The sequence below is a fragment of the Ciceribacter azotifigens genome, assembly GCF_048159625.1.
GTDB lineage: Bacteria > Pseudomonadota > Alphaproteobacteria > Rhizobiales > Rhizobiaceae > Allorhizobium > Allorhizobium azotifigens.
In genome coordinates, this window is record NZ_JBLQTA010000001.1 from 1 (window position 1) to 54,165 (window position 54,165).

A 54,165-nucleotide genomic window follows, 5' to 3' on the forward strand; every position below is an offset into this window, starting at 1 on the left:
CACACGATACACAGGATGCCGGGTCGAGCCCGGCATGACGGAGGACGGGGAGATGACTCGCGACGAGGCCCTCCCACCTCCCCCTTGAGGGGGGAGGTCGCGCGGAACGCGCGGGTGGGGGTGACGACATCACGGATCACCCCACCCCGGACCTGCGGTCCTCCGGGTTGAGCCGCGTGTCTCAACTCGTTCTTCGAACCCCGCCTCAAGGGGAGGGTGAACTCCGCGCGTCGCTCTCCTCGCGCTCCGCCATGCACGGGGCGCCGGCCACGGATCGATCTCCCCCCTTGTGGGGGAGATGCCCGGCAGGGCAGAGGGGGTGATGGGGCAAACGCTTCTGCTGGAGAATACTCCCCTCAGTGCTCACCCTCGCAGAGGCCGTGGTCGGAAAGCGCGCGGATAACGTGGCAGTCCTCGATGCTGTGCCCGTCGCAGCAGGCCGCAATTCGGGAGAGTTCCGTTTCGAGCTTGCGCAGCCGCGCGATCTTCTCGCGCACCTCGGCGAGCTGCTCGCGGGCGATCTCATCGGCGCGCTCGCACGGCCGTTCCGGATGGCCGCTCAACGCCAGAAGCTCGCGGATCGCCTCGATGGGAAAGCCGAGCTCGCGCGCGTGGCGAATGAAGGCGAGCCGTTCGAGATCGCTCGTCTCGTAGCGTCGCTGGTTGCCGCCCGTCCTGTCGGCGGCGGAAATCAGCCCCATCTGTTCGTAGTAGCGGATCGTCGGGACCTTCACCCCGGTCCGCTTCGCCATGTCGCCGATCGACAGCATTTTTTTCGCCCCAGCCTCTTGAACCTCTAGTCGCTAGAGAGACTAGGTGGGGTCAAGCCTTGCAGGATCAAGAGGGAAGGAAGAGCGATGAGTGCCAGCTGCGGCCACAGCCACGGAACCTTCGAGGGTGTCTCCGCCGAATACAAGCGCCGTCTCTGGGCGGTGATCGCCATCAACGGCGGCATGTTCGCGGTGGAAATGACCGCCGGCCAGCTGGCGCGCTCGCAGGCGCTGCAGGCCGACGCGCTCGATTTCTTCGCCGATGCGGTCACCTACGGCATCTCTCTCGCCGTCATCGGCGCGCCGCTGGCCGTGCGCAGCCTCGCCGCCGCCGGCAAGGGGGCGAGCCTCTTCCTGATGGGGCTCTTCGTCTTCGCCAGCACGATCTGGCGGGTCTTCTTCGACGGCATGCCGGAAGCACCGGTGATGGGCGCCATCGGCTTCATGGCGCTGGTGGCAAACGTCACGAGCGTGCTGCTGCTGATGCGCTACAAGGACGGCGACGCCAATGTCCGCTCCGTCTGGCTTTGCTCGCGCAACGATGCAATCGGCAATGTCATCGTCATGATCGCCGCCCTCGGCGTCTGGGGCAGTGCGACTGCCTGGCCGGACCTCGCGGTCGCCGCCGTCATGGCGGGCCTCTTCCTCAATTCCTCGGTGCAGATCCTGCAGCAGTCCTGGCAGGAATGGCGCCGCGGCGGCACGGCGGCGCTGGCCGGGGTGGTCGACCAGGACTGCTGTGGCGGCGCCTGCAGCACGGATCACGATCACGCCGCGTCAGGGCATGAAGGCCATGCCCACGGCCATCGTCACGATCACTGACGGAGAAAAGGAAAGAATTCGACCGAGGCTCAGCCTTCCGCTTCTTCGCCGGGTTCAAACTCGCGGTAGAGCGCCTCGACCTGCTCGAGCTGGGAGCGTTCGGCCTCGCCGCCATCGGCGACCGGCTCGGCAAACCCCGCCGTCGCAACCGGCCGGCGGCCGCCGTCCATGCTCCAGAGCGCGGTGGCCAGCGAGGCGGAGACGAAGGTACTGCTGAAGGCTGGCTCGCCGGCGCGGCGCGGTTTCGGGGCAGCCGTCGTTTCGGCCGCCGTCTCTTCCGTTTCCGTGGCGGTAGGCACATACCGGCTCTGATAGGAATAGCCTCCGAGGCCGCTTTCGATCCGCATCTCACGCTCGCTTCTACACTCGTTAACCTTTTGTTAACTTTTGAAGCTTGCGCGAAGCTTGCGTCGGGCCCTACGGCGCCATTGCCAGCCGGGGGCAAATCAGCTAGCGGCGCCGCCCGCGAAGCGGTCTATGGAGCGCGCAGTGAGGCGCTGGTTGTTGCGATACCAGGCGTCCTCGGTGAAAAACACTGGCTCGCCCGCATCCCAGCCGCTGCAGCTGAAGTCCGACTGACGCGCGAAGAAGGCGACGAAATCCGCCTCCTCCCGCCACGCGGCGATAATATCGCCGGTGGCACCACCGCCGTCGAAGATGTCGCAGAGGACGATCTGGTCGCCCCTTCGAATCAGCCCCTGGCCGCAGAAGTCGCGATGAAACTCGACGATCAACCCCTCACCGTCGTTGATCGACATCAACCGGCGCCAGAGCGCGCTCGCACGGGCCTCGCCGAACGGAGAGCGCGAGAGCCGGTCGCGCAACTCGGCCGCGCGCCGCGCCATCTCTTCCTCGGTGGCGTCGATCAGCGGATAGGGCGGCCGCCACGGCCCCTTCGGCCGGCGAATCGACCAGACCGCGGCGACGAGCACCACGATGACGGCGGCAAGCGCCAGAAGCGGAATGATCGTCGACATGCCCGGCCCTCCCCTCGGCGCCCCTCGTCCCACATCATGGCAGATCGGCGGACGGGTGGGGAAGACTCACGCCCCCTCGATCCCGCCTGCGAGTTCGGCAAGCCGGGCGACGGTATTGATGTTGCGGGAGGTGCCGGCTTTCAGCGCCGGAAGCTTGATCTTCGAGCGACCGGAGCCGATCGGGTAGTGCACGTAGATTTCTCGGCCGCGCACCACCGCCTCCTCGCCGTCGGGGGCGAGGAAGCCGTGCAGGGCGTCGTCGCCGGGCGGTTCGCCGAAGAAGCTGACGAGCACGCGCTCCGGCGCCATCGCCGCGAAGGGATTGCCGTCGAGGACGGCGTTGAGCTCCACCGGCGTGCGGAGGAAAACACCGGGCGGCTTTCCGAGACGGTCGCCGAGCGCCGCGTCGAGCCGCGTGGCGATCTCCGCCGGATCGCCGCCGTCGCGGAAGATCAGATTGCCGGACTGGATGTAGGTCGAGACCTCGCCGAAGCCGAGGCCTTCGGCGAGCGCCTTCAGCTCCGCCATCGGCAGCTTCCCGGTGCCGCCGACATTGACGGCGCGGATCAGGGCGACATAGGCGGACATGGCGTCTCCTCACTTCGACCGCGAGGCGGCGCTCTGCCGCCGCTACAGATTTAGCGCGAAGTGGCGGCGGAGCAAAGGCTCAGGAGAGAGGAGCGCCTCCCCTCACATCCTCCCCGCAACCTTCACCGCAAACGCATACTCGAAGGCGATTTCCTCAAGCCGCTGGAAGCGGCCCGACTTGCCGCCGTGGCCGGCGGCCATGTTGGTCTTGAGGAGATAGGGGCCGGCGGCGGGGGCTTTCTCGCGCAGCTTCGCCACCCACTTGGTCGGCTCCCAATAGGTCACGCGGGGATCGGTAAGCCCGGAGAGCGCCAAGATCGGAGGATAGGGCCTTTGCCCGACATTGTCATAGGGGCTGTAGGCGGCGATCCAGCGATATTCCTCTTCCGATTCGATCGGGTTGCCCCATTCCGGCCATTCCGGCGGGGTGAGCGGCAGGGTGTCGTCGAGCATGGTGTTCAACACATCGACGAAGGGCACGGCGGCAATGATGCCGGCGAATTTTTCCGGCGCCATGTTGGCGATTGCCCCCATCAGCATGCCGCCGGCAGATCCGCCCTCGGCGATGATCCGGTCGTAGGACGTGAAGCGCTCCTTCACCAGATGGTCGGCGGCAGCGATGAAGTCCTTGAAGGTATTGACCTTCTTTTCCATCTTGCCGTCTTCGTACCACTGGAAGCCCTTGTCCTTGCCGCCGCGGATATGGGCGATGGCATAGACGAAGCCGCGATCGGCGAGAGACAGGCAATTGGTGTTGAAGCCGGCGGCGATCGAGATGCCGTAGGCGCCGTAGCCGTAAAGCAGGCAGGGGGCGGAGCCGTTAAGGGGCGTATCCTTGCGGTAGAGCAGCGTCACCGGCACCTCGATGCCGTCATGGGACGGCGCGAAGACGCGGCGAGTGACGTAATCGTCAGGATTGTGGCCCGACGGCACTTCCTGGGTCTTCAGAAGCGTGCGCTCGCGGGTCGCCATGTTGTAGTCGAAGAGCTGGGAGGGCGTCGTCATCGACGAATAGGAGAAGCGGATGACGTCGGTGTCGTATTCGGCCGCCCCCTGCAGGCCGAGCGCATAGGCTTCCTCGGCAAAGGCGATCGAATGCTCCTCGCCGGTTACCCGGTCGCGGATCATGATTTCCGGCAGGCCGTTGCGACGTTGCAGCCAGACCAGGTGGCGGGCAAAGGCCATGTGGTTGAGGATCAGGCGACCCGGCACGTGGGCAACGACTTCCTTCCAGTTCTCCTTGCCCGGCGCGGTAACCGGCGCCTCCATGATCTTGAAATCCTTGGCGCCGCCGTCGTTGGTCAGGATGTAGAAGACGTCGCCGCCCTCGGCGAGCGAATACTCGATCCCCTCCTCGCGCTCGGCGACCAGCAGCGGCTCGGCGGTCAGGTCCTTCGTCGAGAGGATGCGGTATTCGCTCGTCTCGTGGTCGTGGATGTCGATATAGATGAAGTCGTCGAGCAGCGAGCCGCCGACGCCCATGAAGAAGCCGTGGTCCTTCTCCTCATAGACCAGCCGGTCGGAAGACTGCGGCTGGCCGACGATGTGGTGGAAAACCTTGGAGGGACGGTGGTTGTCGTCCTGCAGCGTGTAGAAGAAGCTCTTGCCGTCCGGCGCCCAGGCGCCGCCGCCGCCGGTATTCTCGATCACGTCGGCGAGATCCTCGCCGGTCGAAAGATCGCGCACCCGCAGGGTGAAATATTCCGAACCCTTGTCGTCATAGCCCCAGAGGCCGAAGGCGTGGTCGGTCGTGGGGTCGAGGCCGGCGAGGCGGAAATAGTCCTTGCCCTTGGCCTCCTTGTCGCCGTCGAGCAGCAGTTTGCGGATCGTCTCGTCCTTGTGGTCGCCATCGCGGGGAATGCGGAAATAGCGCGGCTGCTCGCCGCCGGTGACGAAGGCGGTGCCGTAGGCAAAGGGGCCGTCCTTCATCGGGACGGAACTATCGTCCTCCTTGATACGCCCCTTCATCTCGGCGAAGAGCTTTTCCTGCAGCGCCTTCGTGTCGTCCATGGCGGCATCCATATAGGCGTTCTCCGCCTCGAGATGCCGACGCAGGTCCTGGTCGAGCAGCGAAGGATCCTTGAACATCGCCTGCCAGTTTTCGGCCCGCATCCAGGCATAGTCGTCGGTGCGGGTAATGCCGTGGCGAGTGTCGGAGACGGACTTCTTCTCGGCGGCGGGCGGCGTGGGCAGGTTCGGGAATACGGACAAGGGGAAGCCTCTCTGGCGGTGGGATATCATTGCGAGAGATAGAGACCGGGCGACGGCCTATCAAGGCGGAAATTTCCCATGCACCCTGCCGCCAGGAGGATTGCGCGGCTGAAGCCGTCCTGCCACGCAAGCGGCAAGGTGACGTGCGACCGTTGCCCCCTCAGATCAACCTGACCGCATAGACGGCACTGCCGGCGAGTGGCAGCAGGCGGTAGGCCATCTCCGCCTTCAGTTCCTCGTGGCGGGCGATCTCGTCGGGCGTCTTGCCGGGCTTGGCGCCGAGCGTGATGAACTCCTCCTTGACGTGCCCCGGCTTGATGACGGCTTCCGCCGTCTTGCCGCGATAGCTGAAGCGGAAGACGTAAGGGCCGGGCGGATCGTTGATCACATGAGTACCGCCGATCGACTTGTCGAGGACGAGCCGCCCACCGGTCACGGCACGCGTCACCATTTCGAGCGCATCGCGACCGCCATGGCCGGGAAAGGCGGTAACGATCTCGACCTCGCGCCGTTCCAGCGGCATGGCCGACAGAAGCGGGAAGGCGGCCTGCATGGCTTTGAGCGCATGTGCCACGCCGCCCGGAAAGCCGCCGCCGTGATAGGCGTTGATGCAGTCGAAGGTGAAGCTGATCGGGTGGCCGTCGTCGAGGACGGTGATTTCGTTAGACATTGGCATAGGCCTTCAGATTGGGGACGAAGCGGTCGAGGAAGCGCGTCGTCGCCGGCATGAAATGCGAACCGTGGTGGAACATCGGATCGAGCGAGGAGAGGATCATCGTGCCGGGCGTCGACACCTTGTCCTCGTAGAGGATCGGCCGGCCTTCGCCGTCGCGGGCAAGAACGGTCGCGCCCTCTGGCGGAACGAACCAGCCGTGCAGGTGCCAGGTCGCTTCCTTGTCGCCGATGCCCTGCATCAGCGGATGGGAGGCGGCCGCTTCGGTCACCCGGACGCCGAGATCGGCGGACGGATCGAGCCACCACCACCAGTTTGTCGGTGTCTCGGTGAAGTCGACCGCCGGGAGCCAGAGGTCGGAACGGCTCTCGCCGAGCGCGACCACGGTGCCGCCGGCCTGAAGATGGCGGGCGACGGCATGCTTTTGCGCGATCATACGCTGCGCCGGCGTGCGGCAGGGCACCCACAGAATGTCCTCCGGCCGCAGCACGTCACCCAGCTGTTCCGGCGTGCAGATCACGTCGAAGGCTTCGGTATAGCGCGCGCCTTCGAGGCTGCGGATATTGTAGTAGGTGCCGGAAGAAGGGGCGACGATCCGCCAGCCGGAGCGGCTGGAGGCGCGAAGCCCGCGATAGTCTTCGGCTTCCGCGAGCGGTAGCACGTCGGCCGGCTTGGCCGGGTTTGACGGCCACGGGTCGAAGCAGAGACCGCCGTTGGCCCAGGCGAGGATGCGGGCCGAAAGCTCCGGCGCCAGTCCCCATTCGAGCCCCATGCCGGCGAGGTCGTTTCCGGAATGCGAGAAAATCCGCCCGCCCCTCGGCCGCGCCCAGACCCAGTCGACCGGCACCTTTGCCGGGCCGAGACCGTTGACGGCCACGGCCCCCTCCGGCAGCGGATTGCAGCCGCGGCCGTAGAAGCCGGCCACACCCTTGTTGGTCTCCAGCTTTTTGAGGTCGATGCCGTCATAGATCGGGTGGGGATTGATCGCGGCAAGGTCGAAATCGGGCCGCTTCGGCGCATCGATCGGCCTGTACTGTGCGATGCCGTCGACGAGCGGGCGCACGACGTGGCCGTTGAAGAACCAGCGCCCGCCGCGGTCGAGGAAGGCCTCGAGCGCCGGCTTCAGCGCTAGCATGGCGTCCTGGTCGAGCTGCTGGCCGGTGATCAGGCCGCTATGGGCCGAAAGAATCTCCGGTGTCAGATCGGCCTGCTCGACGATGACGGCCTCGCCGCGCGCTACGGCCTCGATGATGCCCGGCGACGGTTGGCCATAGGCGGATTTCAGATAGATCGTACTCATGCTGCCTCAATTCCGGCGAAGGCGGGCAGGATTGCCCGTCTTGTCTCGCCCGTGGATCCCTGGACATCGACCCAGCGCATCGGCACGCCATAGAGCTCGGAGAGCTTGTCCGGCTCGATCATGTCCGAGACCGGGCCGTTGATCTCGCCGCCGCCCGGCATCATCAAGAGGACGTCGTCGGCCGCCGCCAGCGCGTGATTGGGGTCGTGGGTGGTGAAGATGATGGCGAAGTCGCGCCGGAGCCTCAGCGTGTCGAGAAGTTCCAGCGTCTTCGCCTGGTTGCCGAGGTCGAGCGCCGAGGTCGGCTCGTCGAACACCAGAACCGGCGAGCCGGTGGCAAGCGCCCGGGCAATCAGCACCATCTGCCGCTGTCCGCCGGACATGCGGTCGTAGCGCAGGTTTGCGAGCGAACAGGCGCCGACCTGCACAAGGGCTGCCTCCGCCGCCTCGCGATCGGCGGCCGACGGCTGGCCGAATAGGCCGAGTTGCACGGCCCGCCCCATGACGACGACGTCGAGGCCGGAAAGCTTGGCCTGCGAGGCGCCATGCTGAGGCACGTAGCCGGCGACCTTGGGCGCATGGCGCGTGCCCGATGCCAGCGGCTGGAAGCCAAGCAGGGCACGCAGAAGGGTGGTCTTTCCCCGGCCGTTCGGGCCGAGAATCGCCATGGAGCGGCCGACCGGCACGGAAAAGCTGATATCCTTGAACAGTGTGCGCTGACCGAAGGCGACGGATGCCTGGTTGAGGCCGATCATGGGCGGTTCGCCTCCTTGAAATGCTTGCGCAACAGCACTGCAAAGACCGGCGCGCCGATCAGCGCGGTGAGCACACCGAGCGGGATTTCAGCCGAGGTCAGCGTGCGTGACAGCGTGTCGATGAAGGTGAGATAGGCAGCCCCGATGATCGCCGATGCCGGGATCAGCGCGCGGTGGTCCTCGCCGACGAGAATGCGCGCGGCATGCGGCACCACGAGGCCGATCCAACCGACGATGCCGGCAACCGCGACCGAGGTGCCGGTCATCAGCGAAATGGCGATGAAGATGTACCAGCGCTCGCGGTCGGGATTGACGCCGAGCGAACGCGCTTCCGAATCCTCGAGCGCCAGCAGGTTTAGCCGGTAGCGCAGCGCAAAGACGATGATAAGGCCGATCACCATGCCCGGAATGGCAAGCCCGAGCCTCGCCCAGGTGGCGGTGGCAAACGAGCCCATCAGCCAGTAGACGATGGCGGGAAGCGAGGTGTTCGGATCGGCGATGAACTGCACGATCGAGACCAGCGCCCCGAACAGCGCGCCGATCACCATGCCCGACAGGATGACGGTGATGACTTCCGTGCGGCCGTTGATACGGGCGAGCGCCCCGACCAGGATAAGCGCCGACAGGCCGAAGACGAAGGCAAGGCCAAGCAGCACCACGCCGGAATAGCCGAACAGCAGCGCCATCGCCCCGCCGAAGGCCGCGCCCTGGCTGATGCCGAGCACCTGCGGCGAGACCAGCGGATTGCGGAACACGCCCTGCAGCGCCGCCCCGCCGACGGCGAGTGCCGCCCCGGAAAGCGCCGCAAGCAGCACCCGCGGCAGGCGCACCAGCAGCACGATGCGCTCATCCATCTGGGTGGGGCCGAGGCCGGGGTTCAGGGCCCCGGCCATCAGGATGTCGATGATCCGCGGCACGCTGACGGAAAACCGCCCGGCGCCGATGGCAAACAGCATAGAGGCCACCAGCGCGACGAGCAGGGCGCCGAACACGCCCATCCTCAGCACCGGGATACCCCGCCGCACCGGTTCCGTCACGACCGCACTCATCACTTGACCTTGAACTGGGCGTAGTTCGTCGCGTCGCCCTGCATCTCGGTCCACAGGACGCCGTCGATGTCGGCGTCGCCGAGATCATAGTTGTAGAGCGTCTTGTAGGCCGTCTTCATCTCGGCGCGCAGGTCGTAATTGAAGACGTCCGGGTGCAGCAGATTGGCGAGCCACATCCAGGTGAGCGGGCTTTCCTGGCTCGGCGGGTCCCAGCGATAGCCGCCGAGCGGCATCTTGTAGACCTTCTTTTCCTGCGCGGCCTTGGTCAGCGACAGGATCGGGTCGTTGTAGATCCGGTCGATGCCGAGCTTGGCCTCGAAGCTGTTGAGCAGGATCACGTCCGGGTTCCATTCGGCGATCTGCTCCGGGCTGATCGTCGTGCCGTTGCCCTCGACGCTATCCGAGGCATTCACGCCGCCGACCAGCTCGATCTGCCAGGCATTGTAGTTGCCCTTGTTGCCGGAGGCCGTCAGGTTCTCCAGCGCCCGACCGAGATAGAGCACCTTCGGCCGCTTGTCGGCCGGAATGGCCTTGGCCTTCTCCGCCATTTCCTTGGCGACGCTATCACGCCAGCCATTGATCGCGGCGGCTCGCTCCGGCTTGCCCATCGCGGTCGCGACCATCTCATGGTAATAGCGGGTCTTCTCTTCCGTGCCGTAGGAAATCAGCGCGACGTTCAGCCCGGCATTGCTGATCGGGTCGACGAGATCGGCGCCGTAGTCGGCCCACTGGATGACCAGTTCCGGATTGGTGGCCGCGAGTTCCTCGACATTCGGGATGAAGTTCGGCGCGGTGATGTCGGAGGGAATGTCCTTCGCTTCCGGGAAGATCCTGCCCAGCACGCCCTCGACGATCGCCGACTTGGCGGTCGGGTTCATGCCGACCAGCTTCGAGGTCCCGCCGTCCATGGCAATGATCGTCGAGGCCATCGGGATCGGGATCGAGGCAATGCGCTCGGCCGCCTTCGGCAGCGTGACGGTGCGGCCGCCCTGGTCGGTAAAGGTGATCGGATCGGCGAGTGCCGGCGAGACGGCCGCGCCGAAGGTCAGAAGAGTGGCGGCGAAACGGAGGGAAGATCGATGGACGGACATCCGGTATGCCTTTCAAAAAAGTGGAGTGAGAGAGTCTTGATTTCGCCCGGCGGCGCCGGAAATCGCAAACATGAGAATTAATGTCAAGTATGATTCATATGGAAAAATACCCGTAGTTTTAAAGGGTTATAAACTTGACAAAAAACCTCATGAAAAATCAGTGGATTGGCGGCGCATGGCCCGTCGCGCGCGCAAAAAGAAAGCCGGGCTTTTGGCCCGGCTTCTCATGCTCGCGGTAAGGGAGAGGTCTTATTCGTCGTCGAACTTGACGGCCTTCAGCTTGTCGATGCCGAGGACCTGCAGGGCGAGCTTCTCGTAGAAGGGCTCGGCCGTGCCGCTCTTGATCTTGTGCAGGAAGTATTTCTCGAAGCCGATCTTGGCGGCGTGCACCCACTTGCCCTGCGACGACCAGTTGACGTTGCGCGGCGGGATCTGCGGCTGCGCCACGAAGGCGATGCCTCCGTCGCCGAAGTCGGCGAGGCAGACGGCGTTCCAGGTGCCTTCGGCGTTCGGCGTCTCGCCGCGGGCGAGCCGGGCGATGTTGGTCGCCGTCGCCGTCACCATGCTTTCGATCATGAAGCCGGTCTTCGGCACGCCGACCGGAACCGGGGTCTTGCCCATCGGCGGGATGGCGACGCAGACGCCGACCGAGAAGACGTTCTGGAACTTCTGGTTCTGCTGATGGCGATCGACGAGGATGAAGCCGCGCGGATTGGTCAGCCCCTCGATGTCGCGCACCGCTTCGACGCCGCGGAAGGCGGGCAGCATCATCGTATAGGTCGAGGGCACCTCGTGGGTGGTCTTGACCGAGCCGTCCTCGTTGAGTTCGTCGGCGATCACCTTGCCGTCCTCGAACTTCTGCACCTTGGCGTTGGTGATCCACTTGATGTGCTTGGACCGCAGCGCGGCTTCGAGCAGGCCCTTGGTGTCGCCGACGCCGTCGAGACCGAGATGGCCGATATAGGGCTCGGAGGTGACGAAGGTCATCGGCACCTTGTCGCGGACCTTGGCGTCACGCAGCGCCTTTTCCAGGATGAAGGCGAACTCGTAGGCTGGACCGAAGCAGGAAGCCCCCTGCACGGCACCGATCACCACCGGTCCCGGCTTGGCGACCAGCTTGTCGAATGCGTCCTTCGCTGCAAGGGCGTGATCGATGTGGCAGACCGACTGGGTATGAGCCCCGGGGCCGAAGCCCTCGATCTCGTCGAAGGCGAGTTCCGGCCCCGTCGCGATCACCAGGTAGTCGTAGTCGACGGAGGTGCCGTCGTTGAGCTCGACGCGGTTTTCCGCCGCGTGCAGGCGCTTCGCCCCTTGCGGGTAGAGCGCGATGTCCCGGCGCTTGCAGGCCGGCACCAGATCGACCTCGATCGCTTCGCGCTCGCGCCAGCCGACCGCCACCCACGGGTTCGACGGTACGAAGGAATAGACCGACCCCTTGTTGATGACGCTCACGCGATCCTCGCGCGACAGCACGTCCCTCAACTCGTAGGCCATGATGGTGCCACCGAGGCCGGCACCGAGAACAACGACATGAGCCATAAAGAACCTCCCGCTTCGTCAGGCATATATCTATTTGTCACCATATATACGAAGCTTCGTAGATGTTGTTTGATTTCGGTCAAATGTCAACAAAAAAACGGGAAAGCTCAGCCGGGCAGCTTCGGATGCACGGTCTGTTCTGGCAACAGCTCGTCGACGATCGCCATGCCGATGAGCGAAAGCGGCAGCGCCAGCACCGCGCCGACGGCACCCCACATCCAGGTCCAGAAGACGATCGCGACGAAGACGACGAAGGGGTTGATCTCCAGCCGGCGGCCCATCACGGCGGGCGTCAGGAGGTTCTCGACCAGCCCGTGGACGATGAAGAAGACCATCGCCGGGGCAAGGCCGACGAGCACGCTGTCATGGGTGACGAGACCGCCGACGGCGACGGAGAACGTCGTCACCGTGATGCCGAGGAAGGGCACATAGCTCGAAAGGAAGGCGAGCACCCCCCAGAGCAGCGGCATCTGCAGCCCGCCAAGGAATGCGATCGCGGTCATCGCGATGCCGACGATACTGTAGAGCAGCGTAGCGGCGGCGAAATAGCTGCCGAGCGAGCTCTCGATCGCATTCAGGATGCGGATCGCCGAGAGCCGGCGGCTGCGGTCGCGAAAGGCGATAATCAGCCCGCGGCGCAGCGAGTGGCGACTGCCGAGGAAGAGCGCCAGCGCCACGAAGAAGATGAGCCCCTGCAGCAGCGCCGGGGTGACGCCGGCGGCAATCGTCGTCAGGATCGCGCCGGTGTTCTGCAGCAGCGCTTCCGCCGAGACCGGGCCGCCGCGCAGGCTCGCTTCCGATAAGTGCAGCCATTCGATCCGCTCGAGATAGGGAAGCACCCGTTCGACCGCCGACTCGATCAGCCGCGGCGCCTCTTCGGCGAAGTGGCCGAGCGGCTGCACCAGCGCATTGGCGCCGAAGAAGAGCACCGTCACGACGATCGTGGCAAGGATCAGGCCCGCCAGCATTGGCGGAATGCCGAACCGCCCGAGCCGGTCGGCGGCCGCGCCGAGGGTCAGCCCGACGACGACGGCAAGCGTGACCGGCATCAGGACCGCGGCCGCGAGATAGATGCCGCCGGTGACGAGAATTGCGAAGATGCCGATGACGGCCCAGCTCTGAGCGAGGTCGAGCGCGGAGCGGCGCGGGGTCCGACCCCGTCCCCTTCGCCGTGACGGTTGCGGTGCCGTCGCAGGCGCCGCCGTCTGCGGATGCCGGATGTCCGGCCGGTCGTTCATCGCGCGCTCCCCTCGAACCTGCCCCTCGGGCCGGTGGGCCCCGAAAGCTCTCAGGGAACGCGCGAGCGCAAGCGGTGTTCCATCCCGGAAAGAGCGTTCCTTTCGACGGTCGACGCCGATCTCAGAGCTTCAGTTCCATCATCGCGAGATCGAGCCAGCGGCCAAACTTGGTACCGACCTCCCGGTGGATGCCAACGAGCCGAAAACCGAGTCTCTCGTGCAGATGGATCGAGGCGGCGTTTCCGGCCTCGATTGCAGCGATCATCACGTGCACCCTGCCCTCGCGCGCCCGCTCGATCAACGCCTCCATCAGCGCCTTGCCGATGCCGGCGCCGCGGGCGTCCTTGTCGACGTAGACCGAATGCTCGACCGTGTGGCGATAACCGTCGAAAGCCCGCCAGTCGCCATAGGAGGCGTAGCCCGCGACCTTGCCGCCCATCTCGGCGACGAGCACCGGAAAGCCCCTGGCGCGGCGCAGCTCCATCCAGGCGCGGCGGTTCTCGACATCGATCAGCTGCTCGTTCCAAATCGCCGTCGTGTGTTCGACAGCGTCGTTGTAGATGTCGCGGATCGCCGCAAGGTCGGCCTCGGCCGCATCGCGGATCAGGATCGGTTGCTTCATGGGAATCGTCGGTCAGAGGCTGAAGGCGGTGACGACCGCCGAATAATGGACGGCCGCCGCGGCGACCACGAAGCCGTGCCAGATGGCGTTCTGGAAGCGCAGCCGCTCCCAGACGTGGAAGACGACGCCTGCGGAATAGAGCACGCCGCCGACGACGATGAGCAGCACGGTGACGAAGGGCAGCGCCTGCGAGATCGGCTCGAAGGCGAGAGCGCCACTCCAGCCCATGGCGAGATAAAGCAGGATCGCCAGCCGGTCGTAGCGTCCGGGAAAGAGGCATTTGAGCGTGATCCCGCCGGCCGCGCAGAGCCAGATGGCGGCGAGCAGCGCCAGCATCCGCCCGTCTTCCGCACCACGCACGAGGAAGGGCGTATAGGTAGCGGCGATCAGCACGAAGATCGCGGAATGATCGAAGCGGCGAAGAATCCACTTGGTGCGCGAATGCGGCCACATGTTGTAGGTGAAGGAGACGGCGAGCGCGCCGACGAGACCGAGGCCGTAGACCCAAGCGGCAGCGAGCTCGGCATAGCTCGACCAGACGCTGGCATAGAAGATCAGCGCGGTGGCGCCGACGAGCGCGAAGACGACGCCGATGCCGTGGACGATGCCATCGGCCACCAGCTCGTAAAAATCGTATGGCCGCCCGAAGCGGAACGGTTCAGTCATCGTATAAGTCTGTCCCCTGAGGTCTTTGTCCGGCGTTCTTCGCCCGTCCGGATAGTTGCTATCATGGGCGAATTTGCGACGTCCGGCAAGCGGTCGGCGGTGCTTGCGCGGCCCGCCGCTTCGGCCTACAAATCCGCAGGCGTCGCGATCGCCTGCATCGGCGATGGGATCGGCGCCCTGTCCGAGGAAGGAAGCCATGCGGTTCACGGTTCTCGCCACCTTCGCCGCGCTTGTCGCTTATGCCTGGTTCATGATCAAGGTCGCCCGCGCCCGCAGGGAGTTCGGCGTCGAGGCGCCGCGCGTCACCGGTAACGAGGCCTTCGAGCGCATCTTCCGCGTCCAGCAGAACACGGTGGAACAGCTCGCGCTCTTCCTGCCGGCGCTTTGGCTCTTCGGCGGTTACGTCTCCGATCCGGTCGCCGGCATTCTCGGCCTCTGCTGGACGGGCGCACGGGTGCTCTATGCGACCGAATACTACGTCGACGCGCGGCGCCGCGGGCCGGGCGCGGCCCTCACCATCCTGATCGCCCTGGTGCTGCTCGTCGGCGGCACCGCTGGCGCGCTGCTGCGCTGAAACGAACAGCCCTTCCCCGACACGAAAATGCCGGCGGGATCGCGAGGACATGATCTTCGTCCCCGGATCCCACCGGCCGGCCCGTCCGGGAGGGTGTTCGCCGCCGGCGTCAGCCGGGCGCGCAATCCTGGCAGAAGGGCGTGTGAGGCACAGCCTGGAGCCGTTCTTCCGAAATCGGCTGGCCGCAACTGACGCAGATGCCGAAAGTGCCCTGTTCGATGCGCTTCAGCGCTGCGTCGATCGCCTTCAGCTCGGTCTCGCCGACCTGGCCGAATTCCTCGAGCACCTCGTCATTCTCGGCCTGCGTCGCCTGATCCTCGAAATCCGGGCTCTTCTGCTCGCTCAGATCGGCGTCGATCTTGTTGAGCCTTGCGAGGATTTCGAGATGGCGCTGGCGCAGGATGTTTTCGTATTTCTTCGTGTCCATTCCGGGCGTTTCCTTGCCTTTTGTTCCGCCTCAGCGGTCGACGAGCACCGAGCACTTGGCGTGGCGCACCACACGGTCCGCCGTCGCGCCGATGAGATAGTTGGAGAAGTCCGGCACATGCGAGGCGATCATGATCAGGTCGGCTTTGTGTTCGCTCGCGGCGGCGAGGATCTCGCGGGCGGCGGCACCGCTGCGGATCTCGACGCGGGCGGCGATCCCGGTCTTTTCCTTGAGCCCGACCAGCTTGGCCTTGCCGTCCTTGATGGCGTTCTCGATGATGTCGACCGGAAGATCGATCGCCAGATAGCCCGGCATGTCCTCGACCACCGTCATGAGCACGATTTCACCGCCGGTGTCGAGCAGGGAGGCCGCCTTGCGCAGGATCTTCTCGCCCTTGTCGAGCGCGGCGCAGTCTACCGGTACGACGATCTTCTGGTACATCAGTTCTCTCCTTGTCGCGGCAGGACGACCCCTGCCTTTCCAGCCCTTTTGAAGTTACAATCCTGCGGCCGGCCTCTTCCTGCATTGATCAAGATCAAGTTTTGAACGGCAGATGCCAACGGGTCCTCATCGATCACGCTTCCTTTCGGCGCACGATAGGGCGGTCATCCGCAGCCGGCAAGAGGAGCGGGAAGCCCTTCCCTTCTGCCGGCACGGTGGATTAGGCTCGGGGCCGCCGGGAATCGACGGGAGGAACCGATGCCGATCGTGAGACAGGAAGACGCACCGCTCGATGAAGCCACCGGCAGCGGCATCAATGCCGAACTCGGCTCCTACCGGGCGCTGCTGCTCTCGGATGCGGGCGGGCTCACCCAGTTCGGCGTCTTTCTCGAAACCCTGCCGCCGGGATCCTTCTCCTCCCACAAGCACTGGCACGAGAAGGAGGACGAGTTCGTCTTCGTGATCGCCGGCACGGTAACGCTGAACGAGGGCGACAGCCTGACCGAGATGCGACCGGGAGATGCCGCGACCTTCAAGGCGGGCGTTGCGGTCGGCCACCGGCTGGAGAACCGTTCCGCCACCCCGGTGAGCTATCTCGTCGTCGGCACCCGCTCGCCGGACGACGTGGTGCACTATACGGACAAGGACCTGCTGCTCACCAAGGTGAACTTCGAGAAGCGCCTGACGACGAAAGCCGGAGAACCGGTTGTGCGGTGACGAGGTACACGCTTTGACGATCTCATTCTGTTGGAGTAATATCCAACAATGAAAGCGGAACGGTTGTTGAAGACGAAGCGCGCCGTCGCCGAGGCGGCGTTCGTCGACATCAAGGTCTGGCATGTTCCGCAGAAGGTGCGGGGAAGCAATCATGACCTCAAATACAGCCTCGCCCTTGTCCATCACAATGAATGCGTCCTTCGCTACGACAACGAGGCCGGCAAGGGCGATCACAAGCATGTCGGCGACCGGGAGGTCGCCTATCGTTTCGTCGACCTCCCGCAGTTGGAAGCCGATTTCTGGAAGGATGTGGAAGAATGGTTGAGAAAGAACGGAACACGGTGACGATCAGCGTCTGTTCGCTCGACGAGACGAAGCGGAGGCTCGCCGCCGCCTTTCGGGGCGAACCCCAGGGCAACCATATCGAGTTTCCGACGCTGGAGCTGATGTGGAAGATCTTGACCGTCAAGCGATGGGAAATCCTTCAGGCGATGACCGGCCGGGGCGCGCTCTCGATCCGCGAAATTGCACGCATGGTCGAGCGCGACGTGAAGGCCGTTCACGGCGACGTCCATGCCCTCCTCGATGCGGGAATCCTCGAGAAATCGGAGGAAGGCAAGGTCGTCTTTCCCTACGAAGAGGTGCATGTGGACTTCAGGCTGCGGGCCGCGTGACCGTCGCCAGGAACCCGGCCACCTCCCGCCCATTGACAATCGATTGAAATCGGCGCATCTCTCGCGACATGATCAACGCACGCGCACTCATCACCTGCACGTATTTTTGGGCCTACCGGTAAAGGGCGGCCCGACAGATCATCATGTCAACAGGCCGCCGTCAGGCGGCCTTGTTGTTTTCGAAGACAGCTTCCCCTGACGGCACCGAGCGAAAGAGGGAAGCGACAATGACCGAAGACACAGACATCACCCAGCCCCGACCGCCGGTCGTGGTGATCCGCCACGCGCGAGCCTCCGACCTGCCGGAACTCAACGAGATGATCGCCGCACTCGCCGCACATCACGGCGACGCCTCGGCGATGACGCCCGACAAGCTCGAACGCGACCTCTTCGGCCCTGTGCCGTGGATCAGCGCGCTCGTCGCCGACGGCGGCGAGAGCTTGATCGGCTACGCCATCCTCGTGCCGCTCTACAGGGCCGACGAGGGAAAGCGCGGCATGGACCTCCACCACCTCTATGTCCGTGACGGCCAGCGCGGCAACGGCATCGGCCATCATCTGGTGAAACGCGCCCGCGAGGTTGCCCGCAGCGCCGGCTGCGACTACCTTTCGGTGAGTGCCGCGACCGGCAACTTCGCCGCCCATCGCTTCTACGAGCATCTCGATTTCGTGCCGCGTCCCGTGACCGGCATGCGCTACCTGCAGGCCCTCGCCTGAACGGAAACCAGGACGGAGACGGTTCATGACCCGCATTGCGATTGCCCTTGCCGAAGACTTCGCCGACTGGGAATGCGCCCTGCTGATGGCGACGGCCCGCGCCTATCTCGGCGTTGAGGTGTTGACCGCCTCGCCCGACGGCCGGCCGGTCACCTCCATGGGCGGGCTGAAAGTGACGCCCAACCTCTCCTTCGCCAATCTCGATCCGGCACGCTTCGACGCGCTGGTGCTGCCGGGCGGCCTCTCCTGGGAAAAGGGAACGGCGCCGGACTTTTCGCCCCTCCTCCACGCCTTCCATGAGGCAGGCAAGGTCGTCGGCGGCATCTGCGCGGCGGCAAGCGCCGTCGCCGCCTCCGGCATCCTCGACGGCGTCGCCCATACCGGCAATTCACTCGCCTCGCACCAAAAATATCCCGGCTATCACGGCGCGGAACGCTACGTGGATCGGCCCGAGGCGGTCTCGGACGGCAAGGTGGTGACGGCACCCGGCAATTCGCCGATCACCTTCACAACAGAGATCCTGAAGGCGCTCGATCTCTGGAGCCCTGAGGCCGAGGCCGAAATCGGGGTCTTTTCGGCCGAGCACCGCTGAGCGCGGTCATCAGCCTGCACGCAGCATCCGCAGTGCGCGGCGAATCTCGCGGCTGTTCAGGTTGAAGGCGTTGCCGGGAACGGGGCCACGCCCCGCCTTCTCGTCCGCGGCCGCCTCGAAGGCAGCGCGATGGCGTATAAACCATCTCATGCAGTCCTGCGCGGTCGGCGAGGCATTCCTCGTCAGGGCGCGAAAGGCGAGCCGGTGGACGAAGCAGCGGCTGCCGGAGGCGGGATGCGAAAAGACCAGCGCATCGAGATCGATGCGCCAGTCGTAGTCGAAGATGCCGGCCATGGCGGCCTCAGGCCTCCAGCCGCTGGCGGAGATAGCCCGACAGGCTGCCGAGCAGCGCCCAGAAGACGAGGCTCGTCAGGGTGGCGACGACCACGAAGCGGCGCGACAGCGCCTCCGGCGCGAGTGCCGCCTCGCCTTCCGGCGCGAGCGGAGCGCCGACGACATGCGGCAGCGCGATCAGCACCAGTGCCGCGGCCGCCGCCCAGGGCGTGCGCTTGAAGTAGAGGAGCGCTATGCCGGCCGCGGTCGCGATCGCAGTCGCGATCCACCAGACCTGCCGCTCGCCGAGCGGGGCAGCCGGCGTGCCCGGCAGCTCCGGATGGAGTCCGAGCGTAGGCGCGAGCATGACGGCGGCAAAGCCGCAAAGCCCCCAGGCAAGCCCGGTCCGCCAGCCCGCCGGCTGGCGCGTCGCCTGCATGAGCCCGTTCAGCACCAGCGCGAAGCCCGTCGCGGTGAGCACGTTGGCGATGAGCGTTGCGAAATGCCGCTCGAAACCGTCGGCCGGTGCCCAGGCATCCGCCGCGTGTTCATGCTCGTGGGACGCCGGGGAAGCCGCGGTTTCCGCGCCTGCCGCCGCGCCATGGTCATGGCCGTCATGCCCGCCAGGGTCGGAGGGCGCCGGTGCGGGGGTCTCGTAGACTTCGGCGGCGAAGATCAGCGGCTCGGTGCCGACATACTGCACGATGCTGATGACCGCGCCGACGATCAGCCCGACCAGCGCCGAGACGAAGACCAGCGATCGGAAGAGGTGCATCACGGCCGCCCGTCAGTGGCAGGGGAAGGCGTTCGCGTGCCGCGCGTCGTGGGCGGCATTGTGAACCACGTCCAGCTGCGAGAAGCCGACGAAACCGACGATGAAGAGGCCGAATAGAACGCTCATCATCGAGGGCAGCAGCGCGCCGGCCTTGAGGCCGGAAGTGGAAAGGGTGGAAGCGGCAGTGTTTGCGGTCATGTTTGTCCCTCCGAGGAGCATGAAAACTCGTCACCCTGGACGGAGGCGAAGGACAGGACCGGTCTGACGGCGCGTCTCCCGACAGGAGCAAGCGCATCGACGGCTGCCCGGAACAACCCCGTCCGGCAGGCGGTTCAGTGCGATGGCAGGTCTCCTGGCTCGCGGGTCATCACGTCCGGACGGCCTTCCCGGATATCTCCAGTGGCCTTGGCGCCGGACGTTCTCCGCTCACAGTTGCGGGGGCAGCCACGAATCGGGTCCCTCTGGGGTCTCCCCTATCGTATTCCCTATTATTCCCCGAGGCAGCGCGGCCTCCAAGGAACCATCTTGCCGAATATCAACTCTCCGGCAGCCGCCGTCAATGGCGCACCGGTGGTTTTTCCGACCAGTTCTGGAGCGTCGTCTTGATGAGAATGAGGGCGGCCCGCTCAGCCTCGTCGCGCTCGGCGGGATCGACGATCACCTTCAGCCGCACCTGGAGAGCGCCGACCGTTTCCATGACCCAGCGATGCAGCATGGGATCGGGATAGCGGTCGAGCAATCGGCCAAGCGCCTGCTCCATCCGTCGCCTCTCCAGGCTCATTCCCCGCCCCCTTTGCGTGTTCCGAATCTCGGGAGACTAGCGGCGGCGGGCTTGCGTGGCGCTGGAGCCTCGACGCCGCCATGTTGCGCATCGGCAACAGAATTGTCGCAAAATCTGCAATTCGCGATTGCAGGCTTGATGATCGGCAAATCTCGTGTACGTTACCAGCATCCGCAATTCACAACACAGGAGGCGTGACATGACACTCAATACCACATCCGCGCGCCTCTTCGGCGGAACGGCTTCTACGACGGCTGCCATGTATGTGCCGATGCTGCGCCGAACTTTCGTCTGCGGCTTCTAAAGCCCGGATTTCCGCCGCCCAGGCACCCCCAAACTCATCTTGAAGTGACCGGTTGATACGGCTCGCACCTCTGTGCGTATCCGCGTCTGCGCCGGTCATCCATCGCAACTTCGAAAGGACCTGGCCGCATGGGCGCGCCGGGACGGAAGATCATGCACAAAGAACACGCATTGGTTGTTGATGCCCTGCCCGTCGTCGCCGACGAACTCTGCCGGAAATTCGGTTTCTGGAGGAGCACGCTGGCGCTCGTCGCGGCGGCCCACCGGCGCCGGAGGATCGAGGGACAGCTCTCGCATTTTTCGAATCGCCTGCGCCGTGACGTCGGCCTTCCGGAGGCCTACGATCCCCGAGGCGAGGCGACGTTCACGCTCTGGGACATCCGGCTGTGACGACGGCACCGGGCGGTGCCGCAGGGCCTTTATGCCGGCCGCGGAATGATCGGGCGACCGGTCATTCCGCAGCTGCCCGCCGCCCATCCTATTCCACCGCAGGAACGGCCTTCAGATAGGCGGCGATCGCCGCGCGGTCCTCGGCCGGCAGCTCGGCCATGTTCTTCTGCACCTCGACCATCGCACCGCCGACGCTGTCGAAAGCCGGGGTGAAACCGGTTTCGAGATAGGTGGCGATATCCTCCTCGGTCCATGAGCCCATGGTCTTCGAGCCGGGGGTGATGTTCGGGATCGTACCCTTGCCCTCCGGGTTCGGGCCGCCGGCGAGCCACAGCCCGGCCTTGAAGCCGCCGAAACCGTCACGCGGGGTGTGGCATTCGCCGCAATGGCCCGGCCCTTCGACGAGGTATTGGCCGCGCTTCGCCGCATCGGAGGCACCGGCGAGTTCGACGCGCGGGCCGGCCGAGAAATAGAGGAACTTCCAGCCGCCGAGCAGCAGGCGCTGGTCGAAGGGGAAGGAGAGCGCGTGTTCCGGCGCCGTCTTGTCGCTCGCCGGCAGCGTCTTCAGGAAGCCGAAAAGGTCGTTGACGTCCTTCGGCGCCATCCGCGCGTAGGAACCGTAGGGAAAGGCCGGATAGAGATGTTTGCCATCAGGGCCGACGCCGCGGGTCATCGCATTGCCGAATTCGGCGAGCGTCCAGCCGCCGATCCCGGCCTTGGCATCGCTCGAAATGTTCGGCGCGTAGAAGGTGCCGAAGGGGCTTTGAAGCGGCGCTCCGCCGGAAAGAACGAGGCGCTCGTCTCCGGTTGCGCCCTTCGCCGCATGGCAGCTCGTGCAGCCGCCGGCAAAGAAGACGCGTCGGCCGTTTTCGAGGTCCGGCGTGCCGAGATCCGCCCAGACGGAAGGGGCTTGCGGGGTCGGCGCGGTGACGTAGAGGAAGCCGACGCCGCCAGCGATGCCGAGGACGACGAGGGCGCCGAGCGCCTTCAGGGTTTTGCGGGCCATGACACCTCCGAAAGCACGCAGGACGAATGCGATATGCCGAAAGAGGGCCCGGCCGTCTTCGGCCGGAACCCGCTTCGTCGCATTTCGCCCGGGCGATTACTTCTTCAGCCGGTACGTCTCGTGACAGGAGCTGCAGGCCTCGCCGAGCGTCTTCATGGTCGCGCCGGTGCTCGCCTGATCGGTCGGGAGGGCAGCAAGCTGCGCATCGGCGACCTTCACGAGATTGGCGGCCTTGGCCTTGAAGTCATCCATGTTTTCCCAGATCTTCGGGCTTGCTTCGGACTTGAAGCCCGTCTCGGAGCCGGCGGGAAAATGTTCCGGGAAGGTTGCGGCGACCTCCTTCATCGTGGTCAGCGAGGACTTCACCACCGCGGCATCGAAGGGCTTCTTGCCCTTGACGATCGCGCCGATGGCGCCCATCGCGTCACCGACCTTTTCCATCATTTCCTGACGCACGACCTGAGGTTCTCCGGCGGCGAAAGCCGTGCCCATTCCCAGAGCGGCGGTAACGGCCGCAGCCACGACAAATCTCAGCTTCATAGAAAATTCTCCCGTTCAATGACCGGTCGCGCCGGCGTTGACACCAACACCCGATGATTGCCGGATGTTCGCGGCGGAATGAAGTCACAATCCGGTGATGCCCGGTGCGGGCGGCAAATCCTTGATCCTGTTCACGAAGTCGATACCCGTCGGAGCTGCCGGAAACGGATGCGGCGATTGGAGGTGCGAAGACAAACCTCCGTCATGCCCGTCCTCGGGTTAAACCCGAGGATGATCCGGCATCCAGTCGCGCGATGTCCATCGCGCGGGGAGACTCTTCGATTTCAGCGGACATGCGCCTTTTCGGCTCGCCGACGCTCGCCGGCTGGACCCCGGCTCAAGGCCGGGGTGACGGTGGACGGGGAATTTCACCGGAGGCTCTCCCAGAGCGTGACGGCGGCGGCGGTGATGAGGAGCGCGCCGGCTCCACGACCGATCCAGACGGTGATCGCCGGGCTGTTCGTCAAAAAGCTTCGGGCGCGGTCGCCGGCAAGCGCCACCACGCCGTAGACGAGACCCTGGACGAGAATGGTCATTACGCCGAAGACCAGGCCCTGCAGCCAGATCGGCCCGTAGACGGGCTTCAGGAACTGCGGATAGACGGCGAGCACGAAGACGTAGGCCTTCGGGTTCAAAAGGCAGGTCGTCACCGCCTGGCGGAAGGTCGTCCAGCCGCTCCGCCGTCCGACTCCCTCGACCGAGGAGACGGTGATCGAACTGCGGACGAGCGAAAACCCGACCCAGATCATGTAGGCTGCCCCGAGCACGAGCAGCGGCAGGAAGAAGCGCGGCGCGAAGGCGACGAGGAAGCCGGTGCCGAGCGTGCCATACAGCGTGTGCACCGCCCCGCCCGTCATCATGCCGCCGGTCGCCGTCAGCCCCTGCCGGCGGCCGCCCGAGAGCGAACTGGCGAGCACATAGATCATGTCCATGCCCGGCACGATGATGATGCCGAGGATCAGGAGAAAGAAAAGCCAGAGATTTTCCGTGTAAGTCATGTCAGTATCCTTGCGAGGGCGGAGCGGCTGCATCGTTGTTTCGGACGGAAAATCAGCCTGTTGACCGGCAATCTAGCGAGAAGCAACTGACAGCGTCCTGTCAGGAGGCGCTCTCGGGGAGGATCGAAAAATGCGCAAGGCCTCGCGGCTCTTCGAGATCATCCAGATCCTGCGCGCGGCGCGGAAGGCGGTGACGGCGCGCACCATCGCCGAGGCGCTCGAAGTGACGGAGCGCTCGATCTACCGCGACATCGCAGCCCTTCAGGCGATGCGGGTGCCGATCGAGGGCGAGCGCGGGCTCGGCTATATTCTCAGGCCCGGCTTCGACCTGCCGCCGCTGATGTTCACTATCGAGGAAACCGAAGCGGTCGTGCTGGCGCTCGCGCTGCTCGAACGCACCGGCGACGAGGGGCTGAAACAGGCGGCGAAACGGGTGAACCAGAAGATCGCCGGCGCGATGCCGCCGCCGCTCCGCCGCACGCTGGAAACGAAGGCGCTCTATGCCTGGGGCGCCCCCGCCCCCTCGCCTGCCGGTGTCGACCTGGCGCTGCTGAGACAAGCGATCCGCGACGAGCGCAAGCTCGAGATCGACTATCGCGACGAACTCGGGCGCGCGAGCGAGCGCATCATCCGGCCGATCGCACTCATCTACTATTCGCAGACGGCGACCATCGTCGCGTGGTGCGAGCTGCGGCACGCGCTGCGCAACTTCCGTGCCGACCGGATCGAGCATTGCGCCGAGGCGGACGGTTTCTTCAAGGGCGAAGGCGACCGCTTGCGGGCGCTCTGGGTCGACGGCTGGCGGGCCGAGGACGCGGCGGTCAGCGGCTAGGCCAGCCGGGCCGTGCGTCGGCGGCAAGCTTGAGGCTCCGGCTCGATTCGCGTCCGAAGCCGGTGATGTCGATGCGGTCGTCGAAGACCTCGACGAGGGCGAACGCGTTCTCCCGCTCGGTATCGACCATGCCGCGGAAATTGACGAAATGGGTGCCGCCGAGTTCGCCGTAATTGCCGGCGTGATTGTGGCCGCAGAAATAGGCGGCGCCCGCCGGCGAGCGGACGAGCAGGCCGGCGACCTCCTCCGCATTCCAGAGATTGTGCTCGTTGTGCGGGAAGAGCGGGTAATGCCCCATCACGATCACCGTCTCGCCGGCTTCTTCCGCGAGCGCAAGGCGCCCGGAGAGCCAGGCGAGCTGCGCTTCGCCGACGCCGCCGTTCCAGGTCTGGGCATTGGCGGCTCCCGCCTGCTGCAGGGCGCGCAGCATTTCTTCGGCGGTCGCGCGGCGGGGATCACCGGGCGGCGGCGCGAAGAGCGATATGTCACTGCCCTCGATGACGACGATGCGGCAGCCGTTGCGCACGAGGTCATAATAGGGGACCGCCATGCGGAGCCGTCCATGGACCTCGCCGAGCCGCGCCTCCTCGACGTTGAAATCATGGTTGCCGGGCAGGAACAGGCATTCGTGGCGCAGCCCCGCATAGACGGAAAGCACGGCGTCGAAATTCTCGAAACCGCGATCGATCACGTCGCCGAGGGTGAGGACGAAATCCAGCTCCTCGGCGTTGAACCGGCGAACTGCTTCATCGAGCTTGTCCAGGCTTTTGGTGAAATAGCGGTCGAGCCGCAGATCGGGCTCGGCGGCGGCATATTGCGGATCGGCGATGATGCCGAAACGGAGACGGGGAGCGGAAGAGGTCACGAGGCGCCTGCTGTCGATGGTGACGGACGAGCGCTCCTAGAATGCGGATGTGACGGTGCGATGACAAGAGACGGACGACACACCAAGACGGGCGGGCGAAAGATCGCCCGCCGTGTTGCCCGGTGGCCGGCCGGCTCAGTACCAGCGGTAATGCGAGCGGTGATGCGCCTCCGACGAGGTGGCGATGAAATAGCCCACGAGGCCGCCGATCAGGCCGGCCATCAGGAGCGCCGTCGAGGTGGCCGCAGGATGCTCGCGCACCACGCCGGCCACCGTGGCGGCTTCGTCGCGGGCGTATTGCGCCGCATCGCCCGCCGTGCGACTCGCCCCTTCGAGAGCCGCGGCCGCGCGGCCGCGCAGCTGTCCTGCGGCGCGCTCCCCCTGGATCCCGAGCGTCTGGCGCAGCTCACGGATTTGCGCCTGAAGTTCGCGCATCTGTTCCTGAATCGGATTGTCGGCCATGGTCGCTCCTCTTTGTCTTCAAGCGATTGCGAAACGTCCAGTCGACGGGGATTGTTCCACCATCCGGCCCCGTCGGCAAGCAGCGACGTCGCCGCGCGGCGCCGGCGGAAGGTCGCGCATCGGGAGCGAAGGCGCCCGGCGCAGGAATGCACCGGGCGCGCCGCAGCGGCCATGCCGGAGGGTTGGGGGCGATCCGTCTGGCCGGCGCCGGAACCCTGCCCGCTCAGGCCGGGAAGCTTGCGACGCGTTCGACGGCGGTAAAGCTCGGCGGCGCGAGCGCTCCGCCGGAGGCCATGGTCGCCGGCACCTCGGGATCGCTGCGAAAGGCGAGAAAGGCTTCCTCGCTCGGCCAGTCGATGAGGACGAAGACCCGGCCCTCGTCGGCGGCAAAGACACTGGCGCCGGTGCTGCCGTGCTTGCGGCGCATGGCGGCGCCGGCAGTGGCGAAGACGGAGAGGAAACGGGCGAGTTCGCCGATCCTGACCTCGGCGAGGGTGGTGAACACGACGGAATGTCCTCAGAGTGTGGCGCGGGTGATGGCCGAGAGCGTCGGATTGACCGCGAAAGATCGGCAGGCGATTTCGGCGATGCCGAAACCCTTCAGCCTCTCGCTGTGCTTCTCCGCGTAGCGGGCCGCGTTTTGGGCATCAGCGAAGAGATAGATGCCGCCGGCGCGGCGCTCGGCGGGGTTCTCGGTCCAGATCTTCCAGAGGAGGCCCTCCTCGGCGGCGATGTCGGCGGCGAGCCCGGAAAGGGCCTGCGTCATCGCCTCGCCCCACGGGCCTTCGAAGGGAAAATCAATCTGCAGCAATGTCGCCATGGTGGCCTCCTTGATCGTTTCGGACGGATGGCGCACTTCTATGGTCGGCGGCGGCCGGGCAGAAGCCCGCCGCCGGTGAACGGTCCCGTAACCAGGAGTGAATGACGGCCCGATGGATACGCTCGAAAGCATGCAAGTCTTCGTGCGCGTGGTCGAACTCGGCGGGCTTGCCGCCGCCGCTCGCAGCCTCGACCTCTCGCCGGCGATGGTGAGCAAGCATCTCGGCCACCTCGAGAAGCGCACGGGCGCGCGGCTCCTCAACCGCACCACGCGGCAGGTGCGGGTGACGGAGGCCGGCGCGCTCTATTTCGAGCGGTGCACCCGCGTGCTGCGTGAGATCGAGACGGCGGAGGCGGAAGCCGGCGCCGACAGCGCCCGCCCGCAGGGCACGCTCCGCGTCACCGCGCCGACGGAATTCGGCAACCGGCAACTGCCCGTCATTCTCGCCTCGTTCCTGGAACGGCATCCCGACATCGACCTCGTGCTCGACCTTTCGAACCGGTCGGTGGACATCGTGCAGGAAGGCTTCGACGTGGCGATCCGCATCGCCCGCAGCCTCGATACCGGCCTCGTCGGCCGGCGCATGGCGCTCTCGCGCTTTCACCTGGTGGCGAGCCCCGCCTATCTGGAGCGAAACGGCCGGCCGCAGACGCCCGCCGCCATCGCCGATCACGCCTGCCTCACCTTCGCCGTGCCGCAGCCCTGGACCACCTGGAGCCTTGAGCGAGACGGAAGGGAGGAACAGGTGCGGATTTCGCCACGGATGCTGTCGACGAGCGCCGAGGCGCTCCTGCAGGCGGCACTCGCCGGTGCCGGCATCGGCCTGTTGCCGAGCTTCGTCTGCAGCGAGGCGCTGGCGAGCGGCGATCTCGTACCGCTCCTCGACGATTACGACGCCGGCGCGCTCCACATCCACGTGCTCTTTCCGCATCTCAAGCTTCTGCCGGCACGCACGCGGCTCTTCATCGACTTCCTCGTCGGGCGCCTCGGCGGCGGCGCGGACATCGATCCCTGGACGCCGAAGCGGGAAGCTGACCGCGCTGCCACGACGAAGAAAGAGATCGGGAACCTTATCGCGCCAGGTCGCCCCAAAACGAAAGAGGCCGGGATCGCTCCCGGCCTCTCATCCGCCAGATGACGGTGATCAGAGCGCGGCGGTGACGACGAACTCGACCTTGTAGGCAGGCGTCGCGAGAGCGGCTTGGCTGGTGGCGCGGGCCGGCGGGTTCTTCGGGTCGATCCAGGCTTCCCAGACGGCGTTCATCTCGGCGAACGTCGACATGTCGGAGAGATAGATGATCGTCTGCAGGATCTTCGACTTGTCCGAACCTACGGCGGCGAGCAGGCGGTCGACTTCGGCGAGCGCCGACTTCGACTGTTCGGTGACGGTCGCGCCCTCACCGACCTGACCGGCGAGATAGACGGTGTTGCCGTGGACGACGGCACCGCTCATGCGGGCGCCGGGTTCGATGCGCTTGATGCTCATGTCAATTCTCCTGTTGTGTCGAAGGATGAAGGCGGCAGCCGCTCAGTCGCGCAGCTGCAGGCTTTTCTGGTAGATGGCGGTCGAGCGGGCGCCGGAGCGGCAATAACCGAGCATCGGCCGCTCGAAATCGTCGAGCGCGTCGACCATGCCGGCGACGGCCTCCGAGGTCACGCCCATCGGGCCGACCGGGATATGGGCGATCTTCAGGCCGAGTTCAGCCGCGCGCTGCTCGATCTCGGAAAACAGCGGCTGGCCCGGTTCCTCGTGGTCCGGCCGGTGGCAGACGACCGACCGGAAGCCGAGTTCGAAAATGGTGTCTAGGTCCGACACGGTGATCTGTCCGGTGACCGAATATTCCTCGTCGATCTGCCTGATGTCCATGGCGAGGCTCTCCCTTCCTGATGCGGGAGAAACCTCTACGATCAAGGCCGACGGGCGTCAATCGCCCGGGGCCGTCATTCACACGAACGCGAAGGAAAGCGCATAATCCCGCGCCTCGCCGGGCGCCAGCAGTTCGAGTTCGCCGCGCTTGGCGAGCACGCCTCGCGGCTCCCAGCGATGCGAGACCGGCTCGATGCCGAGCACGTTCGCCGGCGCCTGCTGGTTGCGCCAGATCTGCAGGAAGGGTAGCGTATCGGTCCGGAAGCGGACGCGCAGCGTCTTGCCGCCGATCGCTCGGATCGGCCCGAGGCGCACCTCCGCCCAGGGCTCGCCCTCCTCGACCGCCGGCACGCAGAAGACCCCGCCGGGATCCGCCCCGAAGGCCCAGAGAAGGCCGCCGCCCTCGAGCATGGCGCCGGAAAGCCGCACGCCGTCGTCGAAGTGCCGGGCGCCGACGTTCATGTGGTACATGAGCATCGCCGGGAACGGCGCCTCCCCGCTGTTCGTCACCCGGTCGGAAAGCTGGACCTCGCCGGTCTCCCCGTCGATCCGCCAGAGCCGCTCCAGTCTCGCGCTGCCGCCGTCGGCGAGCCGCACGGAAACAACCGCCCGCGCTTCCGCGTTACCCTCCACGGTTTCGAAGGAAAGGATTTCCGCCGGATGCGACGAGAACGAACCGTGCAGCGGATAGGTGCCGCGCCCCTCGCCGATCGGCTCGGGATGGCGGATGTGGTCCGGACCGCAGGTGAAGAGGAAGCCTTCCAGCGAATGGTCGATTCGCGGATCGCCGTCGTCGGGGATAGCACGCCCCGGCGCAAGGTCGACGCCGTCGACGATACAGGCGCCGATATCGAGCACGGAGCTGCGGTCGAGGGTCAGCGAAGGGCCGGCGAGCCCCTTGAATTCGATCATGAATTGCTCCTTCGGGAGGACATCGGCCACGGCGTGAAATCAGCTGCCGCAGCTCTTTCTTGGACGCCGGACGAAACACCGACAATCACAATTAGCTGAATATTCACCATGAATTCACCTTTTCCACACTAGTGTCAAATTTGTCGCGTCTGTCGCAGCCGACATTCATCTGAGGAACCTCGTCATCGTGGCCGACATGTGGAAAGCAGGACTGGTAGTAGCAACGCTGGCAGCCGGCTCGGCGGCGTGGACGGCGGCCGAGGCGCAAGGGTTCGATCCCTATCGCGGCGACACCCTGCTGGTGACGCCGGAAGGCGACATTCTCGGCTACACGCCCGAAGAGGGCGAGGTCGTGGTGAGCCGCGACCAGATGGGCCGCCGTGTCTTGATCGACCGCCGCGGCCGGGTGATCGCCACCGAAGTGCGTGCAGACACCTATTTCCCCCGCCGCCGCCCCGGCGCGGAGCAGCCGTCCTACGACGATTACGGCGCCCCCGCCCCCGGCTGGGAGGATGACGGCGTCGTCACCGGCGCGATCCCGGGACCCGGCACGATCGACCGCGCGCCCCTCGACCAGCCGCTGCCGGACATGCCGTCGGGCGGGCCGGACATGCCGCCGCCGGTCGACCAGGCGCCGCAGACCATCGTCACGCCCGACATTCCGGTCAAAAGCAACCTCTCGCAGCTCGAAATCACCGCGCTGCAGGTTTTCCTCGACCGCGAAGGCGCGTCGCCGGGCGTCATCGACGGCAAGATGGGCCAGAACGTCAACAAGTCGCTCGTCGCCTGGCAGGAGATGACCGGCGAGACCATCGACCCGAACAATGCCGAGGACATCCTCGAACGCCTGCGCATGTCGGGCGGCATGGCGGTGACCTCCTACACGATCACGCCGGGCGACGCCGCCGGGCCCTATGTCGCCTCGATCCCGGAGGACTACAGCCTCAAGGCGCAACTCCCCTCGCTCGCCTACACCTCGACCGTGGAAATGCTGGCTGAAAAGTTCCACATGGACGAGAACTACCTGCGCGCCCTCAATCCGGGCGTCGATTTCACCGTCCCCGGCACAATCATCAAGGTCGTGGAACCCGGCAAGCCGAAGACAGGCAAGGTCGCCCGTATCGTCGCCGACAAGGGCAAGAAGCAGGTCTTCGCCTATGGCGAGGACGGAAGCCTCGTCGCCGCCTATCCGGCGAGCATCGGCTCGTCCGACACCCCCTCGCCGTCCGGCATCGTCACCGTCGAGCGCGTGGCGCTGAACCCGGGCTACACCTACAATCCGAAGATCAATTTCCAGCAGGGCAGCAACAACAAGGTGCTCGCCATCCCGCCGGGACCGAACGGCCCGGTCGGCACGGTCTGGATGGCGCTCTCCAAGCCCACCTACGGCATACACGGCACGCCCGAACCCGCAAAGATCGGCCGAACCCAGAGCCACGGCTGCATCCGCCTCACCAACTGGGACGCGACAGAACTCGCCAAGATGGTCTCGCCGGGGGTGACGGTCGAGTTTGTGGATTGAGGGGTATAGTCGCCGCAAGACATTCAAGGGTTTGGATCGGCGACCTGCACCCCTCTCCGCCTCAGAGCTTGGTCTTCTGCGCCTTCGATGTCGCGAGGTAATGGCCCACAGCCATGACGGCGATACCGACGGGGATCAATGGCAGCGTTACGATCGACTGCGCGATTGCCAGCAGCATATACGGATGAAAGCTGGTGATGGTGGCGATGGGAGCGAGCCCCAGAACGAAGAAGATCATCCCCAGCCACGAGATGCCCGTCTTCGGCGAAGGCACGAACCACCACGCGGCCAGTGACAGAAAAGCGATGGCGGCGATAATTCCCATGGTGTCTCTCCAGCTTGCAGTATGAATCAAATGAGTATGCGTGCTCATAACACGCAAAGGCTGGGACGGCACGATCATGCGGCAACCTTTAGTGGAAAGGCAGCCGCCAATTTGATCCCCCCGGTGTGCCGTCGAATTAGTGGATTGGAGGGCGAAGGCGGCCGCTATGCGCCTTCGTTTCGGTCGTTCGGTCTGCCTTTTTGAATTTTTTGGAAGCCGCCGTCCGGCAAATCAGACAAATGACAGACTTGGGGGTGGGAACCCGTCAGTCGGCTTTGGACTGACAGAGGGTGAAGGCGGTCTTCCAATCTCGCAAAAACCCGTCGTACAGGTCGGAGTTTTGCACTCGACTTTTGCGCCAGAAATTCCCCTGAAAGTTCAGTGCTGGCGGTTATGCGCAAAACTTGGGATTCTCACGACGGTTGAGCGGCGGCTTTTGGGTGGGGGAACCGGATTGGCAGGTTCAGGCTCCGGGCGCTATGCTGCCGCTTGGCCGCCCAGCCCCGGCTGCAATGCGCCCCCACGGTGCCGAGGTTCGAGCGGGTGCCTGTGTGGCGGGAGAAGTGAGGCTTTATCTACCTCACCCACCTTGCAGGGTTCTAGGCCCATCGAGTCCAGGGATTAGGCTAGGGCCAAGGTACGGATTCGCCCACGGTGGTGGCTGATCTGCCAACACACCCGGATCAAACTCCTTGCACTGCGGGCAGAGGAATTTCAGATCGGGATCCACCTTATTTTCGTTAGCATATTCAGATATGTAAGGATTTGGCATGTAAGAATTTAGGGTGATTATCTTGTCGTAGCGGGAAACGTATTCTGTGTTACCTGGATCGATCTTGTCTTTACCTAGATTGGCGAGAGCGATTGAGAGCTCAGACAAGTTCTTAAGCTGGTTGTCATCGATCATCGACCTCGGGGTGTACTCGGCTATTTCGGCAAGCCCGATCAAAACCCTCCCTGTCGTATCTGAGTTGATAGGTGAACCGTCTTTCGTGCCGGAGATTCCTGCCGTCAACAGCCGGGATGTTTCATTCTGATAGAATGACACCAGCGCATCGTTAGACCGATCATCTGCGTTGAGGCCCTTTAGCAGGTTGAGCATTTCGAGGCCTTGCGCAATACGTTCTACGCCCTTGCCTGAAGTCGGAGCGCTTCCAAAATCCAACTCCTTCGCAGGGGTCTTCGGAATGTCTCTGTTCTTCTCGGTGAACTGCTGATAATCCAGTCCTTCTTGTGCAAAATCATCGAACGTTGGCGCGGCAGCGGAAACCAGTTTCATCTCCCGTTCGTATGTCGTGTAAAGATAGGCGAATTTCCGATCCTTCGATGCATCATGGATCGCAGCTCTCAGTGAGAGAGACAATGTGCCAGACCTCAAGGTTCGATCCATTTTTCCCTGATAGTATCTATTCCATAATTCGATGATCTCAGGCCACCGCAGGGATTGCTTGAATACCATGTTCGCAAAGCGGGAAATGCTTGAAACGCTGTCGGGGTCAATGGTTGGAAGGTAGTCGAAAATTCCCTTCACTTCACTCCTCACGGATGCTTGCAAGGCCTCTCTTGCTCTTTGGTTCTTCTTCACAAAGCTCTCTTTGACCACAGCGTCAACGACACATTTCGTTGGTACAACTTTGACGTAAATTTCACTCTTGAGCAGCTCGCGGACAACCGTGGTTTTCCCTTCAAGCGTCGTTTCCTTGTCGATCTTGGATCGATCCTCAGCTGGAAGATTCTCCGAGAGCTTTTCAAAGAGCTCTACAACTTCCTTCTCTTGTGCATCCGTTGCGTTGTCAGAGAGAGTGAAGCGAGATGACAAGCCTACAATACCGCACTCGTCGGGAGAGAAGACCGGCGATCCGCTGTCGCCTTTGTCATAGTCATTGAATCTCATCATAGTCACGCCGCTTCCGGCGCAAGCTTTCCCGTCCTCGATGCTTTCGTTCCACTTGACGCTACCCACGTTACCGACTGAATGGGCGCTGTTGTAGACTGCCGCATTGCGCAAGGACTCTGGTGAAGGCAGATCGTAGATGAGATTGATACCCTCGTAGAGGCCTGCTTCTTTGCCCGTCGTGATGATGGCCCAGTCTTCGTAGAGGCTTGCCGAGTTGCTTCCAGCTAGCACCTTTGAGAAGGGAAACTCCTGCCCATCTCGCTTAAGTCGGAGTTTTGATGACCCTAGTAAATGAAGGGCGGTGAGGAACAGACCTTGTTCACGATTTATTAAGACAGCCGTTCCAGATTTGGAACCTTGATAATTAACTATATCAAAGACTGAATCGGACGGCCGCTTATATTCGCATTGCTGCCCAGCCGCTGGACCGACGTTTAGTCCAGCGACCAATAGCCCAATACCGAGAGTTCGATACCTCATGTGCAACATCCCTCACGCGAGAATATCGGACCTGCGGAAGGAATGAAACTTAAGCCGGGCAGAGTTCTTGTTGAACGGGCTAACATTCACCTCGCCGCCGTTGTATTCGTTCTGAGCACCCTGGTTGCCGCCTAACACCCGGATGATGTTTCCTTCAATCGCGTGAACGAACCCCACGTGACCGCGCCAAGCTTCCCCATTGTTCTGAAAGACAACAATGTCTCCCTTCTTGGGGTCATTTACGCTGGAACCAAATCCTCGATATGCGGCCGAAGCGGCCCCTTCATTGTAGGGCCAGAGTCGCTTGTTGTTACCTCGCGACATCAGTGATCTTCTGATGCAATCGCTTACGAAGGCAGCGCACCAGTACGTTGTATCTCCTACCGGGGTTCGAAATCCAGTCGCATCAAAGAAGCCCATGATGATGGGGTTCCCTCGAACGGGCCATTCCCTCGTAAAGTAGCGGCGATCTTTCCGGTCCTGGTCGCTGTCGTTTTGAACAATACCTTGGCGCCACGCCAGGAAGTGCTGGGCTATCTGATACGGGGACTTTCCGCCCTTCGTGAATTCGTCCATCTCCCTAAGCAGTTCAGCAGCTCGTTTCCGCTCTGACCTAAATGGATTCTCAGGCCCGGTAATCGGGTCCAACTGCTTCTCATACTGATCAAGGGTAGGAATGGCCTCGCCAACAGGCCATTGAACGGGGGCATCAAACTCGAAGTCTAGCTCTTCTACTTGATTATTCTGCGCATTCGTCTTGCGAATCCATGGAGCGAAAACCGCGCTTGATGCTGATACTATTCCAACCGTTAATGCACGCCTCCGATTTAAGTTCATTGTTCCCTCCCTAGCAGAGGTTTACTAGTAGGCTCCTCAGATAATCTACTGTCAAGATCGATCCCGTGTGGGAACTCAAAAACCCGTGCTGCCGTTCTGCGTTTGGCCTTGGTTCTGTCACCGAGTCACCGTGGAGAACTCAGAGAGTGGGGGGGCAATAACTGCCATTTTCGTGTCGCGAAAATCCTAAAATATGCGACAGCTTCAGCTATCCTGACGTCCGCTTTAAGGCACATCATTATAACGATAAACGACCGCAATTAAGGTCGGAAGCGGTCATGGAAGTCGCCAGCACTTATAGCAGCTATTCATCCTGGACCTCCAGGACCCGATAGTCAGGAAGCGGCCCCAAACGGTCGCTCACTCAAACCGACCGCGTCCGCATCCCGCCCAATCATGTAGCCCTTGGTCCCCCCACACCACACAAAAAAGCCGCCGGACGGGTACCCCCCAGCCAGCGGCTTTCTCACTGTCTTGTCACCCTCACGCCGCGTTGCCGACCACCCGCAGAAACCGGCGGGCGGGTTGCGAGCGCACCACCTTCACCGGCAGCACGCGCATGACTTCGAGCGCGAAGGCGCGGGCATTTTCGCGGGCGCGGTCGAGATTGCTGATCTTCGCCGGGTCCATCGTGTGCAACGTGCCGCCGCAGTCGAAGATTTCGCGGAAGGCGTTGCGCTCGACGATCGGGGTGTTGACGACGTTGACGCCGCGGGCCTGCAACAGGCCCTTGATCGTAAGCAGCGCCCGCGTCGTCACCATCGAGGTCACGCGGGTCAGCACCACCGAATGCGGGATCGTCAGCCTCCCCTTCTCCTCGATGAGGCCGATCAGGTCGAGGATCTGCGCGGCACCCCGCGCATCCATCGCGCAGCCCTGCACCGGGATCATCACATGGTCGGAAAGGCCGATCGCGGTGGTCACGATCGCGTCGCGCGCGCCGGCGAGGTCGATGACGGTATAGTCCGCGGTGCGCGCGCATTCGGCGATGTGCCCCTGCAGCGAGGCGACGGAGACTTCGGAGATCACCTCGATATTTCGCTGCGGGCCGGAAAGCTCGTGCCACTGGCTGATCCAGTGCTGCGGATCGGCGTCGATGATCGCGACGCGGAACCCCTGCTGTGCGAGTTCGGTGGCGAGCAGCAGCGCCGCGGTGGTCTTTCCGGCGCCGCCCTTGGCGTTGGCAAATGAGATGACTGGCATGCTTTTGTCCTCGAAAGTGCGGCGAGCCGACATCGCTCACGCCGACACCGCGCTCATGGCGTCGATGACCGTCACTCTCGTTCATTATGGTTAACAAAGGGCAAACGGGGCTTGCCCGCCGCCCCACGCCGCTTCCGCCAGCCCATTGATGCTGAAAAGAAAAAGGGCCCGCGCCTGGGAACGCGGGCCCTTGCATGTCAACTGAGGACGAAACGCCTCAGAAGCATTCGAGGAAGAGTGCCTTGGTGTTCTCGAAGGTCATCTTGACCGGGTTGCCGCCGCAGCTCGGGTCCTCGATCGCCATGGCGGTCAGCTCGTCGATGCGGTCGGGCTTGATGCCCATGGCGGTGAGATTGTCCGGAACGCCGAGCTCGGAGCGGAGCGCCAGCACGTAGTCGTAGAAGCCGTCGAAGCCGCCGGTAATGCCGAGATAGGCGGCGGCGCGTGCGATCTTCTCCTCGATCTCCGCGCGGTTGAAGCGCAGCACCGGCGGCATCACCACGGCATTCGTCATGCCGTGATGGGTGTTGTAGACCGCGCCGATCGGATGCGAGAGGGAGTGGATCGCGCCGAGCCCCTTCTGGAAGGCGACGGCGCCCATCGCGGCGGCGGCCATCATGTTGGTGCGTGCCTCGATGTCGGTGCCGTCGGCGTACGCCCGCGGCAGGAACTCCTTGACGAGCCGCATGCCTTCGAGCGCGATGCCCTGGCTCATCGGGTGGAAGAACGGCGAGGAATAGGCCTCCAGGCAGTGGGCGAATGCGTCCATGCCGGTGCCGGCGGTGATCATCTTCGGCATGCCGACCGTCAGTTCCGGGTCGGAAATGACGACGCCCGGCAGGAACTTCGGATGGAAGATGATCTTCTTCACATGCGTCTGCGAATTGGTGATGACCGAGGCGCGGCCGACTTCCGAGCCGGTGCCGGCGGTCGTCGGTACCGCGACGATCGGGGCGATGCCCTCGACATTCGCCCGCGTCCACCAGTCGCCGATGTCCTCGAAGTCCCAGACCGGCCGCGTCTGGCCAGCCATGAAGGCGACGCACTTGCCGAGGTCGAGGCCCGAGCCGCCGCCGAAGGCGACGACGCCGTCATGGCCGCCGTCCTTAAAGGCTTTCACGCCGGCCTCGAGGTTCTTCTCGTTCGGGTTCGGGTCGACGTCGGCGAAGATCGCGCGGCCGAGGCCCGCCTCTTCCAAAACGTCGAGCGCCCCCTGGGTGATCGCCATCGAGGCCAACCCGCGGTCGGTGATCAGCAGCGGCTTCTTCATGCCGAGCGACTTGCAGGCGTCGGCGAGCTCCTTGATCCGACCCCGGCCCATCTTGATGGCGGTCGGATAGCTCCAGTTTGCGACGATATTCATTTCGTGACCTTCTTGAGGTGGTAGGATTTCGGACGGGTGAGGTTCTGGAAGCCGATGACCGACAGCGATCCGCCGCGGCCGGTTTCCTTGCAGCCGGTCCAGCAGAGCGCCGGGTCGAGATAGTCGGCGCGGTTCATGAAGACGGTGCCGGTCTCGATCTCGCGGCCGATGCGCCCGGCGCGCGCCGGGTCCTGCGTCCAGAGCGATGCGGTGAGGCCGTAGGGGCTGTCGTTCATCAGCTCGATCGCTTCGGCGTCGTTCTTCACCTTCATGATGCCGACGGCCGGGCCGAAGGTCTCGTCCTTCATGAACGACATCGAATGGTCGACGTTCACGAGGATCTGCGGCATCAGGTAGGCGTGGCCGTCATCCTGCGGGAAGAGTTTCGGATCGACGAGCGCCTTGGCGCCCTTGGCGACAGCGGCGGCGATCTGCTCACGCACATGGGCAGCAAAGCGCCGGTGCGCCATCGGCCCGAGCGTCGTTTCCGGATCGAGCGGGTTGCCGAGCTTGTAGTTGGAGACCCAGGCGACCGACTTCTCGACGAAGGCGTCGTAGAGGCTCTCATGCACGTAGATGCGCTCGATGCCGCAGCAGCACTGGCCGGAATTGTAGGTCGCGCCGTCCATCAGCGTATCGACGGCGGCGTCGAGGTCGGCGTCCTCCATCACATAGCCCGGGTCCTTGCCGCCGAGTTCCAGCCCGAGGCCGGCGAAGGTGCCGGCGGCGGCCCGCTCGATCGACCGTCCGCCTTCGACGGAACCGGTGAAGTTGATGAAGTTGAAGCTGCCGGTCGCAATCAGCGCCGTGGTGGTGGCATGGTCGAGGAAGAGGTTGATGAAGACGTCTTCCGGAACGCCGGCCTCGACGAAGGCGCGCACCATCCGCTCGCCGACGAGCAGCGTCTGGGTGGCATGCTTGATGACCACCGTGTTGCCGGCCATCAGCGCCGGCGCCACCGTGTTGATCGCCGTCATGTAGGGGTAGTTCCACGGCGCGATGACGAGGACGACGCCGTGCGGCTCGCGCTCGATGCGGCGCTCGAAGGTGGCGCTGTCCTCGATCACCAGCGGCGCGAGCGCATCCGCCGCGATCGAGGCGACGTAGTTCGAGCGCTCGTTGAAGCCCTTGTACTCGCCGCCGTAGCGCACCGGCCGGCCCATCATGTGGGCGAGTTCCGGCACCACCTCGTCGGACATTTCGTTGAGGCGGGCAACCCCCTTCAGCACGAGCTGCACCCGCTCCTCGAGCGGGCGCCGCGCCCAGGCCTTCTGCACCTTGCGCGCGCGCTGGACGGCGTCCTTCGCCGCTTCGAGCGACATCGCCTGGCGTTCGGCATAGACCGATCCGTCGATCGGCGAGATACATTGGATCATTGTCATGATCTTAATTCCTGTCTGTGTGGTTCAAGCTCTCTCGAAACCGCGCGCCACTTCCCAGTCGGTGATGCGGCGGTCGTATTCTTCCTGTTCCCATTCGGCCGCGCGGACGTAGTGGTCCACCACGTCGTCGCCGAGCGCCGCCCGGAGCATGGCGGAATTGCGCAGCGATTCCGTCGCCGCGCGCAGCGTCCGGGGAATCTCGCGAACCTCGCGGGCTCCGTAAGCGTCTCCCACGAAGGCCGGCTCCAGTTCAAGCTTCTTCTCGATGCCGTCAATGCCTGCGGCAATCAGCGCGGCCATGGCGAGATAGGGATTGAGGTCGGAGCCGCCGACGCGGCACTCGACGCGGATGCCCTTCGTCTCCTCGCCGCAGAGCCGGTAGCCGGCGGTGCGGTTGTCCTTCGACCAGATCGCCTTGGTCGGCGCGAACGTGCCGGCCATGAAGCGCTTGTAGGAATTGATGTAGGGCGCCAGGAAATAGGTGATCTCGCTTGCATGGGCGAGAAGGCCGGCCATGTAGTGCTTCATCGTCGACGACATGCCGTGCTGACCGTTCTCGTCGAAGAACAGCGGCGTCTTTCCGTCGGCGCTCCAAAGCGACTGGTGGATGTGCGACGACGAGCCGGCGGAATTGTAGTTCCACTTGGCGAGGAAGGTGATCGCCTTGCCGCGCGACCAGGCGATCTCCTTGCAGGCGTTCTTGATGATCGCGTGCCGGTCGGCCATGGTCAGCGCGTCGGCATAGCGCACGTTGACCTCGCCCTGCCCGGCGGACGCCTCGCCCTTGGTGTTCTCGACCGGAATGCCGGCGCCCTGCAGACCCTTGCGGATCGCGCGCATGACGTCTTCTTCCTTGGTCGTCTGGAAGATGTGGTAGTCCTCGTTGTAGCCCGAGCCGAGCTGCAGGTCGCGGTAGCCGGACATCCGCGCGTCGTCATAGGTCTGGTCGAACAGGAAGAATTCCAGCTCGGTGGCCATGAAGGCCTTCATGCCCATGTCCTCGAGGCGCTTGATCTGCTTCTTCAGCACCGCGCGCGGCGAATGCGGCACGTCTTCGTGGCTGTGGTGGTCGAGGACGTCGCAGATGACGAGCGCCGTGCCTTCGAGCCAGGGGGTCTTGCGAAGCGTCGAGAGGTCCGGCTTCATGGTGTAGTCGCCATAGCCCTTTTCCCAGCTCGTCGCCTGGTAGCCGGAGACCGTCTCCATCTCCATGTCGGTCGCAAGCAGGTAGTTGCAGCTGTGGGTTTCCTTGTAGGCGCTCTCTACGAAGAACTCGGCCTGGAAACGCTTGCCCATCAGCCGGCCCTGCATGTCCACCAGCACGGCGAGAACGGTGTCGATGCGGCCCTCGGCCACATCCATTTTCAGATCGTCAAAAGTGTACTGTGCAGACATCGATGTTTCCTGACAGGCGTGTGTCGTTCCTTGGGGGGAATTCTCGTCGGGGGATCGTCCGGGACGCGGTGCGCCCCGGACGCGGTTTCATCAGGCGATCAACCGTAACGGTAGGGCTGACCGGCCTTCTGCATGACGGCCTGGTAGTCCTTGAGGATCTTGACCACCTTGGCGTTGCGCTCGCTCTGCTTGCCGATCTCGTCCCAGAAGGCGAAGGCCTTCTCCTCGACCGTCTTCCATTCGGCGTCCGGGATCGAGGTGAGTTCGAGCTTGCTGCCGCCGGCGCGCAGGGCCGCCTCGCCGCCCCAGTACCAGTGCAGGCGACGGTAGTGCGAGCTGTCCATGCAGACGCGCCAGAGCTGCTGCAGGTGTTCCGGCACTTCCTTCCAACGGTCGGCATTGGCGAAGAAGGATCCGCACCAGCCGCCCGAGATGTTGTTGGTCAGGAAGTACTTGACCACACTGTCCCAGCCGACGGTCGTCACTTCGGTGATGCCCGACCAGGCGACGGCGTCGATTTCGCCCGTCTGCATGGCGACCGGGGTGTCCTCGTAGGGGATCGTGACCGGGATCACGCCGAACTGCTCGAGGAACTTGCCCGCCGTCGGGAAGGTGAAGACGCGCAAGCCCTGCAGGTCGGCAAGCGACTTGATCGGCTTGTTGGTCGAGAAGTTGCACGGGTCCCATGCGCCGGCCGAAAGCCACTTCACGCCGACCTCGCCATAGGCCTCGTCCCAGATGTCGGCGAGACCGTACTTGTGGAACAGCGTCGGCACGTCGAGGCTGTAGCGCGAGGCGAAGGGGAAGTAGCCGCCGAATACCTTGACGTCGACCGGCGAGTTCATCGAGTCGTCGTCCGACTGCACGGCATCGATGGTGCCGGCCTGCATGGCGCGGAACAGTTCGCCCGTCGGCACCAGCTGGTCGGCGGTGTAGAGCTCGATCACCATCTGGCCGTTGGCGGCCTTGTTGAAGGCATCGACGCAGGGACGCACCACTTCTTCGGCGAGCGCCGCACCGGCATAGGTCTGCAGGCGCCAGGTGATCTTCTTGTCCTGTGCCTTCACGTGCGGAGCAGCCAGAACCGCCGGAGCGGCTGCGGCGGCGAGGCCGGCATTCTTCAGAAAACTTCTTCTGTTCGTCATGTCCTATTCCCTCTCTGCTTCGTTTTTTTCACTTCTTCTTTCGGGTGCCCCCCGCGGCAGGACCGCGGGAAACACAAGCGCATTGCCCGCCCGGCGGGCCCTTCGCTCCTGTCCGTGCTATCCCCTGACGTAGACGTGCTGCGGCAGCCACAGGGCAATCTCCGGGAACACCATGATGATGACCATCCCAAGGATCATGATCAGGACGAAGGGAACGATCGAACGGTAGATATCGAGGAGCGAGATTTCCGGCGGCGCCATGGCCCGCATCAGGAACAGGTTGTACCCGAAGGGCGGGGTCATGTAGGCGATCTGGCAGGTGATCGTGTAGAGCACGCCGTACCAGATCAGGTCGAAGCCGAGCTTGCCGACGAGCGGAATGTAGAGCGGCGCGACAATGACCAGCATGGCCGTGTCGTCGAGGAAGGCGCCCATGATCAGGAACGATACCTGCATCAGGATCAGGATCTGCCAGGGCGAAAGCGCCATGTCGCCGACGAGCAGCTTCTCGATCGCCTTCACCGCGCCGAGTCCGTCGAAGACCGCCCCGAAGCACAGAGCCGCGAGAATGATCCACATGAACATGCACGAGATGCCGAGCGTCTGTTCGAGGACGCGGTTCCACAGGGTCCACGTCAACCGTCCCTTGATCCAGGTGGCGAACAGGGCGCCGAGCGCACCGACCGCCGAGCTCTCGACGAGGCTGGTGATGCCGAGCACGAACAGGCCCATCATCAGGAAGAAGATGATGAAGGGCATGACGCCGGCCTGCAACAGCTTCAGCTTCTCGATCATCGGCATGTCGCGCTCTTCTTTCGTGAGCGCAGGACCGAGGGCGGGGTTGATCCAGCAGCGGATCACCACATAGATGGCGAACAACGCCGCGAGCAGCAGGCCGGGGAAGACACCAGCCAGCCAGAGCTGACCGACCGGCTGCCGTGCGATCATGCCGTAAAGCACCAGGACGACGCTCGGCGGCACGAGAATGCCGAGCGAGCTGCCGGCCTGCACGACACCCGACACCATGATCTTGTCGTAGCCGCGGCGAAGCAGTTCCGGAAGCGCGATGGTGGCGCCGATCGCCATACCGGCGACGGAAAGCCCGTTCATCGCCGAGATCACGACCATGAGCCCGATCGTGCCGAGCGCCAGGCCGCCACGCACGCCGCCGAACCAGACGTGAAATGCCCGGTAGAGGTCTTCGGCAATGCCCGATTCCGACAGCATGTAGCCCATGAAGATGAACATCGGCAGCGTCAGCAGCGCATACCATTTCATCAGCTTCATACCGGCCGAGAAGCCGAGTTCGAAGCCGCCGTTGCCCCAAAGGAAGGCCGCGGCAACGACGGCGACGAAGCCGATCGCGGCGAAGATGCGCTGTCCGGTCAGCATCGACAGCATCATCGAGGTGAACATCAGGAGGGCGATCATCTCGTAACTCATGCGAGCGGCCTCCCGATTGCGACAGCCAGGTCCTTGATGAAGATCGAAGTTGCCTGCAGGAAGGTGAGCGCGATGCCGATGACCATGACGATCTTGATCGGCGCCATGTAGGGCGCCCAGGAGGAATAGCTCGTCTCGCCGAACTTCAGCGCGTAGGCGGTGCTGGAAACGCCGCCGTAAAGCAGGAAGAACAGGTAGACGAAGAGCATGAGAATGGTGACGACGTCGACCGCCGCCTTGGTCCTCGGCGACCATTTCCCGTAGACGAGGTCCATGCGCACATGGCTGTCGAGCTGCAGCGAATAGGCGCCGCCGAGAAGATAGTAGCCCGCCATGACGAACTGGGCCGTCTCCAGCGTCCAGTTGGCCGGCAGCCGCATGGATTTCGACACCACCGAATAGAGCATGATGCCCATCATGACGAATATGCCGTACATGACGACCCGCCCGACGCGGAGATTGAACCTGTCCACGACACGTACATAGGTCTGGATAGCTTCAGGCATAACAGCCTCCGCCATCCGTTAGGGTGATCGCCGGAAATGTATCCGCGGCTTCCCCTTGCTTAATTCCCTTCGGCATCTGTTCCCCTTTTGATTATAAAACTATGCCAATTCTCGAATTGCAGGGATCACTCAGGAAGAAATTCGGTCAAGCCCCTCCTGCAGCAATCCGGTGAGATAGGAGGCCATGGCCTGCTTGCCGGCCTCGTCCTTCAGAAGGTCGTTACGGACCTCGATCATGACGTTCGCAAGCCCGGACGGAAGCCCGTGCAGCCTCAGAGTATGGGTGACACCGTGTTGCGGTCCATAGGGCTCGTTGCGCTCGACCCGGAACGCCGGCCTGGAACCGGCCGCCGCCAGCATGGCGTCGGCAAGCCGGCTGTCCTCGTCGTGCAGGATGCCGACCTCGACCTCGCGGTGGCGCCCCATGTAGACGGGCGTGAAACTGTGCACCGTCACCAGTACCGTGCGTCGGCCGGCGGCCTTGCGCTCGGCGATGATGGCGGCGATCCGGTCATGGAAAGGGACGTAGAGTGCGGCGGTCCGGGCATAGCGCTCGGCGACGTCGAGGTCGTGATTGCCCGGAATGTCGTAGATCTCGCTCTTTTCGGGCATCGCGGCCGGCGATTCCGGCGGACGGTTGCAGTCGTAGACCAGCCTGGAAAAGCGTTGTGCGACAAGCGTCGCGTCGAGCGAGCGTGAGAGCATCCGGGCGAGGTCGAGGGCGCCCGGATCCCAGGCGATATGGCTCGACAGGGCCTCTTCGGAAAGCCCGAGATCCCCCGCCCTTTGCGGCAATGTCCGGGACGCATGCTCGCAGACGAGCAACACGTCTCCTGCCGCTGCCGCATTCTCGACGGAGACAGCGTCTCCGTCTGCGGCCGAAAGAATATCCGTTCTCAAGAGCATTCGGCAATTCTCCCCGGAGGCTTGCTGCCTCTCTGCATTCCGAAGAGAATTCTTCACGATTGGCCACAAGTCAATCCGGTTCTGAAAATTTCTCTTCAAGATGCGGATTGACAGCGTGCCAGGCACGGTTGATAAATTTCCCATGAACCGGCGAAGACCGGACAGGGGGAACAAGAAACTCGTGCTCACGACGTCGAAGACAGTGTCGGACGTAATCCATGCCCATTTCGGAGGGTTGACCCCCGCCGAACGGAGGCTGGCGGAGAGTCTGCTCGAGAATTACCCCGTATCCGGTCTGGGAAGCATCACCACCGTCGCGGAAAACGCCGGCGTCTCCACGCCGACGGTCGCGCGCATGGTGCAGAAGCTCGGCTACAAGGGTTATCCGGAGTTCCAGGCGCATCTGCACCAGGAGCTCGAGGCATCGATCTCCAACCCGATCGCCAAGCACGACCGCTGGGCCTCCAATGCTCCGGGCACCCACGTACTCAACCGCTTCGCCGAAGCGGTGATGAACAACATGCGCCAGACGCTGAGCGAGCTCGACGCCGCCACCTTCGACGAAGCGGCGAGGCTCCTCGCCGACAAGAAGCGCAGCGTCTATTTCGTCGGGGGCCGCATCACCGGTGCGCTCGCCGAATACTTCTTCACCCACATGCAGGTCATCCGGCCGAAGACGACGCTGATGTCGTCGAATGCCAGTTCGTGGCCGCAGCACGTGCTGAACATGAACACCGGCGACGTGCTGGTGATCTTCGACATTCGCCGCTACGAGGCGGACATGACAACCCTTGCCGCCGTCGCCAAGGCCGCCGGCGTGCAGATCATCCTCTTCACCGACCAGTGGACCTCGCCAGTCGTCAAGCACGCGCTGCACAGTTTCAAGGTCCAGATCGAAGCGCCGTCCGCCTGGGATTCCTCGGTCGTGACGCTCTTCGTCGTCGAGGCGCTGATCGAAGCGGTCCAGAGCTCGGCATGGGACGAGACCCGCGAGCGCATGAAGACTCTCGAGGACCTGTTCGAGCAGGCCCGGCTTTTTCGCAAATTACGTTGATCCAGGAGGGGAGAGGGAAAAACGTTAAAATTCAACGGAGAAGAAAAGCAAGCCGTCCCTGCGCGCGGGGCCGCGAGCCGTCACATAACTATCATCGAACCCGAATATCAGACGCGCGTCGCCTCTAATCAGAACAAGGAGAACTTCCGTGACTAGCCACTTCCGTCGCCTACTCTCGCTCTCGACCGCCATGGTCATCGCCTCCACGGCTGTCGCCGTCGCCGAACCGAGCGCCGAACTCGTCGAAGCCGCCAAGAAGGAAGGCGCGCTGACCACGATCGCCCTGCCCCACGACTGGTGCGGCTATGGTGCGGTCATCGACGGCTTCAAGAAGAAGTATCCGGAAATCACCGTCAACGAACTGAACCCGGACGCCGGTTCGGCCGACGAAGTCGAGGCCATCAAGGCCAACAAGGACAACAAGGGCCCGCAGGCTCCTGATGTCATCGACGTCGGCCTCGCCTTCGGTCCGCAGGCAAAGGCCGAAGGCCTGCTGATGCCCTACAAGGTCTCGACCTGGGACGAAATTCCGGACAACATCAAGGACGCCGAAGGCTACTGGTACGGCGACTACTACGGCGTCATGTCGATGATCGTGAACAAGGACCTCGTCAAGGAAACCCCGAAGGACTGGTCCGACCTCCTGAAGGCGGACTACGCCGGTCAGGTCGCTCTCGCCGGTGACCCGCGCGCTTCCAACCAGGCCATCCTCGGCGTTCTCGCCGCCGGTCTCGCCTCCGGCGCCAAGGCCGGTCAGGAAGCCGGCGAAGCCGGTCTGAAGTACTTCGCCGAACTCAACAAGGCCGGCAACTTCGTGCCCGTCATCGGCAAGTCCGGCACGCTCGCCCAGGGCTCGACCCCGATCGTCGTCGCCTGGGACTACAATGCGCTCTCCTGGAAGGACACGCTCGCCGGCAACCCGCCGGTCGACGTCGTCGTTCCTGAATCGGGCGTTCTCGCCGGCGTCTACGTTCAGGGCATCTCGGCCTATGCGCCGCACCCGAACGCTGCCAAGCTCTGGATGGAATACCTCTATTCCGACGAAGGCCAGACCGCATGGCTCGCAGGCTATTGCCACCCGGCCCGCTTCAACGCCATGTCCAAGGCTGGCAAGATCCCGCAGGACCTGCTCGACAAGCTGCCGCCGGCCGCGTCCTACGAGAAGGCCTACTTCCCGACCCTCGAGGAAGTCGACGCCAACAAGGCTGCCGTCACCGGCGGCTGGGACAAGGTCGTCGGCGCCAACGTCCAGTAATTTGCTGTTGTGAAATGCCGCCCCGGTCTTGTGGCCGGGGCGGCTTTTCTCTTCAATGAGAAAAGAGAAGTCGCGCACCAGGCGCGCGAAAGGGGGACAAGAGAGATGGCGACGAACAGCACCGTCGACAGCACCACACCGCGACCGGCCTTGCGCCTGCCGCTCGAATGGATCGGGGTCGCCCCGTTCTTCCTCTTCGCCCTGCTCTTCCTGATCCTGCCGACGATGAAGATCGTCATCGGCGCGTTCCAGACCCCGGACGGCAGCTTCACCCTCGAAAACCTGGCCGGCCTGTTCACGCCGTCGATCCTCGCAGCCTACTGGATCTCCATCAAGATCAGCCTCGCCTCTGCCCTCCTCGGCTGTGCGATCGGCTTTGCCATGGCGACCTCGGTCGTGCTCGGCGGCCTGCCCCGCTGGATTCGCGGGCCCCTTCTCACCTTTTCGGGTGTCGCCTCGAACTTCGCCGGCGTGCCGCTCGCCTTCGCCTTCCTCGCGACCCTCGGTCCGATGGGTCTGGTCACCGTCTTCCTGCGCACCGAGATCGGCATCGACCTGCGCGCACTCGGCTTCAACCTGCTGTCCTTCTGGGGGCTGACGCTCACCTATCTCTTCTTCCAGATCCCGCTGATGGTCCTGATCATCACGCCTGCGATCGACGGGCTGAAGCGCGAATGGAAGGAAGCCGCCTCCATCCTCGGCGCCAGCAATCTGCAATACTGGCGCATGGTTGCCTTCCCGATCCTGCTGCCCTCGCTTCTCGGCACCATGGCGCTGCTCTTCGCAAATGCGTTCGGCGCTGTCGCAACGGCGATCGCCCTCACCGGCTCGTCCCTCAACATTGTACCGATCCTGCTCTTTGCGCAGATCCGCGGCGACGTGCTCGGCAATCCGCATCTGGGTTACGCACTCGCCTTCGGCATGATCGTGGTCACGGGGGTCGCCAATGCAGTCTACATCTGGCTGCGCGCCCGCAGTGAAAGGTGGCTGAAATGAAGAAGCTCTGGGCCTGGGGCGCGCTTACGTTCGGCCTCCTCTACTTCATCCTGCCGCTCGTCGGCATGACCAATTTCTCGCTGAAGATGCGCCGCGGCGAATACTCCTTCGACGCCTATGCCAAGGTGCTCGGCGACGCGCAGTTCCAGCAGACCTTCAGCTATTCGGTCTCGATGGCGCTTCTGACGATCGTCTTCGGCGTCGTGCTCGTCGTGCCGACCGCCTACTGGGTGCGGCTCCGCCTGCCGCGGCTGCGGCCCTATATCGAGTTCGTGACGCTCTTGCCGCTCGTCATCCCGGCGATCGTCATCGTCTTCGGCTACATCCGCCTCTACAACACCTCGAGCTGGCTGCCGCTCACCGGCACGGCCTTCGGCACCAACATCCTGCTGATGTTCGGCTATGCGACGCTGTCGCTGCCCTACATGTACCGCGCCGTCGACACCGGGCTTGCCGCGATCGACGTGCGGACACTCACCGAAGCCGCCCAGAGCCTCGGCGCCGGCTGGACCCGCATCCTTTTCCGGATCATCCTGCCGAACGTGCTGATCGCCGTGCTCTCCGGCGCCTTCCTGACCTTCGCCATCGTCATCGGCGAGTTCACCATGGCAGCGCTCCTCAACCGGCCGGCCTTCGGCCCGTACATGCAGTTGCTCGGCGCCAACCGCGCCTACGAGCCGGCCGCACTTGCGGTGATCGCCTTCGGCATCACCTGGGGCTGCCTCGGCCTGATCCAGCTCGTCTCCCGCTTCCAGAAAACCATTCAACGCCCCGCCTGAGGACGAAACGCATGAGCTTCCTGACTCTGACCCACATCCAGAAGTCTTTCGGGCCTGTCAAAGTCGTGCACGACTTCAACATGTCGATCGACAAGGGCGAGTTCGTCTCCTTCCTCGGCCCGTCGGGCTGCGGCAAGACGACGATCCTGCGCATGGTCGCCGGCTTCGAGACGCCGACCGGCGGCACGATCACCATCGACGGCCGCGACCAGGCGAGCCTCAAGCCCAACCAGCGCAACATCGGCATGGTCTTCCAGGCCTATGCGCTGTTCCCCAACATGAACGTCTTCGACAACGTCGCCTTCGGCCTGAAAATCCACGGCATGGCCAAGGCCGACATCGAGAAGCGCGTGAAGGAGATGCTGGCGCTCATCCATCTCGAGCACCTAGCCGAGCGCTACCCTTACCAGCTCTCGGGCGGCCAGCAGCAGCGCATCGCGCTCGCCCGCGCGCTCGCACCGAAGCCGCAGGTGCTGCTCCTCGACGAGCCGCTCTCCGCACTCGACGCCAAGATCCGCGTCTCGCTGCGCGAGGAAATCCGCCAGATCCAGCAGCAGCTCGGCATCACAACGATCTTCGTCACCCATGACCAGGAGGAGGCGCTCTCGATCTCCGACCGCGTGGTGGTGATGAATGCCGGCCGCGCCGACCAGATCGGCACGCCCTTCGAGATCTACAACAAGCCGACGACCCGTTTCGTCGCCTCCTTCGTCGGAACGCTGAACGTCATCGACGCCGTCGTCGCCGATCCCGCGACCTCCACCGTGCGCATCGGCGAAGAGGTGGTCACGCTGAAGGAATCGATGTCCGCGAACAAGGCCGGCGCGACCGTCCAGCTCGCGCTGCGGCCGGAAGCAGCCTCGCTCGGCGAGCGGCCGAACGGCAACCTCTCGCTCACGGGCCGCGTCGTCTCCAGCCACTTCCTCGGCTCGGTCATCCGCACCGGCGTCGACGTCGGCGGCAACGTCATCTCCTTCGACAGCTTCAACGATCCGGGCGTCAAGCCGCCGGCCGTCGGGGAAACGGTCGCGCTGCGCCTCGACGCCGGCGATCTCTTGCTGCTTCGCGATTGATTTACCGCCGCGGACGGCGAAAGCCGCCCGCGCCAGTTTCCCGCCAGCTTCGGTTTCTATGACTCCCCTGCCAAGGGGATCTGCGCCATGAGCATGAACGGGAATGACCGGTCTCAAGCCGACCGGTTCAGGGAAGAGTTTCTCCGCTGGAAACGCGGCTCGGTCACGCGGCGGCATTTTCTCGGCGTCACCGGTCTCGGTCTCGCCGCAGTGACGCTGGGCGGCACGTCCCTTGCGCCCGGCCGCGTCTTCGGGGGCGATCTCGGCCGCCGCGTCACGCTCGCGACCTGGCCGAACTATCACGATCCCGCCTCCTTCGAAGCCTTTACCGCGGCGACCGGCGTCGCGGTGGAGGTCAAGGCTTACGGTTCCAACGAGGACATGTACGCCGCAGTGCGCTCCGGCGCCCTCCGCTGCGATCTCTGCGTCCCGACCAATTACGCGATCCCGAACTACGTGGCGCGCGAACTGCTGGACGAGCTCGATCTCAGCCGCATCCGCAACTTCGACGCATTGGCGGTCGACAGCCGCTTCGCCGCCGCCGGAACGGTCGCCGGCAGGACCTATGCCCTGCCGAAGAACTGGGGCACCACCGGCATTGCCGTCAACACCGGCGGTATCGGCAGCCCCGTCGCCGGCTGGAAAGACTTCTTCGACGTCGCGCAGACGGAGGCCAGCGGCCGCACGATCATCCACGACTATCAACTCACGGCGGTCGGCAGTGCGCTGGTCGCGCTCGGCTGTTCTTTCAACTCGGTCGACCCGCAGGAACTCGCCAGGGCCGAGGAGCTGCTCGTCCGGGTGAAGCCGCATCTCTACGCGATCGACAGCGACTATCAGGCGGCGATGCGGTCGGAAGATGCCTGGCTCAGCATGTGCTGGACCAACGATGCTGCACAGCTTCACCGCGACCTGCCGGAGATCGAATACGTCATCGGATCCGACGGGGGCGAGCTCTGGTGCGATTTCTATGCGATCCCCACAAGCGCCCCGCACAAGGCGGCCGCCTACGCGCTGCTGGACTTCCTCCTCGATCCGGCGGTGGCCGTGCGGGAACACATCGCCAACGGCGCGCCGACCACCGACAGCCGCGTGCTGGCGTTGCTGCCGGAGGAGGTGACGTCGAACCGCATCGTCTATCCGGAGGCGGCCGCGCTCACCTCGCTCGAATTCGGCGCCGCCGTCACCATGTTCGACACCGGGCGCAACGAGGTGATGGCGCGCTTCAGGGCTGCCTGACGCTTTCCCGATCACGGATTTCCGTTTACGGCCAATAGCTTGCCGCAAGAACCGGAATCATTTCGCCATACTCTTGAAGCGTGGCCGGGGATACCGCCGCCGCGGCGATTTCGAATCCGAAATCAACCGCTTGCCGGCGGGCATTGAATCAAAGTCTCGGCGTCTCAGGCGGCGTCGTCCGACCGCTCGTTAGCCTTCGATGGCACGTAATTGAGCACCGGCCCGAGCCAGCGTTCGACCTCGGAAACTGCCATCCCCTTGCGCGCGGCATAGTCCTCGACCTGGTCCCGCTCCACCTTGGCCACGCCGAAATAGTAGCTTTCCGGATGCGCGACGTAGAGGCCGGAAACCGAGGAGCCCGGCCACATGGCATAGCTTTCGGTGAGCTCGACGCCGGTCGCGGCCTCGGCGTCCAGGAGGTCGAACAGCGTCCGCTTCTCGGTGTGGTCGGGCTGGGCGGGATAGCCGGGTGCCGGACGGATGCCGGCATAGGCCTCGCCGATCAGGTCCTCGTTCGTCAGGGTCTCGTCCGCCGCATAGCCCCAGAACTCGCGCCGCACGCGCTCGTGCAGCCGCTCGGCGAAGGCTTCCGCCAGACGGTCGGCGAGCGCCTTGACGAGGATCGAGGAATAGTCGTCGTTCGCCCGCTCGAAGCGCTCGGCAATCGCGATCTCCTCGAAGCCCGCCGTCACCACGAAGCCGCCGACATAGTCCTGAACCCCGCTTGCCGCCGGCGCGACGAAGTCGGAAAGGGCGACGTTCGGGCGCCCCTCCCGCTTCGAAACCTGCTGGCGGAGTGTATGGAACGTCGCAAGCGCCTCGCTCCGGCTCTCGTCGGTGAAGAGGCGGATGTCGTCGCCGACGGCATTCGCCGGCCAGAAACCGATCACAGCGCGCGGGCGGAACCAGCCTTCCGCGACGATCTTGTCCAGCATCTCCCGCGCATCGGCGAAGAGCTGGCGCGCCGCCTCCCCCTGGCTCTCGTCTTCGAGGATCGCCGGGTAGCGCCCCTTGAGCTCCCAGGTCTGGAAGAAGGGCGTCCAGTCGATGTAGTCGACGAGTTCCGCGACGTCATAGTGGTCGAAGACCTTCGTGCCGAGGAAGCTCGGCTTCGCTGGCCGGTAATTCTCCCAGTCGGGTTTCATCGCGTTCTCGCGGGCGCGGGCGAGCGGTAGCCGCTGCTTCTCGCGCTCGGAGCGCGCATGCGCTTCCGCGACCTTCTGGTATTCGGCGCGGACCGTCTCGACATAGCCGTCCTTCGCCTCCGGCGACAGCAGCGCCGAGACGACGCCGACGGCCCGGCTCGCATCGGTTACGTAGACCGCCTGCCCACGCTTGTATTGCGGGCTCACCTTGACGGCCGTGTGGACGCGGCTCGTCGTCGCTCCGCCGATCAGCAGCGGAATGTCGAAGCCGTCCCGCTCCATCTCGGAGGCGACATGCACCATCTCATCGAGCGAGGGAGTGATGAGGCCGGACAGTCCGATGATGTCGACCTTCTCGGCGCGCGCGGTTTCGAGGATCTTCGAGGCCGGCACCATGACGCCGAGATCGATGATCTCGTAATTGTTGCAGGCGAGCACGACGCCGACGATGTTCTTGCCGATGTCGTGGACGTCGCCCTTGACCGTCGCCATCAGCACCTTGCCGGCGCTCTCACGCCCGCTGCCGCCGTTCGCCGCCTTCTCCGCTTCCATGTACGGCAGCAGCACCGCGACCGCCTGCTTCATCACACGGGCGGATTTCACCACCTGCGGCAGGAACATCTTGCCGGCGCCGAAGAGATCGCCGACCACGTTCATGCCCGCCATCAGCGGCCCCTCGATGACGTGCAGCGGACGTTCGGCGGCAAGGCGCGCCTCTTCCGTATCCGCCTCGATGAAATCGGTGATCCCGTTGACGAGTGCATGTTCCAGCCGCTTCTCGACCGGCCATTCGCGCCAGGCGAGATCCTGTGCCTTCGCCTCCTTGCCGGCCGCGCCGCGGAAGCGTTCGGCGACAGTCAGCAGCCGCTCCGTCGCGTCGCTGCGGCGGTTGAGCACCACGTCCTCGCAGGCCTCCTTCAGCTCGGGATCGATGCTTTCGTAGACCGCGAGCTGGCCGGTATTGACGATGCCCATGTCCATACCCGCCTGGATGGCGTGGTAGAGGAAGACGGCGTGCATCGCCTCGCGCACCGGCTCGTTGCCGCGGAAGGAGAAGGAGAGGTTGGAAACGCCGCCTGAGATGTGCACGAGCGGCATCTTCTCGCGGATGGTGCGGGCCGCCTCGATGAAGTCGACGCCGTAATTGTCGTGCTCCTCGATACCGGTGGCGACGGCGAAGATATTCGGGTCGAAGATGATGTCTTCCGGCTGGAAGCCCGCCTCTTCGGTGAGCAGCCTGTAGGCCCGCTCGCAGATTGCGACCTTGCGGGCATAGGTATCCGCCTGCCCTTGCTCGTCGAAGGCCATGACCACGACGGCCGCGCCGTAGTTGCGGACGAGCCGCGCCTGGGCGAGGAAGTTTTCCTCACCCTCCTTGAGCGAGATCGAGTTCACCACGGCCTTGCCCTGCACGCATTTGAGACCGGCCTCGATGATCGCGAACTTGGAACTGTCGATCATCACCGGCACACGGGCGATGTCCGGCTCGGCGGCGATCAGGTTCAGGAACTCGACCATCGCCCCTTCGGAATCGATGAGGCCCTCGTCCATGTTGACGTCGATGATCTGGGCGCCGTTCTCGACCTGGTCGCGGGCGACGGACAGCGCTGCCGCATAATCGCCGGCGGTGATCTGCTTGCGGAATTTCGCCGAGCCGGTGACGTTCGTGCGCTCGCCGACATTGACGAAGGGAATGTCCTTCGTCAGCACGAAGGGTTCGAGCCCGGAGAGCGACATGAAGGGCCGGTGCTCGGGAACCTGCCGCGGTGCCGTGCCTGCGACCGCCTCGGCGATCGCCCGGATGTGCTCGGGCGTCGATCCGCAACAGCCGCCGACGACGTTGACGAGCCCCTCGCGCGCAAACGCCGCGACTTGGCGGGCCATGTCGTCGGGGCTCTCATCGTACTGCCCGAACTCGTTCGGCAGCCCGGCATTCGGATAGGCGCAGATGAAGGTGTCGGCGACGCCCGAAAGCTCCTGCAGGTGCGGCCGCATGGCGTCCGCCCCGAGCGCGCAGTTGAGCCCGATGGTGAACGGCCGGGCGTGGCGGACGGAGTACCAGAAGGCGGAAGGCGTCTGGCCGGACAGCGTGCGGCCGGAAAGGTCGGTGATCGTTCCGGAGATCATCACCGGCAGGCGGATGCCCTTCTCCGCGAAGCGTTCCTCGCAGGCGAAGATCGCCGCCTTGGCGTTCAGCGTGTCGAAGATCGTCTCGATCAGGATGATGTCGGCGCCGCCGTCGATCAGCCCGTCGACCTGCTCGCCATAGGCAAGCCGCAGGTCATCGAACCGGACGGCGCGGTAGCCCGGATTGTTGACGTCCGGCGAGATCGAGGCGGTGCGGTTGGTCGGCCCGATCGCACCTGCGACGAAACGGCGACGGCCGTCCTCGCGCTCCGCACGGATCGCTGCACGCCGCGCCACCCGCGCGCCTTCGCGGTTGAGGTCGTAGACCGCCCCTTCCATCCGGTAGTCCGCCTGCGCGATGCGGGTCGAGGAAAAGGTGTTGGTCTCGAGGATGTCCGCGCCGGCCTTGGCGTAGCGATAGTGGATTTCCTCGATCGCATCCGGCTGGGAGAGCGTCAGCAGGTCGTTGTTGCCCTGCTGGTGACAGGCGCAGCCGATGAAGCGCTCGCCGCGGAAATCGTCCTCGCCGAAACCGAGCTGCTGGATCTGCGTGCCCATCGCGCCGTCGATGACCAGGATGCGTTCGCGCGCCGCCTTGGCGAGCGCCGCCGAAATCTCCGCCCCGTCGCGCCTGACGACGTCCGTATCAAACAATGTGTCGAGCATGGCGCACTCCCTATTCCGATCGCGACATCCGCAAATCACATAAAGATATGTTTATGTCAACATGCGTTTATCTTCTGCCCGCAGATAGGGCAACTTCCGATGGGACAGCAAGTTCCCGTGATGACACGGCCGCGGCGGGCCGATATAGGATTCAACCGATT

General features: G+C 64.3%; 59 protein-coding genes and 1 riboswitch. Of the genes, 17 read left to right on the forward strand and 42 right to left on the reverse strand.

The window, feature by feature from the left end; genetic code table 11:
• Positions 1-356 precede the first annotated feature (356 nt).
• Positions 357-770: a MerR family transcriptional regulator gene (locus ACM6UT_RS00005; RefSeq protein WP_416795325.1), complete on the reverse strand. Its 414-nt coding sequence runs from the start codon at positions 768-770 to the stop codon at positions 357-359.
• Between the two features lie 87 nt (positions 771-857).
• On the opposite strand from ACM6UT_RS00005, the gene ACM6UT_RS00010 reads away from it, so the two are divergent.
• Complete coding sequence (locus tag ACM6UT_RS00010) at positions 858-1,592, forward strand: cation efflux transmembrane domain-containing protein (protein ID WP_416795326.1); 735 nt, start codon at positions 858-860, stop codon at positions 1,590-1,592.
• Between the two features lie 29 nt (positions 1,593-1,621).
• Here ACM6UT_RS00010 and ACM6UT_RS00015 read toward each other — a convergent pair whose 3' ends face one another.
• The 13 genes from ACM6UT_RS00015 to trhA all read right to left on the reverse strand — a co-directional run bounded on the left by ACM6UT_RS00015 (position 1,622) and on the right by trhA (position 14,301).
• Complete coding sequence (locus ACM6UT_RS00015) at positions 1,622-1,939, reverse strand: hypothetical protein (RefSeq protein ID WP_416795327.1); 318 nt, start codon at positions 1,937-1,939, stop codon at positions 1,622-1,624.
• Between the two features lie 99 nt (positions 1,940-2,038).
• Positions 2,039-2,569: a hypothetical protein gene (locus tag ACM6UT_RS00020; protein ID WP_416795328.1), complete on the reverse strand. Its 531-nt coding sequence runs from the start codon at positions 2,567-2,569 to the stop codon at positions 2,039-2,041.
• 66 nt (positions 2,570-2,635) lie between these two features.
• Positions 2,636-3,157 (reverse strand): DUF1697 domain-containing protein, encoded by a 522-nt coding sequence (locus ACM6UT_RS00025; protein ID WP_416795329.1) that lies wholly within the window; start codon positions 3,155-3,157, stop codon positions 2,636-2,638.
• Between the two features lie 102 nt (positions 3,158-3,259).
• The gene (locus tag ACM6UT_RS00030) at positions 3,260-5,368 is read right to left on the reverse strand and encodes a S9 family peptidase (RefSeq protein ID WP_416795330.1); all 2,109 of its coding nucleotides are present in this window, start codon (positions 5,366-5,368) and stop codon (positions 3,260-3,262) included.
• Between the two features lie 160 nt (positions 5,369-5,528).
• Entirely contained in the window at positions 5,529-6,038 is a 510-nt protein-coding gene (locus tag ACM6UT_RS00035) for a hypothetical protein (RefSeq protein WP_416795331.1), read from the reverse strand.
• Positions 6,031-7,341: a hypothetical protein gene (locus ACM6UT_RS00040; protein ID WP_416795332.1), complete on the reverse strand. Its 1,311-nt coding sequence runs from the start codon at positions 7,339-7,341 to the stop codon at positions 6,031-6,033. The genes ACM6UT_RS00035 and ACM6UT_RS00040 overlap by 8 nt, the downstream gene beginning before the upstream one ends.
• The gene (locus tag ACM6UT_RS00045; RefSeq protein ID WP_416795333.1) at positions 7,338-8,096 is read right to left on the reverse strand and encodes an ABC transporter ATP-binding protein; all 759 of its coding nucleotides are present in this window, start codon (positions 8,094-8,096) and stop codon (positions 7,338-7,340) included. The genes ACM6UT_RS00040 and ACM6UT_RS00045 overlap by 4 nt, the downstream gene beginning before the upstream one ends.
• On the reverse strand, positions 8,093-9,145 hold the full coding sequence (locus ACM6UT_RS00050; RefSeq protein WP_416795334.1) for a FecCD family ABC transporter permease: 1,053 nt from the start codon (positions 9,143-9,145) through the stop codon (positions 8,093-8,095). Before ACM6UT_RS00050 ends, ACM6UT_RS00045 begins: the two co-directional genes overlap by 4 nt.
• Positions 9,145-10,236 (reverse strand): ABC transporter substrate-binding protein, encoded by a 1,092-nt coding sequence (locus ACM6UT_RS00055; RefSeq protein WP_416795335.1) that lies wholly within the window; start codon positions 10,234-10,236, stop codon positions 9,145-9,147. The genes ACM6UT_RS00050 and ACM6UT_RS00055 overlap by 1 nt, the downstream gene beginning before the upstream one ends.
• A 249-nt stretch (positions 10,237-10,485) precedes the next feature.
• Entirely contained in the window at positions 10,486-11,775 is a 1,290-nt protein-coding gene (locus ACM6UT_RS00060) for an NAD(P)/FAD-dependent oxidoreductase (protein ID WP_416795336.1), read from the reverse strand.
• A 107-nt stretch (positions 11,776-11,882) separates the two neighbouring features.
• Positions 11,883-13,013 (reverse strand): AI-2E family transporter, encoded by a 1,131-nt coding sequence (locus ACM6UT_RS00065; protein WP_416795337.1) that lies wholly within the window; start codon positions 13,011-13,013, stop codon positions 11,883-11,885.
• 121 nt (positions 13,014-13,134) lie between these two features.
• On the reverse strand, positions 13,135-13,635 hold the full coding sequence (locus tag ACM6UT_RS00070; RefSeq protein WP_416795338.1) for a GNAT family N-acetyltransferase: 501 nt from the start codon (positions 13,633-13,635) through the stop codon (positions 13,135-13,137).
• A 12-nt stretch (positions 13,636-13,647) separates the two neighbouring features.
• A complete protein-coding gene (gene trhA / locus ACM6UT_RS00075; protein WP_416795339.1) occupies positions 13,648-14,301 on the reverse strand; it encodes a PAQR family membrane homeostasis protein TrhA in 654 nt (217 codons plus the stop codon).
• Between the two features lie 196 nt (positions 14,302-14,497).
• Between trhA and ACM6UT_RS00080 the strand changes: the two genes are divergently transcribed.
• Positions 14,498-14,875: an MAPEG family protein gene (locus tag ACM6UT_RS00080; RefSeq protein ID WP_416795340.1), complete on the forward strand. Its 378-nt coding sequence runs from the start codon at positions 14,498-14,500 to the stop codon at positions 14,873-14,875.
• 109 nt (positions 14,876-14,984) lie between these two features.
• On the opposite strand, the gene ACM6UT_RS00085 is transcribed toward ACM6UT_RS00080, so the two are convergent.
• Positions 14,985-15,302, reverse strand: a complete 318-nt coding sequence (locus ACM6UT_RS00085; RefSeq protein WP_416795341.1) for a TraR/DksA family transcriptional regulator — start codon at positions 15,300-15,302, stop codon at positions 14,985-14,987.
• A 30-nt stretch (positions 15,303-15,332) separates the two neighbouring features.
• Entirely contained in the window at positions 15,333-15,743 is a 411-nt protein-coding gene (locus tag ACM6UT_RS00090; RefSeq protein WP_416795342.1) for a universal stress protein, read from the reverse strand.
• 258 nt (positions 15,744-16,001) lie between these two features.
• Here ACM6UT_RS00090 and ACM6UT_RS00095 point away from each other — a divergent pair, with 258 nt between their 5' ends.
• The 5 genes from ACM6UT_RS00095 to ACM6UT_RS00115 all read left to right on the forward strand — a co-directional run bounded on the left by ACM6UT_RS00095 (position 16,002) and on the right by ACM6UT_RS00115 (position 18,442).
• Entirely contained in the window at positions 16,002-16,460 is a 459-nt protein-coding gene (locus tag ACM6UT_RS00095; protein WP_416795343.1) for a cupin domain-containing protein, read from the forward strand.
• Positions 16,461-16,526: 66 nt separating this feature from the next.
• On the forward strand, positions 16,527-16,805 hold the full coding sequence (locus ACM6UT_RS00100) for a toxin-antitoxin system TumE family protein (protein WP_416795344.1): 279 nt from the start codon (positions 16,527-16,529) through the stop codon (positions 16,803-16,805).
• Complete coding sequence (locus ACM6UT_RS00105; RefSeq protein ID WP_416795345.1) at positions 16,778-17,134, forward strand: HVO_A0114 family putative DNA-binding protein; 357 nt, start codon at positions 16,778-16,780, stop codon at positions 17,132-17,134. Before ACM6UT_RS00100 ends, ACM6UT_RS00105 begins: the two co-directional genes overlap by 28 nt.
• Positions 17,135-17,277: 143 nt before the next feature.
• Positions 17,278-17,850 (forward strand): GNAT family N-acetyltransferase, encoded by a 573-nt coding sequence (locus ACM6UT_RS00110; RefSeq protein ID WP_416795346.1) that lies wholly within the window; start codon positions 17,278-17,280, stop codon positions 17,848-17,850.
• Positions 17,851-17,875: 25 nt separating this feature from the next.
• Entirely contained in the window at positions 17,876-18,442 is a 567-nt protein-coding gene (locus ACM6UT_RS00115) for a type 1 glutamine amidotransferase family protein (RefSeq protein ID WP_416795347.1), read from the forward strand.
• A 9-nt stretch (positions 18,443-18,451) separates the two neighbouring features.
• Here ACM6UT_RS00115 and ACM6UT_RS00120 read toward each other — a convergent pair whose 3' ends face one another.
• From ACM6UT_RS00120 to ACM6UT_RS00135, 4 genes are all read right to left on the reverse strand, one after another.
• Positions 18,452-18,736: a hypothetical protein gene (locus tag ACM6UT_RS00120; RefSeq protein WP_416795348.1), complete on the reverse strand. Its 285-nt coding sequence runs from the start codon at positions 18,734-18,736 to the stop codon at positions 18,452-18,454.
• A 7-nt stretch (positions 18,737-18,743) separates the two neighbouring features.
• A complete protein-coding gene (locus ACM6UT_RS00125) occupies positions 18,744-19,490 on the reverse strand; it encodes a CbtA family protein (protein WP_416795349.1) in 747 nt (248 codons plus the stop codon).
• A 12-nt stretch (positions 19,491-19,502) separates the two neighbouring features.
• Positions 19,503-19,688: a CbtB domain-containing protein gene (locus tag ACM6UT_RS00130; RefSeq protein WP_416795350.1), complete on the reverse strand. Its 186-nt coding sequence runs from the start codon at positions 19,686-19,688 to the stop codon at positions 19,503-19,505.
• Between the two features lie 127 nt (positions 19,689-19,815).
• Positions 19,816-20,030, reverse strand: a riboswitch (cobalamin riboswitch).
• Positions 20,031-20,046: 16 nt separating this feature from the next.
• Positions 20,047-20,271, reverse strand: coding sequence for a hypothetical protein (locus tag ACM6UT_RS00135; protein WP_416795351.1), 225 nt, complete (start codon positions 20,269-20,271; stop codon positions 20,047-20,049).
• Positions 20,272-20,727: 456 nt separating this feature from the next.
• On the opposite strand from ACM6UT_RS00135, the gene ACM6UT_RS00140 reads away from it, so the two are divergent.
• Positions 20,728-20,964, forward strand: coding sequence for a DUF1127 domain-containing protein (locus tag ACM6UT_RS00140; protein WP_416795352.1), 237 nt, complete (start codon positions 20,728-20,730; stop codon positions 20,962-20,964).
• Positions 20,965-21,052: 88 nt separating this feature from the next.
• Here ACM6UT_RS00140 and ACM6UT_RS00145 read toward each other — a convergent pair whose 3' ends face one another.
• The 3 genes from ACM6UT_RS00145 to ACM6UT_RS00155 form a co-directional block, all read right to left on the reverse strand.
• A complete protein-coding gene (locus ACM6UT_RS00145; protein ID WP_416795353.1) occupies positions 21,053-21,970 on the reverse strand; it encodes a c-type cytochrome in 918 nt (305 codons plus the stop codon).
• A 96-nt stretch (positions 21,971-22,066) separates the two neighbouring features.
• The gene (locus tag ACM6UT_RS00150) at positions 22,067-22,510 is read right to left on the reverse strand and encodes a c-type cytochrome (protein WP_416795354.1); all 444 of its coding nucleotides are present in this window, start codon (positions 22,508-22,510) and stop codon (positions 22,067-22,069) included.
• Positions 22,511-22,878: 368 nt separating this feature from the next.
• Positions 22,879-23,508, reverse strand: a complete 630-nt coding sequence (locus ACM6UT_RS00155; protein ID WP_416795355.1) for a LysE family translocator — start codon at positions 23,506-23,508, stop codon at positions 22,879-22,881.
• Positions 23,509-23,638: 130 nt separating this feature from the next.
• On the opposite strand from ACM6UT_RS00155, the gene ACM6UT_RS00160 reads away from it, so the two are divergent.
• Positions 23,639-24,340, forward strand: a complete 702-nt coding sequence (locus ACM6UT_RS00160; protein WP_416795356.1) for a helix-turn-helix transcriptional regulator — start codon at positions 23,639-23,641, stop codon at positions 24,338-24,340.
• On the opposite strand, the gene ACM6UT_RS00165 is transcribed toward ACM6UT_RS00160, so the two are convergent.
• The 4 genes from ACM6UT_RS00165 to ACM6UT_RS00180 form a co-directional block, all read right to left on the reverse strand.
• Positions 24,330-25,205 carry a metallophosphoesterase gene (locus ACM6UT_RS00165; RefSeq protein ID WP_416795357.1) on the reverse strand — a complete coding sequence of 292 codons (876 nt, stop codon included), beginning with the start codon at positions 25,203-25,205 and terminating at the stop codon, positions 24,330-24,332. The two genes, ACM6UT_RS00160 and ACM6UT_RS00165, sit on opposite strands and share 11 nt — an antisense overlap.
• Positions 25,206-25,340: 135 nt before the next feature.
• Positions 25,341-25,667 carry a hypothetical protein gene (locus ACM6UT_RS00170; protein ID WP_416795358.1) on the reverse strand — a complete coding sequence of 109 codons (327 nt, stop codon included), beginning with the start codon at positions 25,665-25,667 and terminating at the stop codon, positions 25,341-25,343.
• Between the two features lie 223 nt (positions 25,668-25,890).
• Entirely contained in the window at positions 25,891-26,172 is a 282-nt protein-coding gene (locus tag ACM6UT_RS00175) for an antibiotic biosynthesis monooxygenase family protein (RefSeq protein WP_416795359.1), read from the reverse strand.
• Positions 26,173-26,184: 12 nt separating this feature from the next.
• Positions 26,185-26,487: a monooxygenase gene (locus ACM6UT_RS00180; protein WP_416795360.1), complete on the reverse strand. Its 303-nt coding sequence runs from the start codon at positions 26,485-26,487 to the stop codon at positions 26,185-26,187.
• A 112-nt stretch (positions 26,488-26,599) separates the two neighbouring features.
• On the opposite strand from ACM6UT_RS00180, the gene ACM6UT_RS00185 reads away from it, so the two are divergent.
• On the forward strand, positions 26,600-27,625 hold the full coding sequence (locus tag ACM6UT_RS00185; RefSeq protein ID WP_416795361.1) for a LysR family transcriptional regulator: 1,026 nt from the start codon (positions 26,600-26,602) through the stop codon (positions 27,623-27,625).
• 6 nt (positions 27,626-27,631) lie between these two features.
• Here the strand turns inward: ACM6UT_RS00185 and ACM6UT_RS00190 are convergent, their stop codons facing one another.
• The 3 genes from ACM6UT_RS00190 to ACM6UT_RS00200 form a co-directional block, all read right to left on the reverse strand.
• Positions 27,632-27,973, reverse strand: a complete 342-nt coding sequence (locus ACM6UT_RS00190; RefSeq protein WP_416795362.1) for a RidA family protein — start codon at positions 27,971-27,973, stop codon at positions 27,632-27,634.
• A 42-nt stretch (positions 27,974-28,015) separates the two neighbouring features.
• On the reverse strand, positions 28,016-28,354 hold the full coding sequence (locus ACM6UT_RS00195) for a protein tyrosine phosphatase family protein (RefSeq protein ID WP_416795363.1): 339 nt from the start codon (positions 28,352-28,354) through the stop codon (positions 28,016-28,018).
• Positions 28,355-28,432: 78 nt separating this feature from the next.
• Positions 28,433-29,266, reverse strand: coding sequence for an aldose 1-epimerase family protein (locus tag ACM6UT_RS00200; protein WP_416795364.1), 834 nt, complete (start codon positions 29,264-29,266; stop codon positions 28,433-28,435).
• Between the two features lie 196 nt (positions 29,267-29,462).
• Between ACM6UT_RS00200 and ACM6UT_RS00205 the strand changes: the two genes are divergently transcribed.
• Positions 29,463-30,788 (forward strand): L,D-transpeptidase, encoded by a 1,326-nt coding sequence (locus tag ACM6UT_RS00205; RefSeq protein ID WP_416795857.1) that lies wholly within the window; start codon positions 29,463-29,465, stop codon positions 30,786-30,788.
• A 61-nt stretch (positions 30,789-30,849) separates the two neighbouring features.
• Here ACM6UT_RS00205 and ACM6UT_RS00210 read toward each other — a convergent pair whose 3' ends face one another.
• From ACM6UT_RS00210 to ACM6UT_RS00260, 11 genes are all read right to left on the reverse strand, one after another.
• Entirely contained in the window at positions 30,850-31,113 is a 264-nt protein-coding gene (locus ACM6UT_RS00210) for a hypothetical protein (RefSeq protein ID WP_416795365.1), read from the reverse strand.
• A gap of 580 nt (positions 31,114-31,693) precedes the next feature.
• Positions 31,694-33,490: a hypothetical protein gene (locus ACM6UT_RS00215; RefSeq protein WP_416795366.1), complete on the reverse strand. Its 1,797-nt coding sequence runs from the start codon at positions 33,488-33,490 to the stop codon at positions 31,694-31,696.
• A 12-nt stretch (positions 33,491-33,502) separates the two neighbouring features.
• Positions 33,503-34,327 carry a CHAP domain-containing protein gene (locus ACM6UT_RS00220; RefSeq protein WP_416795367.1) on the reverse strand — a complete coding sequence of 275 codons (825 nt, stop codon included), beginning with the start codon at positions 34,325-34,327 and terminating at the stop codon, positions 33,503-33,505.
• A gap of 483 nt (positions 34,328-34,810) precedes the next feature.
• On the reverse strand, positions 34,811-35,530 hold the full coding sequence (locus ACM6UT_RS00225) for an AAA family ATPase (protein WP_416795368.1): 720 nt from the start codon (positions 35,528-35,530) through the stop codon (positions 34,811-34,813).
• A 217-nt stretch (positions 35,531-35,747) separates the two neighbouring features.
• Positions 35,748-36,893: an iron-containing alcohol dehydrogenase gene (locus ACM6UT_RS00230; protein ID WP_416795369.1), complete on the reverse strand. Its 1,146-nt coding sequence runs from the start codon at positions 36,891-36,893 to the stop codon at positions 35,748-35,750.
• Positions 36,890-38,275, reverse strand: coding sequence for an aldehyde dehydrogenase family protein (locus ACM6UT_RS00235; RefSeq protein WP_416795370.1), 1,386 nt, complete (start codon positions 38,273-38,275; stop codon positions 36,890-36,892). The genes ACM6UT_RS00230 and ACM6UT_RS00235 overlap by 4 nt, the downstream gene beginning before the upstream one ends.
• 24 nt (positions 38,276-38,299) lie before the next feature.
• A complete protein-coding gene (locus tag ACM6UT_RS00240) occupies positions 38,300-39,670 on the reverse strand; it encodes a glutamine synthetase family protein (RefSeq protein ID WP_416795371.1) in 1,371 nt (456 codons plus the stop codon).
• Between the two features lie 98 nt (positions 39,671-39,768).
• Positions 39,769-40,815: a TRAP transporter substrate-binding protein gene (locus ACM6UT_RS00245; RefSeq protein ID WP_416795372.1), complete on the reverse strand. Its 1,047-nt coding sequence runs from the start codon at positions 40,813-40,815 to the stop codon at positions 39,769-39,771.
• A gap of 117 nt (positions 40,816-40,932) precedes the next feature.
• Complete coding sequence (locus ACM6UT_RS00250) at positions 40,933-42,258, reverse strand: TRAP transporter large permease (RefSeq protein ID WP_416795373.1); 1,326 nt, start codon at positions 42,256-42,258, stop codon at positions 40,933-40,935.
• Positions 42,255-42,764, reverse strand: a complete 510-nt coding sequence (locus tag ACM6UT_RS00255; RefSeq protein WP_416795374.1) for a TRAP transporter small permease subunit — start codon at positions 42,762-42,764, stop codon at positions 42,255-42,257. Before ACM6UT_RS00255 ends, ACM6UT_RS00250 begins: the two co-directional genes overlap by 4 nt.
• Before the next feature lie 129 nt (positions 42,765-42,893).
• Complete coding sequence (locus ACM6UT_RS00260) at positions 42,894-43,670, reverse strand: N-formylglutamate amidohydrolase (protein ID WP_416795375.1); 777 nt, start codon at positions 43,668-43,670, stop codon at positions 42,894-42,896.
• Between the two features lie 142 nt (positions 43,671-43,812).
• Between ACM6UT_RS00260 and ACM6UT_RS00265 the strand changes: the two genes are divergently transcribed.
• The 6 genes from ACM6UT_RS00265 (at position 43,813) to ACM6UT_RS00290 (ending at position 50,066) form a co-directional block, all read left to right on the forward strand.
• Positions 43,813-44,724: a MurR/RpiR family transcriptional regulator gene (locus tag ACM6UT_RS00265; protein WP_416795376.1), complete on the forward strand. Its 912-nt coding sequence runs from the start codon at positions 43,813-43,815 to the stop codon at positions 44,722-44,724.
• A gap of 148 nt (positions 44,725-44,872) precedes the next feature.
• Positions 44,873-45,979: an ABC transporter substrate-binding protein gene (locus ACM6UT_RS00270; protein WP_416795377.1), complete on the forward strand. Its 1,107-nt coding sequence runs from the start codon at positions 44,873-44,875 to the stop codon at positions 45,977-45,979.
• Between the two features lie 105 nt (positions 45,980-46,084).
• Positions 46,085-46,975 carry an ABC transporter permease gene (locus tag ACM6UT_RS00275; protein ID WP_416795378.1) on the forward strand — a complete coding sequence of 297 codons (891 nt, stop codon included), beginning with the start codon at positions 46,085-46,087 and terminating at the stop codon, positions 46,973-46,975.
• Positions 46,972-47,754, forward strand: coding sequence for an ABC transporter permease (locus tag ACM6UT_RS00280; protein WP_416795379.1), 783 nt, complete (start codon positions 46,972-46,974; stop codon positions 47,752-47,754). The genes ACM6UT_RS00275 and ACM6UT_RS00280 overlap by 4 nt, the downstream gene beginning before the upstream one ends.
• A gap of 11 nt (positions 47,755-47,765) precedes the next feature.
• Positions 47,766-48,827 carry an ABC transporter ATP-binding protein gene (locus tag ACM6UT_RS00285; RefSeq protein WP_416795380.1) on the forward strand — a complete coding sequence of 354 codons (1,062 nt, stop codon included), beginning with the start codon at positions 47,766-47,768 and terminating at the stop codon, positions 48,825-48,827.
• A gap of 87 nt (positions 48,828-48,914) precedes the next feature.
• The gene (locus ACM6UT_RS00290) at positions 48,915-50,066 is read left to right on the forward strand and encodes an ABC transporter substrate-binding protein (protein WP_416795381.1); all 1,152 of its coding nucleotides are present in this window, start codon (positions 48,915-48,917) and stop codon (positions 50,064-50,066) included.
• A gap of 164 nt (positions 50,067-50,230) precedes the next feature.
• Here ACM6UT_RS00290 and metH read toward each other — a convergent pair whose 3' ends face one another.
• A complete protein-coding gene (gene metH, locus ACM6UT_RS00295; protein ID WP_416795382.1) occupies positions 50,231-54,004 on the reverse strand; it encodes a methionine synthase in 3,774 nt (1,257 codons plus the stop codon).
• Positions 54,005-54,165 lie beyond the last annotated feature (161 nt).

What these genes read in the sequence shown, in the direction of transcription:
- ACM6UT_RS00005 (WP_416795325.1), bottom strand. Translation starts at nt 770, where the DNA reads ATGCTGTCGATCGGCGACATGGCGAAGCGGACCGGGGTGAAGGTCCCG.
- ACM6UT_RS00010 (WP_416795326.1), top strand. Translation starts at nt 858, where the DNA reads ATGAGTGCCAGCTGCGGCCACAGCCACGGAACCTTCGAGGGTGTCTCC.
- ACM6UT_RS00015 (WP_416795327.1), bottom strand. Translation starts at nt 1,939, where the DNA reads ATGCGGATCGAAAGCGGCCTCGGAGGCTATTCCTATCAGAGCCGGTAT.
- ACM6UT_RS00020 (WP_416795328.1), bottom strand. Translation starts at nt 2,569, where the DNA reads ATGTCGACGATCATTCCGCTTCTGGCGCTTGCCGCCGTCATCGTGGTG.
- ACM6UT_RS00025 (WP_416795329.1), bottom strand. Translation starts at nt 3,157, where the DNA reads ATGTCCGCCTATGTCGCCCTGATCCGCGCCGTCAATGTCGGCGGCACC.
- ACM6UT_RS00035 (WP_416795331.1), bottom strand. Translation starts at nt 6,038, where the DNA reads ATGTCTAACGAAATCACCGTCCTCGACGACGGCCACCCGATCAGCTTC.
- ACM6UT_RS00040 (WP_416795332.1), bottom strand. Translation starts at nt 7,341, where the DNA reads ATGAGTACGATCTATCTGAAATCCGCCTATGGCCAACCGTCGCCGGGC.
- ACM6UT_RS00045 (WP_416795333.1), bottom strand. Translation starts at nt 8,096, where the DNA reads ATGATCGGCCTCAACCAGGCATCCGTCGCCTTCGGTCAGCGCACACTG.
- ACM6UT_RS00050 (WP_416795334.1), bottom strand. Translation starts at nt 9,145, where the DNA reads ATGAGTGCGGTCGTGACGGAACCGGTGCGGCGGGGTATCCCGGTGCTG.
- ACM6UT_RS00055 (WP_416795335.1), bottom strand. Translation starts at nt 10,236, where the DNA reads ATGTCCGTCCATCGATCTTCCCTCCGTTTCGCCGCCACTCTTCTGACC.
- ACM6UT_RS00060 (WP_416795336.1), bottom strand. Translation starts at nt 11,775, where the DNA reads ATGGCTCATGTCGTTGTTCTCGGTGCCGGCCTCGGTGGCACCATCATG.
- ACM6UT_RS00065 (WP_416795337.1), bottom strand. Translation starts at nt 13,013, where the DNA reads ATGAACGACCGGCCGGACATCCGGCATCCGCAGACGGCGGCGCCTGCG.
- ACM6UT_RS00070 (WP_416795338.1), bottom strand. Translation starts at nt 13,635, where the DNA reads ATGAAGCAACCGATCCTGATCCGCGATGCGGCCGAGGCCGACCTTGCG.
- trhA (WP_416795339.1), bottom strand. Translation starts at nt 14,301, where the DNA reads ATGACTGAACCGTTCCGCTTCGGGCGGCCATACGATTTTTACGAGCTG.
- ACM6UT_RS00080 (WP_416795340.1), top strand. Translation starts at nt 14,498, where the DNA reads ATGCGGTTCACGGTTCTCGCCACCTTCGCCGCGCTTGTCGCTTATGCC.
- ACM6UT_RS00085 (WP_416795341.1), bottom strand. Translation starts at nt 15,302, where the DNA reads ATGGACACGAAGAAATACGAAAACATCCTGCGCCAGCGCCATCTCGAA.
- ACM6UT_RS00090 (WP_416795342.1), bottom strand. Translation starts at nt 15,743, where the DNA reads ATGTACCAGAAGATCGTCGTACCGGTAGACTGCGCCGCGCTCGACAAG.
- ACM6UT_RS00095 (WP_416795343.1), top strand. Translation starts at nt 16,002, where the DNA reads ATGCCGATCGTGAGACAGGAAGACGCACCGCTCGATGAAGCCACCGGC.
- ACM6UT_RS00105 (WP_416795345.1), top strand. Translation starts at nt 16,778, where the DNA reads ATGGTTGAGAAAGAACGGAACACGGTGACGATCAGCGTCTGTTCGCTC.
- ACM6UT_RS00110 (WP_416795346.1), top strand. Translation starts at nt 17,278, where the DNA reads ATGTCAACAGGCCGCCGTCAGGCGGCCTTGTTGTTTTCGAAGACAGCT.
- ACM6UT_RS00115 (WP_416795347.1), top strand. Translation starts at nt 17,876, where the DNA reads ATGACCCGCATTGCGATTGCCCTTGCCGAAGACTTCGCCGACTGGGAA.
- ACM6UT_RS00120 (WP_416795348.1), bottom strand. Translation starts at nt 18,736, where the DNA reads ATGGCCGGCATCTTCGACTACGACTGGCGCATCGATCTCGATGCGCTG.
- ACM6UT_RS00125 (WP_416795349.1), bottom strand. Translation starts at nt 19,490, where the DNA reads ATGCACCTCTTCCGATCGCTGGTCTTCGTCTCGGCGCTGGTCGGGCTG.
- ACM6UT_RS00130 (WP_416795350.1), bottom strand. Translation starts at nt 19,688, where the DNA reads ATGACCGCAAACACTGCCGCTTCCACCCTTTCCACTTCCGGCCTCAAG.
- ACM6UT_RS00135 (WP_416795351.1), bottom strand. Translation starts at nt 20,271, where the DNA reads ATGAGCCTGGAGAGGCGACGGATGGAGCAGGCGCTTGGCCGATTGCTC.
- ACM6UT_RS00140 (WP_416795352.1), top strand. Translation starts at nt 20,728, where the DNA reads ATGCACAAAGAACACGCATTGGTTGTTGATGCCCTGCCCGTCGTCGCC.
- ACM6UT_RS00145 (WP_416795353.1), bottom strand. Translation starts at nt 21,970, where the DNA reads ATGGCCCGCAAAACCCTGAAGGCGCTCGGCGCCCTCGTCGTCCTCGGC.
- ACM6UT_RS00150 (WP_416795354.1), bottom strand. Translation starts at nt 22,510, where the DNA reads ATGAAGCTGAGATTTGTCGTGGCTGCGGCCGTTACCGCCGCTCTGGGA.
- ACM6UT_RS00155 (WP_416795355.1), bottom strand. Translation starts at nt 23,508, where the DNA reads ATGACTTACACGGAAAATCTCTGGCTTTTCTTTCTCCTGATCCTCGGC.
- ACM6UT_RS00160 (WP_416795356.1), top strand. Translation starts at nt 23,639, where the DNA reads ATGCGCAAGGCCTCGCGGCTCTTCGAGATCATCCAGATCCTGCGCGCG.
- ACM6UT_RS00170 (WP_416795358.1), bottom strand. Translation starts at nt 25,667, where the DNA reads ATGGCCGACAATCCGATTCAGGAACAGATGCGCGAACTTCAGGCGCAA.
- ACM6UT_RS00180 (WP_416795360.1), bottom strand. Translation starts at nt 26,487, where the DNA reads ATGGCGACATTGCTGCAGATTGATTTTCCCTTCGAAGGCCCGTGGGGC.
- ACM6UT_RS00185 (WP_416795361.1), top strand. Translation starts at nt 26,600, where the DNA reads ATGGATACGCTCGAAAGCATGCAAGTCTTCGTGCGCGTGGTCGAACTC.
- ACM6UT_RS00190 (WP_416795362.1), bottom strand. Translation starts at nt 27,973, where the DNA reads ATGAGCATCAAGCGCATCGAACCCGGCGCCCGCATGAGCGGTGCCGTC.
- ACM6UT_RS00195 (WP_416795363.1), bottom strand. Translation starts at nt 28,354, where the DNA reads ATGGACATCAGGCAGATCGACGAGGAATATTCGGTCACCGGACAGATC.
- ACM6UT_RS00200 (WP_416795364.1), bottom strand. Translation starts at nt 29,266, where the DNA reads ATGATCGAATTCAAGGGGCTCGCCGGCCCTTCGCTGACCCTCGACCGC.
- ACM6UT_RS00205 (WP_416795857.1), top strand. Translation starts at nt 29,463, where the DNA reads ATGTGGAAAGCAGGACTGGTAGTAGCAACGCTGGCAGCCGGCTCGGCG.
- ACM6UT_RS00210 (WP_416795365.1), bottom strand. Translation starts at nt 31,113, where the DNA reads ATGGGAATTATCGCCGCCATCGCTTTTCTGTCACTGGCCGCGTGGTGG.
- ACM6UT_RS00215 (WP_416795366.1), bottom strand. Translation starts at nt 33,490, where the DNA reads ATGAGGTATCGAACTCTCGGTATTGGGCTATTGGTCGCTGGACTAAAC.
- ACM6UT_RS00220 (WP_416795367.1), bottom strand. Translation starts at nt 34,327, where the DNA reads ATGAACTTAAATCGGAGGCGTGCATTAACGGTTGGAATAGTATCAGCA.
- ACM6UT_RS00225 (WP_416795368.1), bottom strand. Translation starts at nt 35,530, where the DNA reads ATGCCAGTCATCTCATTTGCCAACGCCAAGGGCGGCGCCGGAAAGACC.
- ACM6UT_RS00230 (WP_416795369.1), bottom strand. Translation starts at nt 36,893, where the DNA reads ATGAATATCGTCGCAAACTGGAGCTATCCGACCGCCATCAAGATGGGC.
- ACM6UT_RS00235 (WP_416795370.1), bottom strand. Translation starts at nt 38,275, where the DNA reads ATGACAATGATCCAATGTATCTCGCCGATCGACGGATCGGTCTATGCC.
- ACM6UT_RS00240 (WP_416795371.1), bottom strand. Translation starts at nt 39,670, where the DNA reads ATGTCTGCACAGTACACTTTTGACGATCTGAAAATGGATGTGGCCGAG.
- ACM6UT_RS00245 (WP_416795372.1), bottom strand. Translation starts at nt 40,815, where the DNA reads ATGACGAACAGAAGAAGTTTTCTGAAGAATGCCGGCCTCGCCGCCGCA.
- ACM6UT_RS00250 (WP_416795373.1), bottom strand. Translation starts at nt 42,258, where the DNA reads ATGAGTTACGAGATGATCGCCCTCCTGATGTTCACCTCGATGATGCTG.
- ACM6UT_RS00255 (WP_416795374.1), bottom strand. Translation starts at nt 42,764, where the DNA reads ATGCCTGAAGCTATCCAGACCTATGTACGTGTCGTGGACAGGTTCAAT.
- ACM6UT_RS00260 (WP_416795375.1), bottom strand. Translation starts at nt 43,670, where the DNA reads ATGCTCTTGAGAACGGATATTCTTTCGGCCGCAGACGGAGACGCTGTC.
- ACM6UT_RS00265 (WP_416795376.1), top strand. Translation starts at nt 43,813, where the DNA reads ATGAACCGGCGAAGACCGGACAGGGGGAACAAGAAACTCGTGCTCACG.
- ACM6UT_RS00275 (WP_416795378.1), top strand. Translation starts at nt 46,085, where the DNA reads ATGGCGACGAACAGCACCGTCGACAGCACCACACCGCGACCGGCCTTG.
- ACM6UT_RS00280 (WP_416795379.1), top strand. Translation starts at nt 46,972, where the DNA reads ATGAAGAAGCTCTGGGCCTGGGGCGCGCTTACGTTCGGCCTCCTCTAC.
- ACM6UT_RS00285 (WP_416795380.1), top strand. Translation starts at nt 47,766, where the DNA reads ATGAGCTTCCTGACTCTGACCCACATCCAGAAGTCTTTCGGGCCTGTC.
- ACM6UT_RS00290 (WP_416795381.1), top strand. Translation starts at nt 48,915, where the DNA reads ATGAGCATGAACGGGAATGACCGGTCTCAAGCCGACCGGTTCAGGGAA.
- metH (WP_416795382.1), bottom strand. Translation starts at nt 54,004, where the DNA reads ATGCTCGACACATTGTTTGATACGGACGTCGTCAGGCGCGACGGGGCG.